Genomic DNA, 56,130 nt, shown 5'->3' with positions numbered 1-56,130 from the left:
CGGCCTCACCGCCCGGGAGGCGGAGGTGCTGGTCCTCATCGCCGACGGACTGTCCAACACCGAGATCGCCCGCACCCTCCACATCTCCCGGGCGACGGTCAAGACCCACATCAACAACCTCTTCGCCAAGACGGGGGCACGCGACAGAACCGGGGCCGTCCGCTATGCGTACGGCAGGGGTCTCGCACAGCCACCTGGCACTTCCGTCACCTGAAATGGTGAAGCAGGGCGAATGATGTGCCCGGGATCTTCCCGATCTGCCCATTCTTGGCTACGCGGCCGAAAAGGCTCGCGGACAAGGGAGTTGTAGGTGGAGAAGGAAGCAGGGCCGGACGCCGCAGCGATGCGGCTCGAGGACCCGTGGTACGAGGCTCCGGCCGCCGGATGGAGCGAGCCGGGCGGCGCGAGGGCGGAAGCGGCCGACGGGGGGTGGCCCCGGCCGGGAGAACAGCGGGCTCCCAGCGCCGCCGAGATCTATCTGGAGGTGCAGCGCAGCCCCGCGTTCCGCGAAGTACGCCGCCGCTACCGCAGGTTCGTGGCACCCGCCGCGGCGGCCTTCCTCATCTGGTACCTCGCCTACGTCGTCGCGGCCACCACGGCGCACGACCTCATGGCGCGGCCTGTCGCGGGCGCACTCAACGTCGCCATGCTGGCGGGGCTCGGGCAGTTCCTCACCACCTTCCTCCTCACCTGGGCGTACGTGCGTCACGCCCGGCTGCACCGCGACCGCGCCGCACTCGAACTCCGCTGGGAGACGCAGGAGATGACCAGAGGGGCTGACCGGTGAGGGAGGACCACCAGACGCTGGCCCTGCTGCTCTTCAGCGTGTTCATCGCCGTGACGCTGGGGATCACCACCTGGGTCGGGCGCAACCGGCAGGGTTCCGCGGAGGAGTTCTACGCGGGCGGGCGGCTCTTCTCCCCGATGGAGAACGGATTCGCCATCGCCGGCGACTACATGTCCGCCGCATCCTTCCTCGGCATCTCCGGACTGATCGCCCTGTTCGGGTACGACGGCATGCTCTACTCCGTCGGCTTCCTCGTGGCATGGCTCGTCGTCCTGCTGCTGGTGGCCGAACTCGTGCGCAACTGCGGCCGTTTCACGCTGGCCGACGTGGTCGCGGCCCGTATGGCGGAGCGTCCGGTGCGCACGGCGGTGGGCGCCTCCTCGGTCACGGTCTCGGTCCTGTACCTGGTGGCCCAGATGGTGGGGGCGGGCAGCCTCGTGGCCCTCCTGCTCGGAGGTACGAGCGACACGGCCCGGTCCTGGACCGTGGTGGGGGTCGGAGCACTCATGGTCGTCTACGTGTCCCTGGGCGGCATGCGTGCCACGACCTGGATCCAGATCGTCAAGACCGTCCTGCTGATGAGCGGAGCCGTCGCGCTCACCACTCTCGTCCTCGTCCGCTTCCACGGTGACTTCAACGCCCTGCTCACCACGGCCGCCGACCGCAGCGGGCACGGGAGCGACTTCCTCTCGCCCGGGCTGAAGTACGGGGAGAACTGGACGGCGCGGCTCGATTTCATCAGCCTCGGTCTGGCGCTGGTCCTCGGCACGGCCGGTCTGCCGCACATCCTGTCGCGCTTCTACACGGTGCCCACGGCGCGTGCTGCCCGGCGTTCGGTCGTGTGGTCCATCGGACTGATCGGCAGTTTCTACCTCATGACGATCGTGCTCGGCTTCGGGGCGGCCGCACTCGTGGGCTCCGCGGACGTCCGGGCGTCCAGCGCCTCCGGAAACACGGCTGTCCCGCTTCTCGCCCTCGTCCTGGGCGGCGGCGAGGGATCCACGGGGGGCACGGTGCTCTTCGCCGTCGTCGCCGCCATCGCCTTCGCCACGATCCTCGCCGTCGTCGCCGGTATCACCCTCGCCTCCTCGGCGTCCGTGGCCCACGACCTCTACGCCTCGCTCCGGCGTCCGGGCGGCAGGGAGCGGAGCGAGGTCGGCGTCGCGAGGGCCGCCGCCGCCGGCATCGGAGTGGTGGCCATCGGGCTGGGCCTGCTCGCCCAGGACCTGAACGTGGCGTTCCTGGTGGGCCTGGCCTTCGCCGTCGCCGCCTCCGCCAATCTGCCCGCGCTGGTGTACTCCCTGTTCTGGCGGAATTTCACCACCCGGGGTGCGGTCTGGTCCGTCTACGGCGGGCTGCTCCCGGCCCTCACGCTCGTTCTGCTCTCCCCGATCGTCTCCGGTGGCCCCGGTTCGCTCTTCCCCGGCGTGGATTTCGCACTCTTCCCCCTGGAGAACCCCGGCCTGGTGTCGATCCCGGCGGGCTTCCTGGCCGGCTGGATCGGCACGGTCACCTCGCCGGAGCCGCCCGACCCGGCCAAGCACGCGGAGACCGAGGTCCGGTCGCTCACCGGGGCGGGGGCCGCCTGACTCAGCCGGGGCAGGCGCCGTTCACCGGTCAAGGGGGTGGCGCGCCGCCCGGCTTCTCCGCCGCCGTACGGCTGTCAGGGTGGGGGTGCCCCAGTGGCGGATCCGGTGCGGCGGCCGTTCCCGGGCTTGCCATCGCGGCCCTCGTCTGTGAGCGTTCTACGGGTATCGACCGCAACGCAATCTTCTTGCGTTTCTTGCGCTAATCTTGCGCTTATGACGCGACGACTTGCTCAGGTTGCCCAGAAAGTAGGAGTCAGCGAGGCCACGGTCAGCCGCGTGCTGAACGGCAAGCCGGGCGTCTCCGACGCCACACGGCAGGCCGTCCTCTCCGCCCTCGACGTGCTGGGGTACGAGCGTCCGACGCAGCTGCGCGGTGAACGTGCGCGGCTGGTCGGGCTGGTTCTGCCGGAGCTGCAGAACCCGATCTTCCCGGCCTTCGCCGAGGTGGTCGGCGGCGCGCTCGCCCAGCAGGGGCTGACCCCGGTGCTGTGCACGCAGACCAAGGGCGGGGTGTCCGAGGCGGACTATGTCGAGCTCCTGCTCCAGCAGCAGGTGTCCGGGGTCGTGTTCGCCGGTGGTCTCTACGCCCAGGCGGACGCCCCTCACGACCACTACAAGGTGCTCGCCGACCGCAAGATCCCGGTCGTCCTGATCAACGCGGCCATCGCCCATCTCGGGTTCCCCGCGGTCTCGTGCGACGACTCCGTGGCCGTCGAGCAGGCCTGGCGCCATCTCGTGTCCCTCGGGCACGAGAAGATCGGGTTCGTCCTGGGCCCGGCCGACCACATGCCCTCCCAGCGCAAGCTGTCCGCGGCCCGGGCGCTCGCCGCGCAGGAGGGCGTCACGGTGCCCGACGAGCGGGTGGTACGCGCGATGTTCTCGATCGAGGGAGGCCAGGCGGCTGCCACACGGCTCCTCGACGAAGGGGTCACCGGCATCATCTGCGCGAGCGACCCGCTGGCGCTCGGCGCCGTACGGGCCGCACGGCGCCGCGGCCTGTCGGTGCCCGGGGACGTCTCGGTCGTCGGTTACGACGACTCGGCGTTCATGAACTGCACCGAACCGCCGCTGACCACGGTCCGCCAGCCGATCGAAGCCATGGGCAGGGCAGCGGTCGAACTGCTCTCGGTCCAGATCGCCGGGCGGACCGTTCCCTCCGACGAGCTGCTCTTCGAGCCGGAACTCGTGGTCCGCGGTTCGACGGCGCGTCCGTCCCGCTGAGGGCTGCCCCGCGAGATCTTGCGTCGGCTGTAGCTAATTTGCAGCACCTTGGGGCTGCGGGGCCGGCGCGCCGAGCCGGTTCAGCGGTTCGTGGGGAGCGGCTGGGGCGGGCGCGGCCCGGTGTACCGCCCGCTCGGCCGCAGTCGCAGCGGACGCTCGGTGTACTCCTCCATCGCGTGGGCGATCCAGCCCGCCGTGCGGGACACGGCGAACACCGTCTCGCCTGCCTCGGCGGGCATGCCGCAGGCGACCGAGAGCACCGCCAACGCCAGGTCGACATTGGCGTGCAGCGGGGTGTGACGGGCGGTCGTCGCGACCACGGCGCGGGCGGCGGCCAGCGCCGGAGCCGCACGGGGAACCTCCTCCAGGAGGGCGAACAGTACGGTCGCCCGGGGGTCCTCGCCGGTGTAGAGGCGGTGACCGAGTCCGGGTACGCGCCGGCCCGCCCGCAGGTGGTCGGCGACGACCGGAGCCACGTCGCCCCGCCCGACGGCCTCCGAGAGCATCCGGTGCGCGGCCCCGCTCGCGGCGCCGTGCAGCGGACCCTCCAGGGCGCCGAGTCCCGCCGAGACCACTGCGTAGGGGTGGGCGTGGGTCGACGCGGCGACGCGCGCGGCCAGGGTGGACGCCGCCAGATCGTGGTCCGCCAGCAGCCCGAGCGCGGCGTCCAGCACGGTCAGTGACGCGGGATCGGCGGGTGCGGTGCAGAGCCTCGGCCACAGCTGGGACGCGAGCGAGCGGGACGTGGGCGAACCACCGTCACGGGAATCCAGGTCTCCGTTCCCGGCGTTCGGCGGCGCGCCGCCCGCCAAGGCCGGGAGCGCGCCCCCCAAGGCCGGCAGTGCGCCCACCAGGGCCGGCAGCAAGCCGCGCGCGCAGCTCAGCACCCCATCCGGCGAGAGGTCGAACCGCAGCGGGTCGGTGGCCGCCGCGGCGGCCACCGCCGCTCGGAGCCGGTCCGTCGAACTGCTGTGCACTGGAAGGGCGGCGGCTGTCCGCCGCGCGGCGGCGAGCGAGTCCTCGGCCGCCCTGAACCGCACGCCCGGGTGGAGTTCACCGGTCCAGATCCACTCGGCCACCTCCTCGTAGCTGTGGCGCCGGGCGAGCTCGGCCGCGTCGACGCCGCGGTAGAAGTAGCGGTCCGGCTGGATGAGCGTGATGCCGGTGCGGAAGACCAGCTCACCCGTTGCCGAAGGCTGGGGGTCCCGGCGCCCCGTCCGGCGGGAGAGGGCGTCCACCTCGGCCGCGTCGAACGTGCTGCCGCGCGCGCCCGGGGTGCGCCTGCTGGTGAGCTGCCCCCTGCTCACGTACGCGTAGACGGTCTCGGGCTTCACGCCGAGACGTTCCGCCGCCTCCTGGGTGGTGAGCCGGGGCCTACCGGCTTCCCCCTCGTACGTACCGGCTCCGGGCGACGGGTCGGGCGAAAGCGGGGTGTCTTGCGTCATGGCGCCACCGTATCCCCGTCCATGACTTGACCATGTCCCAGTCTCCCTCATGGATTACATATTGATTCAGTCAACATTGACATCCACATCGTCATTCAATGAAGGTGGGATCAATGTTCATGGATCGGTGAAGGAGAAATCAGCCATGCCCGCAACGCGCACCCGTACCGCGCCGCCCGACGTCCCTCGCGGTCTCGCCGGAGTGGTCGTCACCGACACCGAACTGGGAGATGTGCGAGGCCAGGAGGGCTTCTACCACTACAGGGAGTACTCCGCGGTCGAGCTGGCGGGCAGCCGCGGCTTCGAGGACGTCTGGTACCTGATGTTCCACGGCCGGCTGCCGGACCGGGACGAGAGCGCCGCCTTCGTCGCGCGCACCGCCGGTCTGCGCCGGCTGCCGGCCGACGTGCGGGCCGCACTGCCCGGCATCGCCAGGGCCGGAGCGACGGCGGGCCCGCTCGCCGGACTGCGGACCGCTCTCTCGCTCTTCGGGGCGTCGGCGGGCTTCCGCCCGGTGTACGACATCGACACCGACCGGCGCCGGGAGGACGCGCTCGCCGTGTGCGCGGTGGTCCCGACCCTGCTGACCTCCCTGTACCGCCTGGGCCGGGGGCTCGAGCCGGTACCACCACGTGACGACCTGCCGTTCGCCGCGAACTACCTCCACATGCTCACCGGCGAGGAGCCGGAAGCGGCACCGGCGGCCGCGGTGGAGCGCTACCTCGTCTCCACCGTCGACCACGGGTTCAACGCCTCCACGTTCACCGCCCGGGTGATCGCGTCCACCGGAGCCGACACCGCCGCCTGCCTCACCGGAGCCGTCGGAGCGCTCTCCGGACCTCTGCACGGAGGCGCACCCAGCAGGGCGCTGGACACACTGGACGCCATCGGAACGCCGGACCGCATCGACGCGTGGATCCGCGAGCGGGTTCTCGCCGGCGAGCGCATCATGGGGTTCGGCCATCCCGTCTACCGCACCGAGGACCCGCGCTCGCGCATGCTGCGCTCGGTGGCGCAGGGCTTCGGCGGTCCGCTCGTCGACTTCGCCGTCGAGGTCGAGCGCCAGGTGGAGGCGATCCTCGCCGAGCTCAAACCGGGACGCGAACTGCACACCAACGTGGAGTTCTACGCGGGTGTCGTCATGGAGCTCTGCGGGCTGCCGCGCGAGATGTTCACGCCCACCTTCTGTGCCGCGCGCATGGTCGGGTGGAGCGCCAATATCCTGGAGCAGGCGGAGGACTCGAAGATCATCCGCCCGGCGGCCCGCTACGTCGGGCCTCCGCCGCCCCGCCCCGTACCGGCACCCTGAACGACCCGAGGAAGGCCCTGTTGACCCCGCCACCCGCCCCGCAGATCCCGGTCGTCGTCCTCGCGGGTTTCCTCGGATCCGGTAAGACGACGCTGCTCAACCATCTGCTCCGCAACAGGGCGGGAAACCGGATCGGGGTGGTCGTCAACGACTTCGGTTCGATCGAGATCGACGCCATGACCGTAGCCGGGCAGGTCGGTTCCACGGTCTCGCTCGGCAACGGCTGCATGTGCTGCGCCGTCGACGCGAGCGAGCTCGACGGCTATCTGGAGACCTTGACGGCGCCGTCCGCCGGACTGGACATGATCGTCATCGAGGCGAGCGGACTGGCCGAACCCCGGGAACTCGTACGGATGCTGCTGGCCAGCGACAACCCCCGTGTCCGGTACGGCGGGCTGGTGGAGGTCGTCGACACCGCCGAGTTCACGGCGACGCGCGAGCGTCACCCCGAGATCGCACGGCATCTCGGAGTCGCCGACCTGATCGTCCTGAACAAGACCGACCGCGCCACGGACGAGGAACTCCGGTCCGTACGCGAGGCCGTGGAGGAAGCGGGCGGCCGGGCGGCGGTCGTCAGCACGGCGTACGGGCGGATCGGACCGGAGCTGCTGATCGACCCGGTGACGCGGCCCGAGGGCGACGAGGGCACCCGCCAGCTGACGTTCGAGGACCTCCTCCCCGAGGACGACCGGATGCACGACCCGCACGCGCACGCGGCCTACGAGACCCTTTCCTTCACCGCCGGCGTGCCGCTCGACCCCCGCCGTTTCATGGCCTTCCTCGACTCCAGGCCCGCCGGGCTCTACCGGATCAAGGGATTCGCGGACTTCGGCGCGGGCGACCCGGGCAACCGCTACACCCTGCACGCCGTCGGCCGCTTCCTCCGTTTCGAACCACTGCCCTGGGGCCGGGGCGAGACGCGGCTGACTCAACTGGTGCTCATCGGGTCGGGGATCGACGCCGCCGCGCTCCACAAGGAGCTCGACGCCTGCCAGGACCCCTCGCAGACCGCCACGGAGGAGCTGGAACGCGCGATGTGGGGCGTCCTGCGGTACGTACACCGGCCGGACGGCGAGGAGGACTGAGCCCCCGCCGTCCGGCCCGATGTCCTACAGAGGACCGGCGATCACCGCGACCGGACTGGTCAGCGGTGTGCCCGAGCCGTCGCGGCGCGGATCCGGTTCCGGGAGCTGCGCGGGCGCGCCGTTCTTCTGGGCGGCCCTCGCCGGGGTCCCGCCCGCCCAGGCGAACACCAGGACGTCCTCACCCTTGAGGAAGCGCTGGCAGCGCACCCCGCCCGTGGCCCGGCCCTTGCGCGGGTACTGGTCGAACGGCGTGAGCTTCCACGTCCGCTCCGAGTCGTCCAGGGTGCCGTGCGACCCGGCGACCGTGAACACCACCGCGTCCTCGGCCGGATCCACAGCGGTGAAGGACAGGACGACGGCGCCCGCGGCGAGCTTCACGCCCGCCATGCCGCCCGCCGGCCGCCCCTGAGGACGCACCGACGCGGCCGGATAGCGGAGCAGTTGCGCGTCCGAGGTGATGAAGACGAGATCCTCCTCACCCGTGCGCAGCTGGGTGGCACCGACGATCCGGTCGCCGTCCTTCAGCGAGATGACCTCCAACTCGTCCTTGTTGGCCGGGTAGTCGGGCACCACGCGCTTCACCACCCCCTGAAGGGTGCCGATGGCCAGGCCCTGCGCCGCCTCGTCCAGCGTCGTCAGGCAGATCAGCTCCTCGTCCGCGTCCAGCGTCAGGAACTCCGAGATCTGTGCCCCGCCCGCCAGGTTCGGGGCGGCATGCGTGTCCGGGAGCTGCGGCAGGTCGATCACCGAGAGCCTCAGCAGCCGCCCCGCGGACGTCACCGCGCCCACGTCCCCGCGTGCCGTCGCGGCCACCGCCGAGACGATCGCGTCGTGCTTCACGCGCCGGGCGTCCTCGGCCTGCTCGACGGGCCCGGGGCCCGCCGTACGGGCCAGCAGCCCGGTCGAGGAGAGGAGCACCTGGCACGGGTCGTCGGCCACCTCGAGCGGCACCGAGGCGACCTGGGAACCGGACGACTCCAGCAGGACCGTACGCCGGTCCGTGCCGAACTTCTTCGCCACTGCGGCGAGTTCGGCGGAGACGAGCTTGCGCAGCTCGGCGTCCGACTCGAGGATCGCCGTCAGCTGGGCGATCTCCTCGGTGAGCTTGTCGCGCTCGCCCTCCAGCTCGATCCGGTCGAAGCGGGTGAGCCTGCGCAGCGGGGTGTCCAGGATGTACTGCGTCTGGGTCTCGCTCAGCGAGAAGCGCTCCATCAGGCGCTCCTTCGCCTGCGCCGAGTTGTCGCTGTCCCGGATGAGGCGGATGACCTCGTCGATGTCGAGGAGCGCGACGAGCAGCCCCTCGACCAGGTGCAGCCGGTCGCGACGCTTGGTCCTGCGGAACTCGCTGCGCCGGCGCACCACGTCGAAGCGGTGGTCGAGGTAGACCTCCAGGAGCTCCTTGAGCCCCAGGGTGAGCGGCTGCCCGTCGACCAGGGCCACGTTGTTGATGCCGAAGGACTCCTCCATCGGCGTCAGCTTGTAGAGCTGTTCCAGCACGGCCTCCGGGACGAAGCCGTTCTTGACCTCGATCACCAGCCGCAGACCGTGCGCCCGGTCCGTGAGGTCCTTGACGTCCGCGATGCCCTGGAGCTTCTTGGAGCCGACCAGGTCCTTGATCTTGGCGATCACCTTCTCCGGGCCGACGGTGAAGGGGAGTTCGGTCACGACGAGACCCTTGCGGCGGGCCGTGACGTTCTCTATGGCGACCGTCGCGCGGATCCTGAACGTGCCGCGCCCGGTGGCGTAGGCGTCCTTGATGCCGCCCAGGCCGACGATCCTGCCGCCGGTCGGCAGATCCGGGCCCGGGACGAACCGCATCAGCGTCTCGAGGTCCGCACCCGGGTGCCTGATCAGATGGCGGGCCGCGGCGACGACCTCGCCGAGGTTGTGCGGCGGCATGTTGGTCGCCATGCCGACCGCGATCCCGGAAGCACCGTTGACCAGGAGGTTCGGGTAGGCCGCCGGCAGGACGACGGGCTCCTGCTCCTGGCCGTCGTAGTTCGACTGGAAGTCGACGGTGTCCTCGTCGATCGACTCCGTCATCAGGGACGTGGCGTCGGCCATGCGGCACTCGGTGTACCGCATGGCGGCCGGCGGGTCGTCGTTGCCCAGGGAGCCGAAGTTGCCGTGCCCGTCGACCAGGGGCAGGCGCATGGAGAACGGCTGCGCCATGCGCACCAGCGCGTCGTAGATCGACGCGTCGCCGTGCGGGTGCAGCTTGCCCATCACCTCGCCGACGACCCGGGCGCACTTGACGTAGCCGCGGTCGGGGCGCAGCCCCATCTCGTGCATCTGGGACACGATCCGCCGGTGCACCGGCTTCATGCCGTCCCGGGCATCGGGCAGCGCCCGGGAGTAGATCACCGAGTACGCGTACTCGAGGAAGGAGCCCTGCATTTCGTCGACGACGTCGATGTCGAGGATCTTCTCCTCGAAGTCGTCCGGCGGCGGGGTTTTCGTGCTGCGGCGGGCCATCGCGGCTGCGACTCCTTCACAGATTCTGTCGGGCAACCTCAGGTTCTGACGCCGACCATTGTGGACCGCCCCGCCGACAACGCCGACCTCGACCCGTCCGTAGCGTGCCCCGGCGGCCCCCCGGACCCCCTGTTTACGGCAGCATCTACGACAACATTCACCCACCGGGAACTTCGCCAGGTGCCCGTGCGCTTGCTTAGAGTGGCAGGTCCGGCAGGAAATCCTGTACCGATCGAAGGGACGTACATGCCCATGGGTCACACGGCCACAGCCCAGGCCGGTTCCGGCGGTTTGACGGCGACCGAGCACCGCCTGGCCAACGGCCTGCGCGTGGTGCTCTCCGAGGACCATCTGACCCCCGTGGCCGCGGTCTGCCTCTGGTACGACGTCGGCAGCCGCCACGAGGTCAAGGGCCGCACGGGCCTGGCCCACCTCTTCGAGCACCTGATGTTCCAGGGCTCGGGCCAGGTCAAGGGGAACGGCCACTTCGAGCTGGTGCAGGGGGCCGGCGGCTCCCTGAACGGCACGACGAGCTTCGAACGCACCAATTACTTCGAGACGATGCCCACGCACCAGCTGGAGCTGGCCCTGTGGCTCGAGGCCGACCGCATGGGCTCGCTGCTCGCCGCGCTCGACGAGGAGTCCATGGAGAACCAGCGGGACGTGGTGAAGAACGAGCGCCGCCAGCGCTACGACAACGTCCCCTACGGCACGGCCTTCGAGAGGCTCACCGCCCTCGCCTACCCGGAGGGCCACCCGTACCATCACACGCCCATCGGCTCGATGGCCGACCTCGACGCGGCGACGCTCGAGGACGCGCAGGCGTTCTTCCGCACGTACTACGCGCCGAACAACGCGGTGCTCTCCGTGGTCGGCGACATCGATCCGGAACAGACGCTCGCCTGGATCGAGAAGTACTTCGGCTCCATCCCCTCCCACGACGGGAAGCAGCCCCCGCGCGACGGCACACTGCCCGGCATCATCGGCGAGCAGCTGCGCGAGGTCGTCCGCGAGGAGGTCCCCGCGCGTGCGCTCATGGCCGCCTACCGGCTGCCGCACGACGGCACCCGCGAGTGCGACGCGGCGGACCTCGCGCTGACGGTGCTCGGCGGCGGCGAGTCGTCCCGTCTGCACAACCGCCTGGTCCGACGCGACCGTACGGCGGTCGCCGCCGGCTTCGGGCTGCTCCGGCTGGCCGGGGCGCCCTCGCTGGGCTGGCTGGACGTCAAGACCTCCGGTGGTGTCGAGGTGCCGCAGATCGAGGCGGCCGTCGACGAGGAGCTCGCGCGCTTCGCCGAGGAGGGGCCGACTCCCGAGGAGATGGAGCGCGCCCAGGCGCAGTTGGAGCGGGAGTGGCTCGACAGGCTCGGTACGGTCGCCGGCCGCGCCGACGAACTGTGCCGCTACGCGGTCCTGTTCGGCGACCCTCAGCTCGCCCTGACCGCGGTCGGCCGGGTCCTCGATGTGACCGCCGACGAGGTCAGGGCCGCGGCCCGGGCGCACCTGCGCCCCGACAACCGTGCGGTCCTGGTCTACGAGCCGGTGGAACCGGCGGACGAGACGGACGGCGGCGACGCGCACGAGGGGGCCGACAAGTGACCGACGCAGCCGTGACTGGAGTAGCGATGGAGTACCACCCGCAGCCGACCGCAGGCGAGGCGAGGCCCTGGGCCTTCCCCGCACCCGAGCGAGGCGCCCTGCCCAACGGGCTGACGGTGCTGCGCTGCCACCGCCCCGGCCAGCAGGTCGTCGCCGTGGAGATCTTCCTCGACGCGCCGCTGGACGCCGAGCCCGAGGGGCTGGACGGCGTGGCCACGATCATGGCCAGGGCGCTGTCCGAGGGCACGGACAAGCGTTCCGCCGAGGAGTTCGCCGCGGAGCTGGAGCGGTGCGGGGCGACGCTCGACGCGCACGCCGACCACCCGGGTGTCCGCGTCTCCCTGGAGGTCCCGGTCTCGCGGCTGGCCAAGGCGCTCGGCCTGGTCGCCGAGGCGCTGCGGGCTCCCGCCTTCGCGGAGAGCGAGGTCGAGCGTCTGGTGGTCAACCGTCTCGACGAGATCCCCCACGAGCAGGCCAACCCCGCCCGACGGGCCGCGAAGCAGCTCTCCAAGGAGCTCTTCCCCGCCACCGCGCGGATGTCGCGCCCCCGCCAGGGCACCGAGGAGACCGTCCGGCGGATCGACGCAGCCGCCGTGCGTGCCTTCTACGAGGCGCACATCCGCCCCGCCACGGCGACGGCGGTCGTCGTCGGCGACCTCACCGGAGTGGACCTCGACGGACTGCTCGCCGAAACCCTCGGCGACTGGTCGGGCAACCCCGGCCAGGCGCGGCCGGTCCCGCCGATCACCGCGGACGACACCGGTCGAGTGGTCATCGTGGACCGTCCGGGAGCCGTGCAGACGCAGTTGCTGATCGGCCGGATCGGCGCGGACCGGCACGACAGCGTCTGGCCGGCCCAGGTCCTCGGCACCTACTGCCTCGGCGGCACGCTCACCTCGCGGCTGGACCGCGTCCTGCGGGAGGAGAAGGGCTACACCTACGGCGTCCGCGCGTTCGGGCAGGTGCTGCGCTCCACGGCCCCCGGCACGGCGTCAGGGGGGACCGGTGCCGCGATGCTCGCCATCAGCGGTTCGGTGGACACCGAGTCCACCGGCCCCGCGCTGGACGACCTCTGGAAGGTCCTGCGCACGCTCGCGGCCGAGGGGCTGACCGACGCCGAGCGTGAGACGGCCGTGCAGAACCTCGTGGGTGTCGCACCGCTGAAGTACGAGACGGCGGCCTCCGTCGCGGGGACGCTCGCCGATCAGGTCGAGCAGCACCTCCCGGACGACTACCAGGCGGAGCTGTACGCGCGGCTGGCCGCGACAGGCACCGTCGAGGCGACGGCCGCCGTGGTCAACGCGTTCCCGGTCGACCGACTGGTCACGGTCCTGGTCGGGGACGCCGCGCAGATCGCCGAGCCCGTGAAGGCGCTCGGCATCGGCGAGGTGTCGGTCGTCAGCGGCTGATCCAGGCCACAGAGGGAACCCCGGCGGTCGCGACCGCCGGGGTTCCGTCATTTGTCCGACTTGATGAGGAACATTGCCTTTGTCCTGTGGGATGTCCGACAAAGGCCCCTTTCCGTTTGGAGCGGTGAGGCCGTTCGCTCTAGCGTCGGGCCGGCTGTCCGCCGGACGAAAGCCGCAACCGCGGCGACGGGCAGCCATCGCCGAGTCCCCGTCAGGCGCGAGCCTGGGGAGCCGGGGACCCATGAAGTCCCTGGGGTGAATCGGACGCCCGTACCTCGCACGAGGTCCGGGTGCCCGTAGGAGACCTTCCTGCTCCGAACCCGTCAGCTAACCCGGTAGGCGAGAAGGAAGGAAAGGACCAGCCCCTCCATGGCGTTCATCCGTGCCACCGGGAAGCACCGTGCCCCGAACCGCCTGACGCGCAAGGGTGCCGAGGTCGCGGGTATCGCGGCCCTGGCCACCGCGGGTGTCATCGGCGCCACCGCCTCCCCGGCCCTCGCCGCGGACGCGGAGGCCGCCCCCGCCTCGACCGGTCTCACCCAGACCGTCGCTCTCGACACCTCCCTCGCCGCCCAGATCCAGGCGCAGGCCGAGGCCCAGCGCCACCAGGCCGAGGCCGCCGCCAAGGCGAAGGCCGAGGCGAAGGCGAAGGCCGAGGCCGAGCGCAAGGCGGAAGCCCGTGCCGAGAAGGCGCGTGAGGAGAAGGCCCGCGCGGCGCGCGCCGCCGAGCGTGCCCGGCTCAACGCCTTCCACCTCCCGGTCGCCGGGTCCCACGTGACCACCGGCTACAAGTCCGGCGGTTCGCTCTGGTCCTCCGGCAGCCACTCCGGCGTGGACTTCCAGGCGGCCTCCGGCACCTCCGTCGTCGCCGTCGGCGCGGGCACGGTCGTCGAGGCGGGCTGGGGCGGCGCCTACGGCAACAACATCGTGCTCCGGATGAAGGACGGCACGTACACCCAGTACGGCCACCTGTCCTCCATCGGCGTCTCCGTCGGCCAGAGCGTCGGCTCCGGGGAGCAGATCGGCCTCTCCGGCTCGACCGGCAACTCCACCGGGCCGCACCTGCACTTCGAGGCCCGCACCACCCCCGACTACGGCTCGGACATGGACCCCGTCGCCTACCTCCGCGCCCACGGCGTCCAGGTCTGACGCACCCTCCGCGCACCGCATCCGCCCGAGGCCCCCGCACCTGGTCCCGGGTTCCGGCGGGAATCCCCCTGGAACCCGGGCGTGCGGGGGCCTTCGCGGTGCCTTGTGGTGCCCCCCGCCGAAGCCTTGTCCGAACTGCGTTCTGGCCAAAAGATATCCCTGGATTCCGTCCCGCCATCGGAAATTCCCGCCGGTTGCAATAGAGTCACAGAACAGGCGTCGATCGGCCGCGTTTCGCGGGGATTAAGGCGGAGGTTCGGACATGCGCATTCCCGCGCATTCGGTATGCACGGCGATCCGTGACGACATCGTCTCCGGTGTCTACGAGCGCGGCAGCCGCCTCACCGAGGAGGTGCTCGCGCGTCGCTACGGCGTCTCCCGGGTCCCTGTGCGCGAGGCGCTGCGCACCCTGGAGTCCGAGGGGTTCGTCGTCACGCGGCGGCACGCCGGCGCGTGCGTCGCGGAGCCCACGGAGCAGGAGGCCGCCGACCTCCTGGAGATCCGGATGCTCCTGGAGCCCCTCGGTGCCGCGCGGGCTGCCCAGCGCCGCAGCGATGCCCACCTCAAGGTGCTCCGCGGCCTGGTCAGACTGGGGCAGGAGCGGGTGCGCCGGGGCGAGGGCGAGGATCTGCGCTCGCTGGGGAGCTGGTTCCACGAGACGCTGGCCCAGGCCTCGGGCAGTCCCGCCCTGATCGCGCTGCTGACCCAGCTCAGGCACAAGATCGCCTGGATGTACGCCGTCGAGCAGCCGGTCCGTCCCGCGGACTCCTGGGCCGAGCACGGGGCCCTGGTGGACGCCGTGGCCCGCCGTGACAGCGAGCGGGCCAGGGCCATCGCCACGCAGCACGCGGAGCGGGCCACCGCCGCCCATCGCCTGCGGCGTACGGAAAGGCGGGGCACCCCGGAGGCGGCCCCCGGGGTGAGAACTTCGCAACACCCCGTAAACATCGCCGGTGCCCGTCATTAACAATGGGGCCGTATACAAAGAGAGTTATTGCCTGAGGGCTTTATTTCTGCTGCCCTGGAACGGAAATTCCAAGGCGATGTCCGAATTTACTTCCAGGTCCTCAGGAAGCTGAAAAAGCCGCGGCCCCCCGATGGGGTGCCGCGGCTTCTCCGCAGAGCGGTTCCGGATGGGAACGGCTGGAATCAGACGGTCTCCGGGAGCTCGTCGAGCCCCTCGGCGACCAGCTTCGCCAGACGGTCCAGGGCGACCTCGGCGTCGTCCGCCTCGGAGGCGAGCACGATCTCCTCGCCGCCCTGGGCGCCGAGACCGAGAACCGCGAGCATGGAGGCGGCGTTCACCGGGTTGCCGTCGGCCTTGGCGATCGTCACGGGGACGCCGGACGCCGTGGCGGCACGGACGAAGATGGAAGCGGGGCGGGCGTGCAGGCCCTCGGCCCAACCGACGTTGACGCGGCGCTCAGCCATGGTTCTGCCCTTCACGTATCAATGGGTTGTCTAGACCAGTGTCTCATGTGGCGCGCACTGCTGTGCCCGGCGTCGCCGCCGGCCCGCACACCGCCCGCGGGCCCCAGCGTGCCCCCGCCTCGGACCTGCCGCGACCGGTGCGCCGGCCGTAGGCTTTGGTCATGGAGCCCACTGGGGAGCAGAGTCCGCACCACGCGTACCCCGACCACTGGGAGGCGGACGTGGTGCTCCGCGACGGTGGCACCGCCCGCATCCGGCCCATCACCACGGACGACGCCGACCGGCTGGTCAGCTTCTACGAGCAGGTGTCCGACGAGTCGAAGTACTACCGCTTCTTCGCCCCGTACCCGCGCCTCTCCGCCCGGGACGTGCGCCGCTTCACCCATCACGACTACGTCGACCGGGTGGGGCTGGCCGTGACGGTCGGCGGGGAGTTCATCGCCACCGTCCGGTACGACCGGATCGACGGCCAGGGCAGACCGGCCTCCGCGCCCGCGGACGAGGCCGAGGTCGCCTTCCTCGTCCAGGACGCGCACCAGGGCCGCGGAGTGGCGTCGGCCCTCCTCGAACACATCGCGGCGGTCGCGAGGGAGCGCGGCATCCGCCGTTTCGCCGCCGAGGTACTGCCCGCCAACAACAAGATGATCAAGGTGTTCCGGGACGCGGGCTTCACCCAGCGGCGAAGCTTCGAGGACGGATCCGTGCACCTCACGCTCGGCATCGAACCCACCGCCGAGTCGCTCGCCGTCCAGAGGGCCCGCGAGCAGCGCGCCGAAGCACGTTCCGTGCAGCGTCTGCTGGCCCCCGGCTCCGTGGCCGTCGTCGGCGTCGGCCGCGCTCCCGGCGGCGTCGGAAGGACGGTGCTGCGCAATCTGCTCGGCGCGGGTTTCACCGGACGCGCCTACGCGGTGAACACGTCGTTCGCCGATGACGACGACACCGTCGAGGGAGTTCCCGCTCACCGATCCGTAGGGGAGATCGGTGAGCGGGTCGACCTCGCCGTCGTCGCCGTCCCCGCCGACCGTGTGCCCGAGGCCGTCGCCGACTGCGGGGAGCACGGGGTGCAGGGCCTCGTCGTCCTGTCCGCCGGATACGCCGAACGCGGGGCCGAAGGCCGTGAGCGGCAGCGCGAACTCGTCCGCCAGGCCCGGTCGTACGGCATGCGGATCATCGGCCCGAACGCCTTCGGCGTCATCAACACCTCCGAGGCGGTCCGCCTCAACGCCTCCCTCGCCCCGGAAGTACCGAAGGCCGGGCGGATCGGTCTCTTCACCCAGTCCGGTGCCATCGGGATCGCCGTCCTGTCCGGACTCCACCGCAGGGGCGCCGGCCTGTCCGCCTTCATCTCCACGGGCAACCGTGCCGACGTCTCGGGCAACGACTTCCTGCAGTACTGGTTCGAGGACGAGGGCACCGACGTCGCCCTGCTGTACCTCGAATCACTCGGCAACCCCCGCAAGTTCACCAGGCTCGCCCGCCGGACGGCCGCCGTGAAGCCCGTGGTCGTGGTCAAGGGCGCCCGGCACAGCGGCTCCACACCGCCCGGCCACGCCGTCCCGGTCAGCCGGATCCCCGACGCGACGGTGTCCGCGCTGATGCGGCAGGCGGGAGTGATCCTCGTCGACACCGTGACCGAGATGGCCGACACCGCACTGCTCCTGGCCGGCCAGCCCCTGCCCGAGGGGCCGAGGGTGGCGATCCTCGGCAACTCGGAGTCGCTCGGCCTGCTCACCTACGACGCCTGCCTCGCGGAGGGCCTGCGCCCGCGCCCGCCACGCGACCTCACCACGGCGGCCTCTCCGCGTGACTTCCGGGACGCCCTGTCGGAGGCGCTCGAGGACCGCACGTGCGACGCGGTGATCGTGACCGCCATCCCCTGGGTGGGGGAGAACGGCGAGGCGGAGACCGGTGACGGCGAGGTCCTCGCGGCGGCACTGCGCGAGGCCGCGGCCACCGGCCCCGCCAAGCCGGTGGCCGCGGTCCACGTGGAGATGGGAGGCCTGGCCCAGGCGCTGGCCGTCGCCGCGAGTACGGCCGCCCCCGCCGCGTCCTCCGCGAGCCCGGCCGCCCCGGCCCCCGCCGCGGCGCCGGATTCCCCGGCCCCCGCAGGCCTCCCCGGACCACCCACGCCGCCCGGCGGAGCCCCGGCCGTCCCGGCGCCCCCCGCCCCCAGCCGCATCCCCGCCTACCCCGCCGCCGAACGCGCCGTCCGGGCGCTCGCCGAGACGGTGAAGTACGCCCAGTGGCGGCGCCGGGCCGCGAGCCCCGGCAAGGTCCCCGAGTTCCTCGATGAGACCATCGACGAACACGGCACCGCGGCACTCATCGAGGCACTGCTCGGTCCGGACCCCGGACCGCGCGGCCGCACTCTCAGCCATGACGAGGCCCGTGAGCTGCTCGCCCGCTACGGAGTCACGGTGCGTCCGGCCCTGCCCGCCCCCGACCCCGAGGCGGCGGTGGCCGCCGCGGCGGAGCTCGGCTATCCGGTCGCCCTGAAGACCACCGCGCCCCATCTGCGCCACCGCGCGGACCTCGGCGGGGTCAGGCTCGACCTCGCGGGCGAGGACGCCCTGCGCCGGACGTACGAGGAACTGACCGGCCTGCTCGGAACACCGGCCGAGATCAGGCCCGTCGTCCAGGCGATGGCGCCTCGCGGTGTCGACACCGTCGTCCGGGCGTCGATCGACGCGGCCGCGGGCGCCGTGCTCTCGTTCGGTCTGGCCGGTGCCCCCTCGGAGCTGCTGGGCGACACGGCCCACCGGATCGTCCCCGCCACCGACCGCGACGTCGCCGACCTGATCCGGTCCATCAGGGCGGCTCCGGTGCTGTTCGGATGGCGCGGCTCCGCCCCGGCGGACACCTCGGCACTCGAAGAGCTCCTGCTGAGGGTGTCCCGGCTGGTCGACGACCACCCCGAGGTGGTCTCGGTCGCCCTCGAGCCCGTGGTCGTGGCCACCCACGGCCTGACGGTGCTCGGAGCGAGCGTCCGGCTGGCCCCGCCGCCCGCCCGTGACGACCTCGGCCCCCGGACGCTGCCCAGCTACTGAGCGCCCGCGACGGCTGCCGGGGACTCGCCCACGGCGTCCCCGGCAGCCACCGGCCCCCCGTAGGATGGTCCTCATGGCTAAGACCGGTACGACGACCCAGGGGCTGCGCGCGGCGATCGAGCGCAGCGGCTACTACCCGGCCCTCGTGGCCGAGGCGGTGGAGGCCGCCGTCGGCGGCGAACCGGTCGCTTCGTACCTGGTGCACCAGGAGACCACCTTCGACTCCAACGAGGTCCGCCGGCACGTCACGGTCCTCGTCCTCACGGACACCCGTTTCATCGTCAGCCACACCGACGAGCAGGCGGCCGACACCAGTTCCCCGACGCCGTACGCCACGACGTCCACCGAGTCGGTCAAGCTCGACCGGATCTCCTCCGTCGTCGTCAGCCGTGTGGTCGCCGACCCGGAGAAGTACGTGCCCGGCACCCTGCCCCGCGAGGTCGTGCTGACCATCGGCTGGGGCGCGGTCTCCCGCATCGACCTCGAACCCGCCGCCTGCGGCGACCCCAACTGCGAGGCGGACCACGGCTACACCGGCAGCTCCACGGCCGACGACCTGAGCCTGCGGGTCAGCGAGGCCGGCGACGGCCCGGACACCGTGCGCCAGACGCTCGCGTTCGCCCAGGCGCTCTCCGAGGCCACGGCCGCGACCGCCGCGTCCACCCGCTGATGGTCCAGCCCGCCTGGCAGGAGCCCGTACTGCTCGCTCCGGAGTCCGCCCCGGCACCGGAGTACGGCACCGGTTCGCTCGCCGACCTGCTGCCCACGCTCGTCGCCGGGCAGGGCGTGCCCGGCTTCGAGGCGTCGATCCCGGAACTCACCCCCGCGGACCGCAACTGCGTCTTCCTGATCGACGGGCTCGGCTGGGAGCAGATCAAGGCCCACCCGGACGAGGCCCCCTTCCTGCACTCCCTGCTCCCCACCTCCCGCGGCAACACCGGGCGTCCCCTCACCGCCGGGTTCCCGTCCACCACGGCCACCTCGCTCGCCTCGGTCGGCACGGGCCTGGCTCCGGGCGAGCACGGGCTGCCCGGCTACACGGTGCGCAACCCCGACACCGGCGCGCTGATGAACCAGCTCCGCTGGAGGCCGTGGACCGAACCCAAGGTCTGGCAGCCGCACCCCACGGTCTTCGCGCTGGCCGACGCGGCGGGCGTACGCACGGCCCAGGTCTCGGCCCCCGGCTTCGAGCAGACGCCCCTCACCAAGGTCGCGCTCAGCGGCGGTTCCTTCCTCGGCAGGCTCACCGGCGAGGACCGCATGGACCTGGCCGCCGAGCGGCTCGCCGCCGGGGACCGTTCCCTCGTCTACACCTACTACAGCGAGGTCGACGGCCAGGGGCATCGCCACGGCGTCGACTCCGACGCCTGGCGCGGCCAGCTGATGTACGTCGACGGGCTCGCCCGGCGCCTCGCGGAGCAGCTGCCGCCCCGCTCGGCGCTCTACATCACCGCCGACCACGGGATGATCGACATCCCGTTCGACGAGACGTCCCGGATCGACTTCGACGAGGACTGGGAGCTCGGCGCCGGAGTCGCCCTGCTCGGAGGCGAGGGACGTGCCCGCCACGTCTACGCCGTACCGGGAGCCGAGGCCGACGTGCTCACCGTCTGGCGTGAGGTGCTCGGCGAGCAGTTCTGGGTGGCGAGCCGTGACGAGGCCGTCGCCGCCGGCTGGTTCGGTCCGCGGATCGACGAGCGGGTGTACGGCCGGATCGGCGACATCGTCGCCGCCGCCCACGACGACGTGGTGATCACCGCCTCGGTCAACGAGCCCAACGAGTCGGCCATGGTGGGCATGCACGGATCGCTCACCCCCGTGGAGCAGCTCGTACCGCTCCTCGAAGTACGTTCCTGACCTCCCCCCCCCCCAGCACACACAGACACCCGAAAGGCGTCCGACCCCCCATGCCCGAGCTCGTGTTCTTCTCCGGAACCATGGATTGCGGAAAGAGCACCCTGGCTCTCCAGATCGGCCACAACAGGTCGGCACGCGGGCTCCAGGGAGTGATCTTCACCCGCGACGACCGCGCGGGGGAGGGGAAGCTCTCCTCACGCCTCGGCCTGGTGACGGAAGCGGTCGAGGCGGCCACCGGCATGGACCTGTACGCCTACCTGGTGGCCGAGCTGTCGAAGGGCGGCCGGATCGACTACGTGATCGTCGACGAGGCGCAGTTCCTCGCACCGGAGCAGATCGATCAGCTGGCGCGGGTCGTCGACGACCTCGAGATGGACGTCTTCGCCTTCGGGATCACCACGGACTTCCGTACGAAGCTGTTCCCCGGCTCACAGCGGCTGATCGAGCTCGCCGACCGGGTGGAGACGCTCCAGGTCGAGGCGATGTGCTGGTGCGGGGCGCGCGCCACGCACAATGCCCGCACCGTGGACGGCGAGATGGTCACGGAGGGGGAGCAGGTCGTCGTCGGCAATGTGAACCGCCCTGCCGCGGAGGTCGGTTACGAGGTGCTGTGCCGGCGCCACCACCGCCGTCGCGTGACCAGCGCCGTCGCGAACGCCGGGACCCTCTCCCCGGACGTCCTGCCGGTCCCCCGGACCTGACCGGGCACCGCAGCCCCCTGTCGGGGCACGGGGCGGCAACAGGCATACGCCCGCCTGCCGTCGCCCTGCCGCCTACTGTGGACTCCGTACAAGTCCCCTCATGCCAGGAGGAGTTCACCTTGACGACTCTGCCCGACCGGCCGAACACCGCGCTGCTCGTCATCGATGTCCAGAAAGGGGTCGTGGCGGGCGCCCACGACCGTGACGGCGTGATCGCGAACATCGACACCCTCGTGGGCAAGGCCCGCGCCGAGGGCGTCCCGGTGCTCTGGGTCCAGCACTCCGCGGAAGACCTCGCGCGGGGCAGCGAGCCCTGGGAGTACGTGCCGGAGCTGGTCCGGCACGACACGGAGCCGCTCGTCCACAAGATCCACGGCGACTCCTTCGAGGAAACCGACCTGGAGGCGCTGCTCGCCGAGCGCGGCGTGGGCCGGCTCGTCGTGACCGGTGCGCTGAGCGACGGCTGCATCCGCGCGACGCTGCACGGCGCCTTCGTCCGCGGATACGACGTGACGCTGGTCGGCGACGCGCACACCACGCAGGACCTCACCCGGTACGGCGCACCGGCCCCGGAGCAGGTGATCGCCCACACCAATCTCTACTGGACGTGGCAGAGCGGCCCCGGACGCCGTGCGACCACGGTCGGCACGTCCGATGTGGGATTCACGGGGGAGGCGGGCTGAGCCCGCCCACGCCGCGGCTGTTCCGCCGACCGGTCCGAGTGGCGGCGGCGGACGCGCCGCTGCCCGGCCGGGTGCCCTCACGGGGCTTCGGCCGGGCAGCGGGAGCGACCGGGCGGTTCTACTCGCCGTGGCCGTACTCCTCACCCTTGCCGTCGTCGTGGCTCTCGTGGTGCCCGCCCTTGCCGTCCTGGTGGCCGCCGCCGTTGACGCAGACGTTGCCGGCGCTGGGGTTCAGCGCGCCGATGATGTTCAGCGAGTTCCCGCACACGTTGATGGGAACGCTGATGGGGATCTGGACGACGTTGCCGGACAGCACACCCGGGGAGCCGTAGGCGACTCCCTGGGCGCCCGCGTCGGCGCTCGCCGTGCCCGCTCCGGCGAACAGCATGGCACCTGCCGCGACGGCGACGGCCGCGCTTCCGATCTTGAACATGAATTCTCCCGCATCGTGTGGACGCCGCCGCCTCACGCGACGGCTCCCCTCACCCTGTGGGTTCGTCCCGCCTGAGTCCCCCGACGCGCCTGTCCGGTGCGGCCAATCCCCTCAATGGCTTCGCGTCCATCGGGTGGCACACGGCGGCGCGAGGGCCCGGGGCGGCGGCCGGGCCCCTGCCCCGCGACGCCCGGTGTCCGTGTCCGTGCCGACCGGGAGCTCAGCCGTCCGACGGCCGGACGATCGTGAACACCGCGCCCTCCGGGTCCGACACGGTCGCCAGCCTGCCGCTGGACCCCTCCGCCGGCGGATGCAGCACATGTCCGCCGAGCTCCACCACGCGCGCCGCGGCCGCGTCGGTGTCGGCCACCTGGAAGTAGGTCATCCAGTGCGGCCCCCGGTCGCGTGGAAGGGCGTGCCCCACACCGTGCAGGGCGGCGACCGGGCGCCCCTCGACGTGCAGGGTCTGGTAGTCGAAGTCGGCCGAGACGACCGCCTCGGTCCCGAACCCGAACACCGTCTGGTAGAACTTCGCGACGGAGGCGGTCTCCCGGGTCACCAGCTCGTTCCACACCGGGGCGCCGGGGGTCCCGGCGACGGCGGTACCGAGGTGTTCGGCGGCCTGCCAGACGCCGAAGACGGCACCGCTCGGGTCCGAGGCGATCACCAGCCTGCCCGCGTCCCCCGCGACCAGCGGCCCCACGGCCACCGTCCCGCCGCAGGAGCGGATCGACTCCGCCGTGGCGTCCGCGTCGTCGGACGCCAGGTAGGTGGTCCAGGCGACAGGAAGATGACGCCCGGCGGGCAGCTGGCCGATGCCGGCGACCTCCTTGCCCGACAGCAGGGCGCGGACGTACGGCCCCAGTTGGTCGGGGCCGGGGCGGAACTCCCAGCCGAACAGACGGCTGTAGAACTCCTGGGTCGCGGACAGCCCGTGCACGATCAGACTCACCCAGCACGGAACTCCGGGCGGGCGCCGGGTGGCAGCCTCGGTCATCTTCCACTCTCTCCTCGTACCTTCGGGGTGAAGCCGCACGGGGGGACGAGGTCCGCACGGCGTCCAGCGGTACGCATACGGGCGCGTACGCTCCGTGCAGATGCTCGCACCACTCAGGCCGCGAGGCACCCCGGCCGCGCCGCGTTTTCCGGCCTCAGCTCAGCCCGTGGACCGTTTTGGTGCGGTACATCCATTTAGGTGCGAGGCCCTGCGGGGCTGAGCGAGGATGGCACCCATGAAGCCCATCATCACCGCATCCGAATACATGAGCGAGTCGACCGGGGTGCGTCCGCCGGTGCTCCTGGACATCCGCTGGCAGCTGGGCGGGCCGAACGGCCGCGCGGACTACGAGACCGGGCACATCCCGGGCGCCGTGTACATCGATCTCGACACCGAGCTGGCCGGTCCGGCCGGCCGCGGTGGCCGTCACCCGCTGCCGGACCCGGAGGAGCTCGGGGCCGTCATGCGCCGCGCCGGAGTCCGCCGTGACACCCCGGTCGTGGTCTACGACGGCGGGCAGGGCTGGGCGGCAGCCCGGGCCTGGTGGCTGCTGCGCTGGGCCGGGCACCGCGACGTCCGGGTGCTCGACGGTGGCCTCGCCGCATGGCCGGGGGAGCTGAGCACCGCCGTGCCGGAGCCGGCCGCGGGCGACTTCCGGCCCGAGCCGGGCGGCCTCGGCCTGCTGGACGCCGACGCGGCCGCGGAGCTGGCGCGCTCGGGCCTGCTGCTCGACGCGCGCGCGGCCGAGCGTTACCGGGGGGACGTCGAACCCATCGACCGGGTCGGAGGGCACATCCCCGGAGCGGTGTCCGCACCGACCACGGAGAACGTCGACGGCAAGGGGTACTTCCTGCCCGCCCCGTCCCTGGCATCCCGTTTCGCGGAACTGGGCGCCGACAGCTCCACCGAGGTCGGCGTCTACTGCGGTTCCGGGGTCTCCGGGGCCCATCAGGTGCTGGCCCTGGAACTCGCGGGCCACCGGGCGGCCCTGTACGCGGGATCCTGGTCGGAGTGGTCCGCGGACGAGTCCCGCCCCGTCGCCAAGGGCCCGGACCCCTCCTGACCCGCCGGTCGTGCCGACCGGGCTTCCGGGCCGTACCGGCTGAACTCCCCGGTCGTGCCGACGTGACGAGGGGGAGGGCCCGTGTGGGCCCTCCCCCTCGTCACGTCCACGCGGACACGGGCCCGCTCATTCCTGCTTCTTGCGGCGCGTGCCGAAGACGATCTCGTCCCAGCTGGGCACGGCGGCGCGGCGTCCCGGGCGCACCCCGTCCGCCTCGGCCTGGCGGTCCGTCGTCCCCGTCAGCCGGTCGCGGTGTCCGGCGACCGCCCGTGGCATCAGGACATCGGCGTAGGCGGCTCCGGCGGAGGCCGCGGCGGCCGGCGGTTCGTCCGCCTCGGTCTCCTCCTGGGCGGCGGGCTCGAGCGCGGGCGGCTCCGGCTGGGCGGGCCGCTCCGGCACGACCATGTCACCGCGGAAACTCGGGACCGCCTCCAGGAGGCTCGTCAGCGAGTCGCGCTCACCGGCGGAGCCGCTGACACGCTCCTCCGGCTCCGGGGCGGAGGGCGCCGGCCGCTCGATCTGACGGTCCAGCGCACGGTCCAGCGGCCGGTCGCGCGGCAGCCGCGCGATCCGGGGCACGAACGGGAAGCTGGGCTCGGGGGCGGCGACGTCGTCACTCTCGCCGATCAGCGAGCGCGCCTCGTCGTCGAGGGCCTGGACCAGCCGCCGCGGAGGGTCGTACGTCCAGCTCGCCGAATGCGGTTCCCCGGCGACACGGTAGACGAGGAGGACCTCCCAGGTGCCGTCGTCCCGGCGCCAGGAATCCCACTGGACGGTCTCCCGGTCGGCGCCGCGCAGCAGCAGCCGCTCCTGCACCGCCTCGCCGAGCTGTGGGCCGGTGTTCTCGCCGGGGCGGCGCACCGGCGTCTTCCGGGCGCGCTCGGCCATGAACGCCCGCTCCGCGAGCACCGGGCCCTCGAAGCGGCGCACCCGGTCCACCGGGATGCCTGCGAACTGCGCGACCTCCTCGGCGGAGGCGCCGGCCCTTATGCGCGCCTGGATGTCGCGGGGGCGGAGATGGCTCTCCACCTCGATCTCGATCTGGCCGAGCCGGGCACGGTCATTGCGCACGGCGGCACGCAGCCGCTCATCGATCGGAAGCGTGTACTCCGTGCTGTCCGCAGCCTTGAGCACCAGTCGTGTGCCGTCGTTCGAGACGGCCACGACACGCAGTTCGGGCATGGGAACCTCCCGGGTGGTGCCTGCCGACGTCACGTGCGTCGCTGCTTCCGCTAGTCGAGTGTGACCTGCCCGGGTTCAGCCTGCCACAACGTTTCCAAGTTACCCGGCGTGTCGGGCCTTGGCCCTGAACGCCGCGATGGCACGGTTACCTGTTTGCGACGCGGGGCGACCGGTTGGTCGCTCCGCGCAGCAGGCGCCCGAGCGATGCCGCGGCGCCGCCGGTTCGGGAGACTCCTTCGACTCCCTCCCGCAGGTCCCGGACACCCGTGTGGGTCCGGCCCCCAGGGCTCGCCACAGTACTCCATTCGGGCCACCTGGGTGGACCGGCGCGCCGCCGAAGTTCTCGCCGGACGCGGGAGTTGGACTACCCCGTCGGATGGGACATCCCTCCCATCCGTGTGCTGCTTCACACAATCTCCAGAAATGGAACTATCGCGTTCGCTCAAATGTCCCTTACTGGTGCAAGGTGGGGTAGTTGTCTAGCAGGGGCTGATCATGGTTCAGAAGCCGCAGGGTGATGCGGAAAACAAGGAGGGGCGCATAGACCTGAGTCTGCCGCAGGTCGCGGGCAGTGCCCTCGCGGCGGTCGCCGCGGCGGTGATGGCCTCGCAACTCGGTGTCTACGGGACCATCGCGGGCGCCGGTGTGATGAGCGTGGTGGCCACCTGCGGAGGCTCGGTCTTCCAGCACTTCTTCCGCCGCACCGGCGAGCAGATCCGTGAGGTCACCGTCCAGGTGAAGCACCCGGCGGGCCGTCAGGTCACCGTGCGCACCCGGGAGACGCGTCCCGCGCCGCGCGGCCCCGAGGACGAGGCGACACGGATGCTGCGCGCCGCGGCCCCCGACGCAGACCGCACCACCATGCTCCGGCAGGTCCGGCCGGGTGGCGCCGGGGCGGACGCCGAGCGTACGACCGTGCTCCGGCAGGTCCGGCCGGACGGCGGCGGTCCGGACGGCGGTGCCGTCGCGGACGAGTCCTGGTCGCGGGCCCGCACCCACGGCACCCGTGTCCGGGGCTGGAAGAGGTCGGCGCTCGCGGCCACCGGGGTCTTCGTCCTCTCGATGGCCGGGATCACCCTGTACGAGCTGGCCTCCGGCCACGACCTCGGAGGCAACGGCGGCACCACCATCGGCTCCGTCGTGAGCGGTGAACGCCACGGCGGGACCGGATCGACCTCCCCCTCCGGAAGCCCGGACACGGAGGACGGCGGGGGAGACGGGACGGACCAGGAACGCGGCGCCACCACAGCACCCGGCACCGGCACCGGACCTGGCGCCGACCGGAGCGGCTCTCCCGCCCCCGGGGACGAGGGCGGGGCCACCGAACCCGCCCCCACTCCCTCGGCTCCCCCGGCGACCGAGGGGGACACCACGCCGGAGACCACCGCGCCGACGACGCCGGGCACCGGCAGCACGCCCCCGGCGGCACCGGAACCCAGTGGCGCAGGGCAGGTCCCCGACCAGCAGGGCGGGGCGAGTGCGGACGCGGACCGGTGAACCCGGTCCGCGTCGGGGCGCCTCGGCTCAGGCGCCGATGACCCGGCGCAGGTAGTCGTTGGCGAAGAGCCGGTCCGGGTCGAGCCGGTCGCGTACGGCGGTGAACTCACCGAACCGGGGATAGGCCCGGGAGAGGTAGTCCGAGTCCCGGGTGTGGAGCTTGCCCCAGTGGGGGCGGCCCTCGTAGGCGGTCATGATCCGTTCGACCGCGGTGAAGTACGCGTGGTGCGGGGTCCCGCGGTACAGGTGCACCGCGATGTACGCACTCTCCCGGCCCGAGGCGGTCGAGAGCGCTATGTCGTCGGCGGGCGCCGTGCGGACCTCCACCGGGAAGCTGATCCGCAGCGGTGAGCGCTCCACCATCGCCTTCAGCTCGCGCAGGGCGTCCACGGCCGCCTCACGGGGCAGGGCGTACTCCATCTCCACGAAGCGCACCCGGCGGGGACTGGTGAACACCTTGTACGGGATGTCCGTGTACGTACGGGCGGACAGGGCCCGGCTGGAGATCCTGGCGATCGAGGGGATCGTCCCCGGCGCCACCCGGCCCAGCGAACAGGCGAGCTGGAAGACCCCGTTGGAGAGGAGCTCGTCCTCGATCCAGCCGCTGACCCGCCCCGCGGGCGCCACCGGACCCGAGCTGCGGTTGTTGCGCTTGGTGTTGCAGTTGCCCGTGTGCGGGAACCAGTAGAACTCGAAGTGCTCGTTCTCGGCGACCAGCTGGTCGAAGTCGGCGGTGACACGGTCGAAGGGCATCGGCTCCTCGCGGGCCGAGAGAAGGAAGACCGGCTCGACGGCGAACGTGACCGCGGTGACCACGCCGAGGGCGCCGAGGCCGACCCTGGCGGCCGCGAAGACGTCCGGGTTCTCGTCGGCCGAGCAGCGCAGGACCGAACCGTCGGCGGTGACCAGTTCCAGCGCCCGGATCTGCGCGGATATCGACGCCGAGTCGCGGCCGGTGCCGTGGGTGCCCGTGGACGTGGCGCCGGCGACCGTCTGCTCCATGATGTCGCCCATGTTCGTCAGGGAGAGCCCCTCCCGGGCGAGCGCCGCGTTGAGCCGCTTCAGCGGGGTGCCTGCCTCGACCGTCACGGTCATCGCCGCCCGGTCGATGTCCCGGATCCCGGTCAGCAGGTCCGGGCGTATGAGGACGCCGTCGGTCGCCGCGGCCGTGGTGAACGAATGGCCGGTGCCGACGGGCTTGACGGTCAGCCCTTCCGCGGAAGCCCTGCGCACCACGTCGGCGAGCTCGTCCACCGAGGCGGGGGACGCGACGCGGGCGGGCCGGGCGGTGACGTTGCCCGCCCAGTTACGCCACGTGCGCGCCGTCCGTGCGTAGGTGTCGGTCATCTTGCCCGCGCCCTCCAGTCGGTACCGGCTCCGAGAGCCGGCGATACCCCAGGAACGCCACCGCGGCCGCGATCGCCCCCGCCACGACGGGCACCGCGTACCCCGACTCCGCCCCCGAGGCGTCGACGGCCCAGCCGGCGGCGGAGGAGCCGAGCGCCACTCCGACCGCGAGTCCGGTACTGGTCCAGGTCATGCCCTCGGTCAGCTGCGTGCGGGGTACGTGCTGTTCGACGAGAGCCATCGTGGTGACCATGGTCGGTGCGACGGCGAGGCCCGCGGCGAAGAGCGCCACGGCCAGGAACGGCAGGCTCCCGGCCAGTTGGAGGGGGATCATACTCACGGCCATCGCGCACACTCCCACCAGCCACCTCCTCGACGGCTTGCCCCGCAGCCGCAGCAGTCCGAAGACCGCCCCGGCGAGGCAGGAGCCCAGCGCGTAGACGGCGAGCACGAGACTCGCCACCGCCTTGTGGCCCCTCTCCTCGGCGAAGGCCACGGTCACCACGTCGATCCCCCCGAAGATCGCACCCGTGGCGACGAAGGTGATCACCAGCACCTGGAGGCCCCTCGACCGCAGGGCCGATCCGCCCGTGTGGTGCTCCTTCGGGTGGGGCCGGGGCTCGGTGGCCCGCTGGGCCGTCAGCCAGAAGACACCGGCGAGCAGGAACACCCCGGCGAGCAGGGGTCCCGCCTCCGGGAACCAGGCGGTGGACAGGCCGATCGAGACGATCGGCCCGAAGATGAAACACACCTCGTCGACGATCGACTCCCAGGAGTACGCGGTGTGCAGCAGCCGCCCGGATCCCCGGTGGATCTCGGCCCACCGCGCCCGCACCATCGACCCGAGGCTGGGCACGCAGCCCGCCCCCGCCGCGAAGACGAAAAGGGTCCAGTCCGGGAAACGCTGCTGGGCGCAGACCAGCAGCCCCGCGACCGAGGCGGCGGCGAACAGCGAGACGGGACGCAGCACCCGGCGCTGCCCGTACCGGTCGACCAGCCGCGAGACCTGGGGGCCCATGACAGCCGCCGCCGTGGCGAGCGTCGCGGAGAGCGCCCCGGCCAGCCCGTAGCGCCCGGTGAGCTCGGAGACCATCGTCACCACGCCGATGCCCATCATGGAGAGCGGCATCCTGCCGATGAACCCGGCCGCCGAGAACCTCCCGGTTCCCGGAGCCTCGAAGACGGCGCGGTAGGGACTGGGCAAGGGACGCTCCGGAAGGGCCTGTCAGGTGTGCGAGGGGCCGACACAGCTTACGGCCCCCGCCGCGCCGCGGCCCCGGCGACGGCGGTTGCCGCGGTGCCGCCGACGGGTGGCAGGATCGGGTGCATGTCCGATCCGCGTGATCCCGCTCCGTACGACGCCCTCCTGCTGCTCTCCTTCGGCGGGCCCGAAGGCCCCGACGACGTGGTCCCGTTCCTCGCGAACGTGACCCGCGGCCGGGGCATCCCCGAAGAACGGCTCAAGGAGGTCGGCAAGCACTACTTCCTCTTCGGCGGCGTGAGCCCGATCAACGCCCAGAACCGGGCGCTGCTCGACGCGCTCCGCAAGGACTTCGCGGGGCACGGCCTCGAACTGCCGGTCTACTGGGGCAACCGCAATTGGGCCCCCTACCTGACCGACGCCCTGCGCGAGATGGTCACGGACGGGCACCGCCGGATCGCCGTCCTCGCGACCAGCGCCTACGCCTCCTACTCGGGCTGCCGCCAGTACCGCGAGAACCTCGCGGAGTCCCTGTCCGTGCTGGAGGCCGAAGGGCTTCCGGTCCCGCGGGTGGACAAGCTGCGGCACTACTTCAACCACCCGGGATTCGTCCGGCCCATGGTCGACGGCGTACTGGCCTCGCTGGCCGAGCTCCCCGAGGACGTCAGGGCGGAGGCGCACCTCGCCTTCACCACACACTCCATCCCGACGGCGGCGGCCGACACCTCGGGCCCGGTGGAGACCCACGGCGACGGCGGCTCGTACGTCGCCGAGCACCTGGACGTGGCCAGGACGATCGCCGAGGCCGTCCGTGAGGAGACCGGCGTCGAGCACCCGTGGCGGCTCGTCTACCAGTCGCGCAGCGGCGCCCCTCACATCCCGTGGCTCGAGCCGGACATCTGCGACCACCTCGAGACGCTCCACGGTGACGGCGTCCCGGCCGTCGTGATGGCCCCGATCGGCTTCGTGTCGGACCACATGGAGGTGCTGTACGACCTGGACACCGAGGCCGCGGCGAAGGCCGCCGGGCTCGGACTCCCGGTCCGCCGCTCCGCGACGGTGGGGGCGGACCCCCGGTTCGCCGCAGCGGTGCGCGAGCTCGTCCTGGAGCGTGCCGCGGCCGAGCAGGGCCGCCCCGTCACGCCCTGCGCCCTGGGTGCGCTGAGCCCGTCCCACGACCTCTGCCCGGTCGGCTGCTGCCCGGCCCGGGCGCCCAAGCCCGCGGCGGCGGGCGCCGACAGCCCGTTCTGACCCCGCTCTCCGACCGCAGGCCCCCGCCGGGCGGCGCGCACACGGCCCGCCCGGCCACGCGACACACTCTGGAGCGTTGTGACCGACCCACTCCTGTCCGAACTGCTCGACCTCGCCCTGGAGGCCGCCCGCCGGGCGGGCGCCCTGCTGCGCGACGGCCGTCCCGCCGACCTCGGGGTGGCGGCGACGAAGTCCAGTCCGATCGACGTCGTCACGGAGATGGACATCGCGGCGGAGAAGCTGATCACCGGCTACCTCTCCGATCACCGCCCGGACGACGGCTTCCTCGGCGAGGAGGGCGCCAGTGCCGCCGGCAGCAGCGGCATCCGCTGGGTCATCGACCCGCTCGACGGCACCGTCAACTACCTCTACGGCCTTCCCACCTGGTCCGTCTCCATCGCCGCCGAGCGGGACGGCGAGCGGGTCGTCGGTGTGGTCGAGGCCCCGATGCGGGGCGAGACCTACCACGCGGTGCTCGGCGGCGGGGCGTACGGGAACGGCGACCCGCTGCGCTGCCGCCCCGCGGCCCCCCTCGACCAGGCCCTCGTGTCGACCGGCTTCAACTACGTCACCGAGGTCCGCACCCACCAGGCGGCGGTCGCCCAGCGGCTGATCCCGCTGCTCAGGGACATCAGGCGCGGGGGATCGGCCGCCGTCGACCTCTGCGACGTCGCCGCGGGCCGGCTCGACGGCTACTACGAGCGCGGGCTGCACCCGTGGGACGTCGCCGCGGGCGACCTGATCGCCCGGGAGGCGGGCGCCCTCACCGGCGGCAGGCCGGGCCGGCCCGGAGACGGGGACCTGACGGTCGCGGCCTCACCCGGCGTCTTCGGACCGCTGCAGGAGCTGCTGGAGGAATTCGGCGCCTGGCACGACTGAGGAGCCCCGCTCGGCCGGTGTGCGCGGCGGACACACCGGCCGAGCCACCCCGGGCGGCCCGCCCGCACACCCTCCCGGCCGACACCCGGAAGGGGCGTCGCCGGAGGCTTCCCGCGTGCCGCCTGAGCGTGCTGGACAGGCCCTGGACGTGCGAGAGGGCCCCGGGTGTCCACGACGGATCCCCAGGGCCCTCCGGCGGCGGCTCAGACGGTCGAGGCGTTGATCTCCACGCCGTGCTCGGCGGCGAGGCGGTGCAGGTCGTCGAGCTCTCCCTGCTCGACGTCCGCGAGGAAGTCGTCTCCCGTCTCGCGAGCCCTGGTGAGGTCGGATTCGGTGGTCCTGATCCGTTGCAGCAGACCTGCGGTGAAAGCGTCCATGAAGCGCCCCCTCGTCGTGGGTCGGTGGCACGGGGGTGTGCCCGGTGGTCCTCCGGTCCGAGGGCCGGAGTGCGGGTGATCACGCAGTCCCTCTGGAAGCAGGACGGGCTGTGGTACGCCACATGCATGGCGTGATCGCGGGTGTGAGACCGTCCTCCCCGCCACGGAGCGGCCGGAAACCTCAACTGGCCCGGAATTCCGATCGATTCCCGGACCTCCCGTCCCACCGTGCGCCGCCTTACCGCCGGTTTATGCGTGTAACGGGCAGGATGGACGCGCACAGCCGGTGCCGCCGGCGTGCGGCGGGCGGCCGCTTCGAGGGCCGCCCGACGTTTTTCGGAGATCTAGGGAAGGACTGCGCCGTGCGCGTACTCGTCGTCGAGGACGAGCAGCTGCTCGCCGATGCCGTGGCCACCGGGCTGCGCCGGGAGGCGATGGCCGTGGACGTCGTCTACGACGGAGCCGCCGCCCTCGAGCGCGTCGGGGTCAACGACTACGACGTCGTCGTGCTGGACCGGGACCTCCCGGTCGTGCACGGGGACGACGTCTGCCGCCGGATCGTCGAGCTCGGCATGCCCACCCGGGTGCTGATGCTCACCGCGTCCGGAGACGTCAGCGACCGCGTCGAAGGTCTCGAGCTCGGCGCGGACGACTACCTGCCCAAGCCCTTCGCGTTCAGCGAGCTGACCGCCCGGGTGCGCGCCCTCGGGCGTCGCACCACGGTCGCCCTGCCGCCCGTGCTGGAACGGGCCGGCATCAAGCTCGACCCCAACCGCCGCGAGGTCTTCCGGGACGACCAGGAGATCCAGCTGGCCCCCAAGGAGTTCGCCGTCCTGGAGGTCCTGATGCGCAGCGAGGGCGCTGTCGTCTCGGCCGAGCAGCTGCTGGAGAAGGCCTGGGACGAGAACACCGACCCCTTCACCAACGTGGTGCGGGTGACGGTCATGACCCTGCGGCGCAAGCTCGGCGAGCCGCCCGTCATCGTCACCGTGCCCGGCTCCGGTTACCGGATCTGAGGGCGTGATGGCAGCCTCCCCGGGGCCGGTCACGGCCCCTCCGAAACCGACGTGGGAACCCAAGCAGCAGGACGGTCCCTACCCCTGGCTGCGTCCGACCATCCGGATACGGCTCACCCTGCTCTACGGCGGGATGTTCCTGATCGCGGGCATCCTGCTGCTCTCGATCATCTACATGCTGGCCGCCCAGGCCCTGAACGTGGGCAGTGACCTGCCGTTCCAGGTCGTGAACGGGCAGGTCACCAGCGAGGTGTGCGACCTGCCGACCAAGGCGAGTCCGGACGACTTCAACGCCGCGATGAACGCCTGCGTCAACCGTCAGCGCGAGCACGCGCTCGACTCCCTGCTCAACCGGTCGCTGCTCGCACTGGTCGGCCTCAGCGTCATCGCGTTCGCCTTCGGGTACGCGATGGCCGGCCGGGTGCTCTCCCCGCTGGGCAGGATCACCCGTACCGCCCGCCGCGTGGTGGGCACCGACCTCACCCGGCGGATCGAGCTCGACGGACCGGACGACGAGCTCAAGGAGCTCGCGGACACCTTCGACGAGATGCTCGACCGCCTGGAGCGCGCCTTCACGGCTCAGCAGCGGTTCGTCGGGAACGCCTCGCACGAGCTGCGCACACCCCTGGCGATCAACCGCACGCTGCTGGAGGTCCACCTCTCGGACCCCGAGGCGTCACCGGAGCTGCACCAGCTGGGACGGACGCTGCTGGCCACCAACGAGCGCAGCGAACAGCTGGTCGAGGGGCTGCTGCTGCTCGCCCGGAGCGACAACCAGATCATCGAGCGCAAGCCCGTCGACCTCGCCGAGGTGGCGGACCGCGCCATCGACCAGGCCAGGGCCGAGGCGGCCGCGAAGGCCGTGGAGGTGCGCGGGGAGCGTGCCCGGGCGGTCGTCCTGGGCAACGGGGTCCTCCTGGAGCGCATCGCCCTCAACCTCGTGCAGAACGCCGTCCGCTACAACGTGGCGGACGACGGCTGGGTGGAGGTCTCCACGGAGCTCCAGCACGGGCAGGCGGTGCTGGTCGTCTCCAACACCGGTCCCGTGGTGCCCGCCTACGAGATCGACAACCTCTTCGAGCCGTTCAGGCGGCTGCGCACGGAGCGGACGGGCAGCGACAAGGGCGTCGGGCTCGGCCTGTCGATCGCGCGATCCGTCGCCCGGGCGCACGGAGGCCGTATCATCGCGGAGCCCCGCGAGGGCGGAGGTCTCGTGATGCGCGTCACCCTGCCGGTCTGAGAGGCTTCACGTGATGACGTCACATTCGATGACTCTGTTCGCTTTGGGCGGAATTTTCGAACCGTGTTCCCCTTCCGCCCCTGTGTGATCGATCACAGGAGCGAATTTCCGTAGATCTACTCTCCGTGATGGCGTCTCCGCCCGAAAGCCTGGAATCGTCCGGGTTTCCGGGGGCCGATATCACGGGAAGTACACGGGGTGGCGCCCGTGAACCGCAGTATCAGGACCGTGTACGGTCCCCATCGCCACCCAAGCTGATCGCTCATGAGGGATCCGGTTGGGTGTCGATTGAGTAACAGACCTTGATGTGAGGCAAAATCTCCGCCTCAGGTCGGGCACAAGTCCGGCCTCTCACGCGTTACGTGCGCTGAGACACCGCAGACACCCAAGAGGGGGAGAGCGACATGGCAACGGATTACGACACCCCACGCAAGACCGACGACGACGTCGACCAGGACAGCCTTGAGGAGCTCAAGGCCCGTCGGAGCGACAAGACGGCATCGGCCGTCGACGTCGACGAGTTCGACGCCGCAGAAGGACTGGAGCTGCCCGGCGCGGACCTCTCCAACGAGGAGCTGGCCGTCCGGGTCCTGCCCAAGCAGGCCGACGAGTTCACCTGCATGAGCTGCTTCCTCGTCCACCACCGCAGCCAGCTGGCACGCGAGAAGAACGGCCAGCCCATCTGCCGCGACTGCGACTGAGGGCCGGTCGGCCGTGGCAGGCGACACACCGTTCCGGAAGCGGCGCCTGCGGCGCACCAAGTCGTCGGAGGCCCGACAGGGCGGCGCAGTCCCGGCAGAGGGCGACAGCCCCGCTGCCGAGCACCAGGCCGCCCTGCCCGCCTCGCACGGCACATCTGACGACGAGCGGGGCCGTCCGGCCTCGCTCGAGGCGGTGGAGGCGGCCGATGGGTCCCAGGAGGCCGGTCAGGACGGACCGGCGTCCCCGGACGCCCCGGGGCGGCTCCACTCACTGAAGCGGGGCGTACGCAGGAGCAGGGAGAGCGCCAGGGCCGCCGTGGGCGTGGTCGCCGACCGCATCATCGACACGGCCCCACGCATCCCCGTACGGGACCTCGCCACCCTGCGCCGGCAGTTCCCGGGGCTCGGCCCCGAAGAGCTCGCCGACAAGCTCGTCGCGGGAGCGTGCGGCGCCACCGCCGCCGTCGGAGCGGGCATCGGGGCCGCGGCGATGATGCCCGTACCACCGGCGATGCTCGCCGAACTGGCCGCCGAGATCACCGGCGTCGCCGCCGTCGAGATGAAGCTCGTCGCCGAGCTCCACGAGGTCTACGGCCGGCGCCCCCCGGGCAACCTCGGGCAGCGCAGCACCGCGTACCTCACGGCCTGGACGGAGGAGCGCGGCATCGACGTCTCGCGCCCCACCACGCTCAACGCCGCCCTGGGCGGCCAGATGAAGCGCGAACTGCGTCAGCAGATCATGAAGCGCACCGTGCGCGACCTGCCCAACCTCATCCCGTTCATGATCGGTGCGGCCGTCGGCGCGATGATGAACCGGCGGGACACCAGGAAGCTCGCCGACCGGGTCAGGAACGACCTCCGGCGCCATCAGGTGCCCTGGGACCGCCTCACGGAGCTGCCCCCGCTGGAACAGCCCGCGCGGCCCGCCAAGGAGCTCCCAGAGGGCCTCGACGACCCCGGCCGCTGATCCGCGGGCCCGCCGTCGGCCTCCCCGGCCGGGTGCCGGCGTACCGCTCCTCAGGCGGGTACGGGTGCGAGTGCCGCCACCAGGGCCTGCGGCTCCCTGGTCGACAGGTAGACGTACGGCGTCGGGTCGGCCGGGTCGGTCACCTTCACCCGCACCGCCGTCGGGATGTAGCTGCGCAGCACCATGAACGCGCGGGTGTCCGCCTTGTACGTGCGCCAGGCGCGCGCCTCCTCGCCGTCCAGCACCTCGGCGTCACCGAGCGCCTCCAGCGGGATGCGGGCATCGCCCGCCACCAGCGCGCCCTGCACGACCCGGATGCGCGCGGAGCCGTACGAGCTCACGCCCGCGCACGCCGCCGCCGTACCGGCGACGAGACCGCCGAGCATGGGCAGCAGGCCGAGCGGCAGGAGCATCAGAGCGCAGGCGACGCCGATTCCGAACGCGATGAGCCACCACGAGCGTGGCGCGGTGAGGCGTTCGTCGAAGGGAGGTGCGGAAGGCTGCATGCAAGCAAGCTTGGCACGGCGCGCCCCGTGAGCGGCGGCGCGGGTAAGGTCTGCGCCTGTGAGTGGAACATCTGCACGTCTGACACCCCCCGAGGGCGCGGTGGCGCCCGTCCGGCATCCCGACGCTCCCGCGCCCGGTGAGCTGCTCGGCTCCCACTACGAACACTGTTTCGGCTGCGGGGGCGGTCAGCCGCACGGACTGCACCTCCAGGCCACCGCCGGCGAGGGCGTGAGCGTCACCGCCGAGTTCACCGTGAAGCCCGCCCACCAGGGCGCCCCCGGCCTCGCCCACGGAGGTGTCCTGGCCACGGCCCTGGACGAGACGCTCGGCGCGCTGAGCTGGCTGCTCCGGGTCATCGCGGTGACCGGGCGGCTGGAGACCGACTACGTCCTGCCCGTCCCGGTGGGCACCGTGCTCTTCCTGGAGGCCGAGGCCACGGCCGTCGCCGGCCGGAAGATCTACTGCCGTGCCACGGGGCGGACCGGAGGCCCGGAAGGGCCCGTGGCGGTACGCGCGGAAGCCCTCTTCATCGAGGTCAAGGTGGACCACTTCATCGACAACGGACGGCCCGAGGAGATCCAGGCGGCCATGTCCGACCCGGACCAGGTCAGGCGGGCCCGCGCCTTCGAGGTGAACCCCTGATGCGCCACCCCGTCGACGTACTCATCCGCCGGACCGACCCGGACGTGCCGATCCCCGCCTACGGACACCCGGGCGACGCCGGCGCCGACCTGGTCACCACCGAGGCCGCGGAACTCGCCCCAGGTGAGAGGGCGGTGCTCCCGACCGGGGTGTCGATCGCCCTGCCCGACGGGTACGCCGCCTTCGTGCACCCCCGCTCCGGCCTCGCGGCCCGCTGCGGAGTGGCCCTCGTGAACGCCCCAGGGACGGTCGATGCCGGGTACCGTGGGGAGATCAAGGTCATCGTGGTCAATCTCGACCCACGCGAGACCGTGAGGTTCGAACGGTTCGACCGGATTGCCCAACTGGTCGTCCAGCAGGTCGAGAAGGTGCGCTTCCACGAGGTGACGGAACTCCCCGGCTCGGCACGGGCAGGGGGAGGCTTCGGATCCACCGGCGGTCACGCCGCAGTGGACGGCGTCACGGGCGGTAACACCCAGGGTGGGAACAGCTACGCTTCGGTCGTATCCGACCGGGAAGGACGTTGACGTGTTCGGACGTCGCAAGAACAGTGGTTCCGCCAAGGACTCGGCGGACGAAGCGCGCGAGGCCGAGCAGGTCGCCGACGAGCTCGACGGCGCCGGGGCCGAGAGCGGCCGCACCAGCCTTCCGCCCGCCCCTCGTCCCGACGGGCCGTGGGACCTCTCCGAGGTCTCCAGGCCCGGCGAGGGCAGGGTCGACCTCGGCGGCATCTTCGTGCCCGGCGTCGAGGGCATGGAACTCCGGGTGGAGGTGGCCGGTGACGCGATCGTCGCCGCCACGGTCGTGCTCCGCGACAGCGCCATCCAGCTCCAGGCCTTCGCCGCCCCCAAGCGGGAGGGCATCTGGGGCGAGGTGCGCGAGGAGATCGCCTCCGGCATCACCCAGCAGGGCGGCGTCATCGACGAGGTCGAGGGCCCCCTCGGCTGGGAACTGCGCGCCCAGGTGCCCGTGCAGCTCCCGGACGGCAAGAACGGTGTGCAGCTGGTGCGCTTCGTCGGCGTCGACGGACCGCGCTGGTTCCTGCGCGGGGTGATCTCCGGCCAGGGCGCGGTGCAGCCGGAGGCCGCCGGGCTGCTGGAGACCATCTTCCGGGACACGGTCGTGGTCCGCGGCGAAGGCCCGATGGCCCCGCGCGACCCGATCGTCCTCAAGCTTCCCGAGGACGCCCAGATGGTGCCCGAGGGTGTCCAGCAGGAGGACCAGGAGAACTCGAAGTTCTCCGGCGGAATGGGACAGCTCCAGCGCGGACCGGAGATCACCGAGGTCCGCTGACGGCGACCGGGCCCGAACCCGCCGTGGGCCGCATCCCGGGGAGGGGTGCGGCCCACCGGCCTTCTCTAGCCGTTGCCCGAAAGGGCGGCCGCTGGCGATACTGGCGGCTGCCGAGGGAGCGGCGGACGGCAGCCGCGTACGCAGGGGGGAACGATGACACGGAGCACCGACGCAAGCGCCGGCGCGGTACTCGACGGCGGTCCGGGCGCCGGCCCGATGGTGCGGATCGAGGACCTGCACCGGTCCTACGGGTCCGGAGCCGCGGCCGTCCACGCGCTGCGCGGGGTCTCCTTCGAGATCCCGCGCGGTGAGCTCGTCGCCCTCAAGGGGCGTTCCGGGTCGGGCAAGACCACCCTGCTCAACCTCGTGGGCGGACTCGACACCCCGGACGGCGGCCGCGTCACCGTCGACGGCACCGATCTCTCCGAGCTGGACGAGGACGGCCTGCTCGGACTGCGCAGGGACCGGATCGGCTTCATCTTCCAGTCGTTCGGACTCATACCGATCCTGACAGCCGCGGAGAACGTCGGCGTGCCCATGCGGCTGCGCAGGACGGACCCGCACGAGCGGGACGAGCGGGTGGCGCTGCTGCTCTCGCTGGTCGGCCTCGGCGACCACGCCCAGCAGCGTCCCGGAGAGCTCTCCGGCGGTCAGCAGCAGCGTGTGGCCATCGCCCGCGCCCTCGCCAACCGTCCGGCCCTGCTGATCGCCGACGAACCCACCGGGCAGCTCGACGCGGAGACCGGGCTGGCGGTCATGCAGCTGCTCCGGGCGGTCGTACGCGGCGAGGGCGTCACCGTCCTGGTGGCCACCCACGACCCGCAGCTGCTGGGCTTCGCCGACCGTGTGCTCGAGCTCAGCGACGGACACATCGTCGAGCACGCGCGGCCCTGAGGCTCCGCCCGCCCCCGGGCGGAGCCCCGCATCAGAATCGCGTCAATACGGACCCCGTCGCGGGGTCCGTGTCCCTTGTGCCCGGAATTCTCGGGGTAACTTCGAGAACGGCTCCCGTGTCGGCGGAAGCCCGTTCAGAGAAGACAATGGGGCCATGGCGCGCGGCAAGCTTCGGATCTACCTGGGTGCGGCACCCGGCGTCGGCAAGACGTACGCGATGCTGTCCGAGGCCCATCGCCGGGTTGAGCGGGGCACGGACTGCGTCGTCGCGGTCGTCGAGCACCACGACCGCCCGCGCACCGAGGTCCTGCTCCACGGCCTGGAGCAGGTGCCGCGGCACGACATCGAGTACCGCTCCGCGGTCTTCGCCGAGATGGACGTCGACGCCGTCCTGCGGCGGGCACCGGCGGTCGCCCTCGTCGACGAACTGGCCCACACCAACGTGCCCGGCTCCCGCAACGCCAAGCGCTGGCAGGACGTCGAGGAACTCCTCCGGGCGGGCATCGACGTGGTCTCCACCGTCAACATCCAGCACCTGGAGTCCCTCGGCGACGTCGTGGAGTCCATCACCGGGGTGCGGCAGCAGGAGACCATCCCCGACGAGGTCGCCAGGCGGGCCGACCAGATAGAGCTCGTCGACATGTCCCCCCAGGCGCTGCGACGGCGCATGGCCCACGGGAACGTCTACCAGTCGGACAAGGTCGACGCCGCCCTGTCCAACTACTTCCGGCCGGGCAACCTCACCGCCCTGCGCGAGCTCGCCCTCCTCTGGGTCGCCGACCGCGTGGACGAGTACCTCCAGCAGTACCGGGGCGAGCACGACATCAGCGCCCCCTGGCAGGCCCGCGAGCGGATCGTCGTCGGGCTCACGGGCGGCCCCGAGGGCCGCACCCTCATCCGCCGCGCCTCCCGGATGGCCGCCAAGGGCTCCGGCAGCGAGATCCTCGCCGTGTACATCGCCCGCAGCGACGGACTGACCTCGGCCTCACCGAAGGAACTCGCGGTGCAGCGCACCCTCGTCGAGGACCTCGGAGGCTCCTTCCACCACGTCATCGGCGACGACATACCCACCGCGCTCCTGGCCTTCGCCCGGGGCGTCAACGCCACCCAGGTCGTCCTCGGCTCCAGCCGCCGCAAGACCTGGCAGTACGTCTACGGGCCGGGGGTGGGTGCCACCGTCGCCCGCGAGTCGGGGCCCGACCTCGACGTGCACATCGTCACCCACGACGAGGTCGCCAAGGGGCGCGGGCTGCCCATCGCGCGCGGCGCGCGCCTCAGCCGGACCAGGATCGTCTGGGGCTGGCTGGCCGGCGTCGGCGGGCCGGCGCTCCTGACCCTGCTGCTGCGGGGCATGGAGAACGGCCCGGGGCTCGCCAACGACGTCCTGCTCTTCCTCTTCCTGACCGTGGCCGCCGCGCTCCTCGGCGGGCTGGCGCCCGCCCTCGCGTCCGCCGCCGCCGGCTCGCTCCTCCTGAACTACTGGTTCACCCCGCCCACCCACACCCTGACCGTGCAGGACCCGGAGAACTTCGTCGCCATCGTGATCTTCTTCGCGGTGGCGGTCGCGGTCGCCTCCGTGGTCGATCTTGCGGCCCGCCGTACCCACCAGGCTGCGCGCCTGCGCGCGGAGTCGGAGATCCTCTCCGCGCTCGCCGGAAGCGTCCTGCGCGGGGCGACCGCCCTGGACGCCCTGCTGGACAGGGTCCGCGAGACCTTCGCCATGGAGTCCGTCGCACTCCTGGAGCGGCGCAGCGACGTCGACCCGTGGACCTGCGCCGGATCAGTGGGACCGGCGCCCGTGACCCGGCCCGACGACGCGGATGTGGACATGCCGGTCGGCGACAACATGGCGCTCGCGCTGTCCGGCCGCGTGCTGCCCGCCGAGGACCGCAGGGTCCTCGGCGCGTTCGCCGCCCAGGCGGCCGTCGTACTGGACCGCCAGCGCCTGGTGGGGGAGGCGGAGGCGGCGAGGCGCCTCGCCGAGGGCAACCGGATCAGGACGGCGCTCCTCGCCGCCGTCAGCCACGACCTGCGCACCCCGCTGGCGGCCATCAAGGCCGCCGTGAGCTCGCTGCGCTCCGACGACGTCGCCTGGTCCGCCGCGGACGAGGCGGAGTTCCTCGCGGCCATCGAGGACGGGGCCGACCGCCTGGACCACCTGGTCGGCAACCTGCTCGACATGTCGCGCCTGCAGACCGGCACGGTCACCCCACTGATCCGCGAGATCGACCTCGACGAGGTGGTCCCGATGGCGCTCGGCGGAGTACCGGAGGACAGCGTCGACCTGGACATCCCGGAGACCCTGCCGATGGTCGCTGTCGACCCCGGGCTGCTGGAGCGCGCCGTCGCCAACATCGTCGAGAACGCCGTCAAGTACAGCCCCGGCCGGGAACGCGTCACCGTGGCCGCCAGCGCGCTGGGCGAACGCGTCGAGCTGCGGGTGGCCGACCGCGGCCGCGGGGTCCCCGACGAGGCCAAGGAACGCATATTCGAGCCCTTCCAGCGGTACGGCGACGCTCCGCGCGGCGCCGGGGTGGGTCTCGGCCTCGCGGTCGCCCGCGGCTTCGTCGAGTCCATGGGAGGCACCCTGGACGCCGAGGACACCCCGGGAGGCGGGCTCACCATGGTCCTCACCCTCACGGCCGCGCCCGGGCAGACGAGGGCCGGCCCGGTGCCTCCGTCGCACCTCACCTCATGAGACCCCGGGCGTACCCGGCCCAGGGGCCCGTCCCAGGGGTCTCCACCCCGTACACGTATTCCGGAAAGGCAGGTCCGCGATGACCCGGGTCCTCGTGGTCGACGACGAGCCGCAGATCGTCCGCGCCCTCGTGATCAACCTCAAGGCGCGCAAGTACGAGGTGGACGCGGCACCCGACGGCGCGACCGCCCTGCAGCTGGCCGCGGCCCGCCACCCCGACGTCGTCGTCCTCGACCTCGGCCTGCCGGACATGGACGGCGTCGAGGTCATCCGCGGCCTGCGCGGCTGGACCCGGGTGCCGATCCTCGTCCTCTCCGCCCGGCACACGTCCGACGAGAAGGTCGAGGCGCTGGACGCCGGTGCCGACGACTACGTCACCAAGCCGTTCGGCATGGACGAGCTGCTGGCACGCCTGCGCGCCGCCGTACGCCGGGCGGAACCGGCCGGCCCCGAGGGCGGTGACGACATGGTGGTGGTGGAGACCGAGGGGTTCACCGTCGACCTGGCGGCGAAGAAGGTCCACCGGGAGGGCCGCGACGTGCGCCTGACGCCCACCGAGTGGCACCTGCTGGAGGTCCTCGTCCGCAACGCGGGCCGCCTCGTCAGCCAGAAGCAGCTGCTCCAGGAGGTCTGGGGGCCGTCGTACGGGACCGAGACCAACTACCTGCGGGTCTACATGGCGCAGCTCCGCCGCAAGCTGGAGCGGGACCCCTCCCACCCCAGGCACTTCGTGACCGAGCCGGGGATGGGATACCGGTTCGAGCGAGGGTGAACTGTGCCGGATCGATAGGTCTTCGCTCGTTCGGGTGGTGTTTGCGGGGGCCCGCCTGCACCCCGGGAGACCGGTACCCTTCGGGTATGAGCGCTGTTCCCCGATCCGAGAAGTCAGACAGGGCTTCGAGGCCGTCCGGCCGCTTCCGCCGCATGCTCGACCGTCTGTCCAGCTCCCAGGAGGACCTCGAGTCCGAGGAGCTGCGGGAGGACTCGCACGCATCGGGGTGCACCCGTATCTCGGAGTGCTCGGACCGCCAGATCGTGAAGGTCACTGGTACGTTGCGGACCGTCACCCTGCGCCCGCGCGCCGGAGTACCCGCGCTGGAGGCGGAGCTCTTCGACGGGACGGCGCCGCTCGACGTGGTCTGGCTCGGCCGGCGGTCCATCGTCGGCATCGAACCGGGCCGCAAGCTCATCGCCTCGGGACGCGTGGCCGTCAGTCACGGGCGCCGGGTGCTGTTCAACCCCAAATACGAACTCCGACCGCTCGGCAAGGAGTAGCCGGTGACGTCTCTCGACAAGCCGACGTCCGACACGGACCAGCACCACCGCACCGACCAGCAGGACGCCGACGCGAAGGCGGTCACCGAAGCCGCGCTCTTCGAGGCGTTCGGCGGCGTGCGCGGCATGGTGGAGACAGTCCTGCCCGGGCTGCTCTTCGTCACGATCTTCACCATCAACAAGGACCTGACCGCCTCGGCGGTCGCCGCGCTGGCAGTCTCCCTGCTGCTCGTCGTCGTACGGCTGCTCCGCAAGGACACCGTCAAGCACGCCTTCAGCGGCGTCTTCGGCGTGGCGTTCGGTGTGCTCTTCGCGAAGATGACGGGCAACGCCAAGGACTTCTACCTGCCGGGCATGATCTACACGCTCGGACTGGCCCTCGCCTACCTCGTCACCACGCTGGCGGGTGTGCCGCTGATCGGGCTGATCCTCGGGCCCGTCTTCAAGGAGAACCTCTCCTGGCGCACCAGGAACCCGGGCCGCAAGAAGGCGTACGCCAAGGCCAGCTACGCCTGGGGCCTGATCCTGCTCGCCAAGTGCGCCATCCTCTTCCCGCTCTACTGGTGGGCCGACACCACCCAGCTCGGCTGGGTACTCGTCGCGCTCAAGATCCCGCCCTTCCTGCTCGCGGTGTATCTGACCTGGGTCTTCCTCGCCAAGGCGCCGCCCCCCATCGACGTGTTCGCCGAGATGGAGGCGGAGGAGCAGGCCGAGAAGGAGCGGAAGGCCGCACAGCGCGCCGACCGGGCCGCGGAGGCCGGACGCACCGAGCTCTGACCCCGACGCCCGCAGCAGGCCGGACGCACCGACTCCGGCCTCGACGCCCGCAGTGAGTGGGGCCCGGACCGTACCCACGGTCCGGGCCCCACTCACGCGTCAGGGGCGTCAGTCGCCGGCCGGCTCGCGGCGGACCGACAGCAGGTCCTCGAGCTGCTCCTCGCGCGCCTGCGCGGCCACGAACAGCAGCTCGTCCCCGGCCTCCAGGGTCTCCTCGGGGCTCGGCGTCAGCACCCGCGTACCGCGGATGATCGTGACGAGCGAGGTGTCCTCGGGCCAGGCGACATCGCTCACCCGGATACCGGCCATCGCCGACTCCGGGGGCAGGGTCAGCTCGACCAGGTTGGCGTCGCCGTGGCTGAAGCGCAGCAGACGTACGAGGTCGCCGACGCTCACCGCCTCCTCGACCAGGGCGGACATCAGACGCGGCGTGGAGACCGCGACGTCGACTCCCCAGGACTCGTTGAACAGCCACTCGTTCTTCGGGTTGTTCACCCGGGCCACGACCCTCGGAACCCCGTACTCGGTCTTCGCGAGCAGCGAGACCACCAGGTTGACCTTGTCGTCACCGGTCGAGGCGATCACGACATTGCACCTCTGGAGCGCCGCCTCGTCGAGCGACGTGATCTCACAGGCGTCCGCGAGCAGCCACTCGGCCATCGGCACCCGCTCCACCGAGATGGCGGTCGGCGCCTTGTCGATCAGCAGCACCTCGTGCCCGTTCTCCAGGAGCTCGGCCGCGATGGATCGGCCCACCGCGCCGGCTCCGGCAATCGCCACGCGCATCAGTGACCGCCCTCCTCGGGACCCTCGGCGAAGGCCTCCTCGACCTTCGCGATCTCGTCCGTACGCATCATCACGTGGACCAGGTCGCCCTCCTGCAGAACCGTCTGCGACGTGGGCAGTATGGCCTCACCCAACCGGGTGAGGAAGGCGACGCGGACGCCGGTCTCCTCCTGCAACGTGCTGATCTTGTGCCCGATCCACGACGGTGTGGTGTGCACCTCGGCGAGCTGCACACCACCGCTCGGGTCGCGCCACAGCGGCTCCGCGCCCGACGGCAGCAGCCGGCGAAGCATCTGGTCCGCGGTCCAGCGGACCGTCGCGACCGTGGGGATGCCCAGGCGCTGGTAGACCTCGGCACGCCGGGGGTCGTAGATACGGGCCGCGACGTTCTCGATCCCGAACATCTCGCGTGCCACACGGGCGGCGATGATGTTGGAGTTGTCGCCGCTGCTGACGGCCGCGAAGGCTCCCGCCTCCTCGATCCCCGCCTCACGCAGGGTGTCCTGGTCGAACCCGACCCCGCTCACCCGGCGGCCGCCGAACCCGGCGCCCAGGCGGCGGAACGCGGTGGGGTCCTGATCGATCACGGCGACCGTGTGCCCCTGCTGTTCCAGGGTCTGTGCGAGTGCGGCTCCGACACGCCCGCAGCCCATGATGACGATGTGCACCTCGCGCCTACCTCGCCGTCCTGGTCGTCGTCCGGATGACCTGCGAAAACACCCTGCTCACACTTCTCTCTCAGCTTGCGGGGCAAAGAACCGGGCAGCCACCCTCGGCGCTGCCCGGGGACGAGCTTAAGCGGCGGCCACCGGGCCGCCTCATCCGAGTGTGCGTATCCGAGGGGCCGGAGAGCAAAGCGAGGGCGCGGACGGGTGTCCGGCACGGGGTGCGGACGGTGTGTGGCCGGGACGTCGGTGGGGGCGTGGCCGGGGTGCGGACGGGACGTCGGAGGGGCGCGGACGGTGTGCGGCCGGGCCTTGGCGGGGGTGCTGTCAGGCGGAGGGCACCCGTCCGTAACGCAAGGATTTCGTTAAGAATCCCATGGACTTTTCCGGTGAGGGCGGGTAATTATGAAGGTTTTCCAGGCGCCGAGGGGGTGGTGCCTCGGCGGCGTGTCTCGCCAGCGCTTACGATCCTCTGCGTGTCCAAACTGACCGACGTGCCCAAACGGATCCTGATCGGCCGGGCGCTGCGCAGCGACAAGCTGGGGGAGACCCTCCTCCCGAAACGCATCGCCCTCCCCGTCTTCGCATCCGACCCGCTGTCCTCCGTTGCGTACGCACCCGGAGAAGTCCTCCTCGTGCTGTCCATCGCGGGCGTGTCGGCGTACCACTTCAGTCCGTGGATCGCGGTCGCGGTCGTCGTCCTGATGTTCACCGTCGTCGCCTCGTACCGGCAGAACGTGCGCGCCTACCCGAGCGGTGGCGGCGACTACGAGGTCGCCAACACCAACCTGGGCCCCAAGGCAGGCCTCACCGTCGCCAGTGCGCTCCTCGTGGACTACGTCCTCACCGTCGCCGTGTCGATCTCCTCCGGCGTCGAGAACCTCGGCTCCGCCATCCCCTTCGTCGTCGAGCACAAGACGTTCTGCGCCATCGGCGCCATCGTGCTGCTCACCCTGATGAACCTGCGCGGGGTGAAGGAGTCCGGCAAGCTCTTCGCCATCCCGACGTACCTGTTCGTGGCGGGCGTGTTCGTGATGATCCTCTGGGGTGCCTTCCGGGGGGTGGTGCTCGGTGACACCATGCACGCGCCCACCTCGGACTACGTGATCAAGCCCGAGCACCAGGGTCTCGCCGGGTTCGCCCTCGTCTTCCTGCTGCTGCGCGCCTTCTCCTCCGGCTGTGCGGCGCTCACCGGTGTCGAGGCCATCAGCAACGGCGTCCCCGCCTTCCGCAAGCCCAAGAGCAGGAACGCGGCCACCACGCTGGCCGCGATGGGACTGCTGGCCGTCACCATGTTCTGCGGCATCATCGGCCTCGCCATGGCCACCGACGTGAAGATGGCGGAGAACCCCGCCAAGGACCTGATCCACAACGGTGTGGCGGTCGGCGCGGGCTTCGTCCAGGACCCGGTGATCTCCCAGGTCGCGGCGGCGGTCTTCGGCGAGGGCACGTTCCTCTTCGTCTTCCTCGCGGCGGCCACCGCCCTCGTGCTCTTCCTCGCGGCCAACACCGCGTACAACGGCTTCCCGCTGCTCGGATCGATCCTCGCGCAGGACCGCTACCTGCCCCGCCAGCTGCACACCCGCGGTGACAGGCTGGCCTTCTCCAACGGCATCGTGCTGCTGGCGGGCGCCGCGATCCTGCTCGTCTGGATCTACGGGGCCGACTCGACCCGGCTCATCCAGCTCTACATCGTGGGCGTGTTCGTCTCCTTCACGCTCAGCCAGACCGGCATGGTGCGGCACTGGAACCGCCACCTGCGCACCGAGAAGGACCCCGCGGCGCGGCGGCACATGATCCGCTCCCGGGCGATCAACACCTTCGGCGCGTTCTTCACCGGCCTGGTCCTCGTCGTCGTCCTTGCCACCAAGTTCACCCACGGCGCCTGGGTCGCCCTGCTCGGCATGGTGATCTTCTTCGGCACCATGACCGCGATCCGCCGGCACTACGACCGGGTCGCCGAGGAGATCTCGGCCGAGGACGCGCCGTCCGACGACACCGTGCGGCCCTCCCGGGTCCACTCGATCGTCCTGGTCTCCAAACTGCACAGGCCCACCCTGCGCGCCCTGGCGTACGCCAAGCTCGTGCGCTCGGACCACCTGGAGGCGCTGTCCATCAGCGTCGACCCGGACGAGACGAAGGCACTCAGGCAGGACTGGGAGCGGCGCGGCATCGACATCCCGCTGAAGATCCTCGACTCGCCGTACCGCGAGGTGACCCGACCGGTCATCGAGTACGTCAAGAGCCTCCGCAAGGACCGCCCGCGCGATGTGATCAGCGTCTACATCCCGGAGTACGTGGTCGGCCACTGGTACGAGCACCTGCTCCACAACCAGAGCGCGCTGAGGCTCAAGGGGCGGCTCCTGTTCACCCCGGGCGTCATGGTCACCTCCGTGCCCTACCAGCTCGAGTCCTCCGAGGCCGCGAAGGTGCGGGCACGGAAGCGCGCCGACTGGAACGCCCCGGGTGCGGTCCGCCGCGGTCCCGTCGAGCGGCGGCACCACAAGGAGTCCAGCAGCACCAAGAGCTGACAGGGGTGTCCGGGTCGGCGGGCACGTCGCCCATGGCGAGCGGCCGGCTTCCGTCCACGTAGACTTGTGGGCTGTCGTCCGGCCGCTTTCCCTTGCCGGCCCAGTCCGGCCGCTTTCCCGTCGCCGGCCTACCTCTCCGTTCCCCTTACCGATCTCTGGAGCCACCCCCTCATGCAGAACGAATCCACGTCGTCGCAGCCCGGGGAGGACCTCGTCGGTCGGGAGTACGAGGTCGAGGTCGGCCCCGTCGCCCACGGCGGCCACTGCATCGCCCGTACCGCCGAGGGACAGGTGCTCTTCGTGCGCCACACCCTGCCCGGCGAGAAGGTCGTCGCCCGCGTCACCGAGGGCGGGACCGAGTCCCGCTTCCTGCGCGCCGACGCGGTCACGGTCGTCGAGGCGTCCAAGGACCGGGTCGAGGCTCCCTGCCCGTACGCCGGCCCCGGCAAGTGCGGCGGCTGCGACTGGCAGCACGCCAAGCCGGGAGCGCAGCGCCGCCTCAAGGGCGAGGTGATCGCCGAGCAACTGCAGCGCCTCGCGGGTCTCACGCCCGAGGAGGCCGGATGGGACGGCACGGTCATGCCGGCCGAGGGCGACAAGCTCCCCGCGGGCCAGGTCCCCGCCTGGCGCACCCGGGTCCAGTACGCCGTCGACGCGGACGGCACCGTGGGCCTGCGCAAGCACCGCTCGCACGAGGTCCAGCCCGTCGACCGCTGCCTGATCGCCGCCCCCGGCGTCTCCGAGCTCGGCGTCGAGAAGCAGGACTGGCCGCAGATGGCCACCGTCGAGGCGATCTCGGCCACCGGCTCCCACGACCGCCAGGTCATCCTGACGCCGCGCGAGGGCGGCCGGCTCCCGCTCGTCGAGCTGGACAAGCCGGTCTCCGTGATGCGCGTCGACGAGAAGGACGGCGGCGTCCACCGCGTCCACGGCCGCGCCTTCGTGCGCGAGCGTGCCGACGACCGCACGTACCGCGTCGGCTCGGGCGGCTTCTGGCAGGTCCACCCGCAGGCCGCTGACACCCTGGTCCGCGCCGTCATGCAGGGCCTGCTGCCGCGCAAGAACGACACCGCCCTCGACCTCTACTGCGGCGTGGGCCTCTTCGCCGGAGCCATCGGGCAGCGGATCGGTGAGAAGGGCGCGGTGCTGGGCATCGAGTCCGGCAAGCGCGCCGTCGAGGACGCCCGCCACAACCTCAAGGACCTGGACCGGGTCCGCATCGAGCACGGCAAGGTCGACCAGGTCCTGCCGCGCACGGGCATCACCGAGTGCGACCTGATCGTCCTCGACCCGCCGCGCGCGGGCGCCGGCAAGGCCACCGTCAAGCAGCTGGTCGCGCTGGGCGCGCGCCGCATCGCCTACGTGGCCTGCGACCCGGCGGCGCTGGCGCGGGACATCGCGTATTTCGCGGAGGGCGGGTACCGGGTGCGGACGCTGCGGGCGTTCGACCTGTTCCCGATGACGCATCACGTGGAGTGCGTGGCGATTCTGGAGCCTGCGGGCAAGGGCGCCTGACCTGCGGTTTCGTGGTTCGGGTGAGCTGTTCGACCTCTTTCCCTCCCTGAGGCGGGTCGAGGGCACAGCTCGCCCCTCGCGCCCTCCTGACCTGCGAATTCTTCAGGGAGGTGCTCGCGTTGGCGACACCCAGGGTCTCTCTCGCTGGGGGTTCCTGACGCTCGAATGACGCTCGGGAGCGGAAGCCTCAACCTTCCGCAGCTCTCCCGCTGCCGCCTCCTGCCCTGCTCGGCTACGGCAACGCCACTCGGTCAGGGTCTGCTGCATTCGTCGTCGGCGGACCCGCCACGCATGGGGGTAGTCGTTCGGCCGAGCCCACCTCGACCTGCTCCACAAATGAGTGCCGCCTACAGCTCGAGGCTGTGGTGACCTTCCGTGGCTCGGCATGGGCCCGGCCGCTGCGTCTCCCTATGCTTCTCGTCATGGACAGCACCTGGACCGAGAGTGTCGTCAACGTCGTGGACGTCGAAGCGACGTGTTGGGCCGGTTCCCCGCCGCCCGGGGAGGCCAGCGAGATCATCGAAATCGGGCTCACTGTCGTCGACCTGAACATCGGCGAACGCCTCGGTCGGCACCGGATCCTGGTGAGGCCCGCCTGGTCCACCGTCAGCGAGTTCTGCACGGAGCTGACAGGACTCACTCAGGACGAAGTCGATCAGGGAGTCTCCTTCGCCGAGGCGTGCCGACTACTGACGGCGGAGCACCGCGCAGGCACCAGGCCCTGGGCCAGTTGGGGCGACTACGACCGTCACCAGTTCGGAAGGCAATGCCAGGCCACAGGGACGCCTTACCCTTTCGGCCGGCACCACGTCAATGCAAAAACTGTCTTCACCAAAGCCGAGGGCCTGCGCAAGGCCCCTGGCATGACACGCGCCCTGCAGATCGTCGGGCGGCGGCTCGAAGGCCGTCACCACCGGGGTGAGGACGACGCCTGGAACATCGCTGCTCTCGTACTCCTCCTCCACGAGAGGGGAGACTGGCCGACCGCGGGAGGGCACCGCGCCTGAGGGCGGCCGCCGGTGTAGCGCGCGAGACTTGGTCTGCCGTGAGCAGCGACACCGGCCTCGGCGGCAACGTGCGCGATCGGACGGGTGCGGCAGCGCTCCACGAGCGGACGACGTCCCTCAATGTTCAACGGGGCGTTCGCATGAGTCACCGCAGCACCTCGGTGCCTTGGTCGGCCGTGATGACGGCGAGGAGGGGGAACGCGATGAGCAGGGCGGCCGCGACGAGAAGCCCACTGGCCCAGAGCGGCCCGAGGACCCCGGCTTCGGTGCTGAGTGTGGCCGCAGCCACGACGGGGCCGACGGCGGCACCCGCGTTGAGCGCCGCTGTGGCATACGAGCCGGCCATCGTGGGGGCTCCCACGGCCTCGTAGAGGACCCGCGTAATCAGCGTGCTGCCCAGCGCGAACGACAGCGCGCCCTGCACGAACACGAGGATGAACAGAGCGACCGGCTCGTCGGCCAGCACCGCCAGAGCCGACCAGCCGATGAGCAGCAACGGACCACCGACCGCGATGACCGGACCGGGACGTCGGTCGGAGAGACGTCCGGCGACGGTGACGCCCACGAAGGAACCGGCGCCGAAAAGCACCAGCGCGACAGAGATCCACAACTTGCCCAGCCCGGCGCTGTCGGTCACCACGGGTGCGAAGAAGGTGAGGCTTCCGAATGTTGCCGCGTTCACCAGCGCACCGAGCAGCATCACCAGGATCAACCGCGGCCTGGTGAGCGGGGAGAGCTCCGCTCGTAAGGCCGGCCTGCCGGTCGCCTCGTCTTCATCACGTCCTGCTGGGATTCCCTTCAGGATGCCGAGGGCTGCGGGTAGACAGAGAGCGGCGACGGCCCAGAATGTGGCCCGCCAGCCGAGCAACGTGCCGAGCACCGCCCCACCAGGGACACCGGCGATCGTGGCCACTGTGGTGCCCGACAGCAGTACGGCCAGCGCGCGTCCCTTCTTGTCGGGCGGGACCAACGTGGTGGCAGCGGTCAGAGCGACGGCAAGAAACCCTGCGTTCCCGAGCGCGGCGACGATCCGAGTGGCGAACAGGAGGGGAAAGCTCGTGGTGATGGCGCCCACGGCGTGAGCTGCCGCGAAGACGAGCACGAACCCGAGAAGGCCGACGAGTCTGGGCCAGTTACGGGCAAGCGCGGCCACAAGAGGGGCACCGACGACCATGCCGATCGCGAACGCAGAGGTCAGGACGCCCGCTGTCCCGACTGTGACGTCAAGATCTGAGGCGATGTCCGGCAAGAGGCCGGCGAGCATGAACTCCGAGGTCCCCATGGCGAAGACCGCCATGGCAAGCAGATACAGAGGAAGAGGCATTGAGTCGCTCCGAGGTGAGAGAAGCACGAGAAGGTCATCTCGTCACCGCGGCCAGCCCCATGCGCACACTCGTCACACCGCGAGAGCGGCGCGACGACAGGGCTACGAGCTCAGTGGTTCAGGGGGCTGACGGCGTGACCGAAAGCCCCCACCGTGTCTGACTCAGGACTCGACATGGTCCGCACGCTACCCGACCGATGCCCGTCGAACCATCTTGGTTTCACGGGCATCGGCCTATGTCACCAACGTCATGTCCCGCAACAGCTAGTCAGCCAAGACCAGCTCGTCAGGGCCATCCATCCCAGCCGTCCTGACTACCGCCCGGCAGAACTCCGCGGGAGGGCAGTAGCGGTGCTCCGTGATGTAGTGGATGACGAGGTTGGGGGCCGAGTAGACGGTGCCGTCGGTGTCCTGAGCCCGGATCTCAGCAGAGCCGAGCCACACCTGGGTGTCGAAGGCCGGACCACCAAGGATGACGGGCCGCTCGGTGGAGCAGAACTCGCAGTCGTGAACACCGCGCGTCTGATTGTCGTAGGCACTGCTGAGGGCCTTCATCGCATCGATCACACGGTCGTCCACGATCCCGGTGCGGTATGCACAATCGGGCGCCAACCAGCCGACGTTGAGCATCTCCTGGTCCGATGTGTCATACACGTAGGCGGTCATGTCGGGGTAGTGTGGCATGACTGCTCCTCAGTGTGGGTTGCAGTGTTCTCAGCAGAAGGCCATGTGCACGGGTCCCATCTTCCCCGGACGCGGCCCGCCCATCTCGGGGGAGGCAAGGCTTACTCCTCCCACCGCAACCGCCGTTACCTGCGACGACCCCAGATCAAGCACACGATCCCCGAACCGAAGAACGAGCGGGCGCCAAGCCCCGCGGCAGCAGAGGCGGTCGGCCCACCGGCTTCGACAAGACGATCTACAAGCGCAGGAACGAAGTCGAGCGAACGATCAACGCGCTGAAGAACTCCCGGGCCGTGGCGACGAGGTTCGACGAGCGCGCCTACATCTTCCATGGCACGGTGACCGTCGCCTCGATTCGGCCCTGACTCCGCTCCTGACGCCTCGCCCTACGGGCCGAGCTCGTAGTCGAACCAGATCCGGTGGGTGCCGTCCGCATCGACGGCCATGCCTCCGGTCCCGGTGATCCCAGCCAACCCAGCCGTTCCACTGCCACGGACGATGATGAAGAACTCGTCCTCCCTCCCTTCGCCCAGGGTGGTCGCGGAGTGCGCAAAATTGAAGGTGCCCGTCTGCCCATGGAGCGTTCCCTCGAAGGACTCCATAGCGACATACGTCCCAGACCCGCTGGACTGGTCGAACGCGGCGGTGAACAGGGTCGCGGAGCGACCGGCGATCTCGCCGTCGTACTGCTTCTCCATGATGGAGACGCCGACGGGCAGCGCCGTCACAATCGCGGGGCCTGGCAACGGAGTTGGGGTGAACTCGGCAACTTTGAACGTTCCTGAAGCTCGCATCCCTGGATCGTAGGCCCCACCACTGACATCGTCTCCGAGTGTCCCGTCCATGATCCGCCGGACAGCCCCTAAGCATCTGAGTGTCCCCGGTGCCTCGGATGAATGCCCCGTGGCCCGCGATGACGGCTTGGCCGATCGGATTCTCGCGGAGGAGGGGACCGGACGACCTTCCTCTGTGAAGCCGGCGGCTTACGCCTGAGGTGTCGTCCTCGTCGGCCGTGACGCTCATGTGACGCCCGCGGCGTCCTCAAGAAGGGGTGCGAGCCAGAAAAGCGCTCCTGACCTGGAGCTTTCTGGATCCCGTTCGGGCCGACTTCTTTCCGATGGCTTCGCGCGTCGAGTGCGTGGCGATTCTTGGTCTGCGGACAAGGGCGCTTTACCTGCGGTTTCGTGGTCAGGATGAGCTGTTCGACCTGCTTCCCCGCGTGCGGCGGGTTGAGGGCACGGATCGCCCCTCGTGCCCTCCTGGCCTGCGAATTCTTCAGGGAGGTGCTCGCGTTGGCGACACCCTCAGGGTCTCGCTGGAGGTTCCTGGCGCTCGTATGACGCTCGGAGCGGAAGTATCAACCTTCCGCCGGTCCTCCGCTGCCGCCATGTAGGCCCACCGGTGCAGGTGAGCTCTCCGGTACGGGATTGAGATTGAAGTTGCGGCTTTCTTTGTCACGGGTGGGCCGAGGGCTGTGCTGTCACGCCGCCCTCGTGTCAGAGGACACGGCAGACTCCCCGCTGGCGGTCAGTTGGCCTCCCCGCTGGTGGACATGAAATCTCCCCGGTGGCGGACAGCTGATCTCCCCGCAGACCCACCCAGCCCATAACGCACAGTGGGCGGGGTGAAGAGCGATGAGGAGATCATGGAGATTCTTGAGGCCTACGACCTCACCGGGAGTTACCGGAAGGCGGCCGAGCTGGCCGGTTGCGACCACCACACCGTGCGCCGATACGTGCAGCTACGCGGGCAGGGGGTCGACCCGACCGAGCGGGCGGTGCGGTCGAAGCTGATCGACGACTTCCTGCCGAAGGTCGAGGAACTGGTCGAACGGTCCCGCGGCAGGGTCGGCGCCGACGCTGTTCACAAGAAGATCGCGGCGATGGGCTTTACCGGCACTGACCGCACCACGCGCCGGGCCGTCGCCGCGGCGAAGGAGTCCTACCGGGCTGGGAACCGCAGGGTCTTCCGGCCGTGGATACCCGAACCGGCGATGTGGCTGCAGTGGGACTGGGGCGAGGGCCCACGCATCGACGGCAGACGCACCAGCCTGTGGTGCGCGTGGCTGGCCTGGTCCCGCTTCCGGGTGGTCATCCCGGTCCTCGACAAGACCCTGCCCACCATGGCGGCCTGCTTGGACGCGACGTTCCGGCAGCTGGGCGGGGTCCCGACCTACTGCCTGACCGACAACGAGAAGACCGTCACGGTCGAGCACGTGGCCCGGATCGCGGTCCGCAACCCCGAGCTGGTGCCGATCGCCCGCTACTACGGCACCGTCGTCAGGTCGTGCATGCCGGCCGACCCGGCCTCGAAGGGAGGGACGGAGGCAACGGTCCGGATCGCGAAGCGGGACCTGGTCCCCACCGCGGTCAACCTGCGAACCGAGTACGTGGACTTCGCCGAACTCCAGGAGGCCTGCGAAGACTTCATGGCCGAGGTGAACGGCCGGATCCACCGCGAGACCCGCCGGATCCCGGCCGAGCTGCTGGCCGAGGAGCGACTGCGGCTGCACCCGGTGCCCGAGCAGCCGTTCACCGCCGCGTTCGGCGAGACCCGCCGTGTCGGCAAGGACTCCACCATCTCGGTCGAGTCGGTCCGCTACTCGGTCCCGCACCAGCTCGTCGACGAGCGCGTCTGGGTCCGATTCCACGGAGACGAGCTGATCGTCACCGCGATGACCGGAGGCAGTGCGGTCGAGGTCGCTCGCCACCCGCGCTCGATGCCGGGCAGTCCGCGGATGAGCACTATCCCGACGCCCCGCGCGGCAAGCGCACGCCTGTCGGCGTACAAGTGAACGTGGCTCTGGCAAGATTTTCGTAGGCGAAGATCATCTCGGTGGCACGATCGGCCGGTCGGCATGGTGTCGGCGGAGGTGAGCGATCAGGACGACGCGGTGGCGGAGGAGACGGACACCGGCTCGTCCGGCCATGATGCGTTTCTGCAGTTTGACGTCCGTGATGCGGCCTTCGTTGACTCCGGAGTTGTATGACGTCGTGATGCCCTGAGTGACTGCATGGCGGTCTTCGTGGAGGGCCCTGGCAAGGCCGACGAGTGGTGCCAGTCCGCTCCTTTTGAGATCGCCCAGCCATGCTGGCAGGGGTGCCGCGTCGCGGTTGTCGAGCATGGTGGCGAAGCGGCGGACCAGGTCGTGGGTGAGCTTGAGTTCGGGGCAGTGGTCGAGGAGCCTGGGAAGCCGCTCGTTGATGTGCAAGCTGCGGCGGTGCGGGTGGGTGGTGATCCAGCGGGCCGCTTCACGAGGTGAGGGCGGCCGCTCGAGTGGCTCGTCGATCGGCAAGCCTCGTCGGAGGGGTGCGACAGCCATCTTCACGCGCTGGTAGTGGCCGAGGTAGCCCTTGACCTGCAGTTCTTCGTGCAGGATCTTCGCACTGTGCTGCCCTTCATCCCAGCGTTGCCGCAGGTAGCCGAGGTAGGGATCCAGCGTGGAGGGCTTGCGGGGCGGCCGGCGCATGACTTCCTGCCAGGTGCGTGCGCGGGCGTACTTACGAACGGTTCGGCGGTCCAGGCCGAGCTCACGGGCCACGGAGCTGTGGCTCCGGCCGGTGCGGGTCAGGGCTTGGACCGCCTCGAACAGGC

The 56,130-nt window shown here is 71.2% G+C and carries 50 protein-coding genes, 3 pseudogenes and 1 riboswitch (1 of these 54 only partly in view); of the genes and pseudogenes, 36 read left to right on the top strand and 17 right to left on the bottom strand.

Annotated features, from left to right (window positions below; genetic code table 11):
• From ACFXOA_RS25810 to ACFXOA_RS25795, 4 genes are all read left to right on the top strand, one after another.
• On the top strand, positions 1-214 hold the 3' end of the coding sequence (locus tag ACFXOA_RS25810) for a response regulator (protein WP_385033144.1). The gene continues 467 nt to the left of window position 1, outside the view; 214 of the gene's 681 nt are visible here — the last part of the coding sequence; the start codon falls outside the window, past its left edge; the stop codon is at positions 212-214.
• A gap of 96 nt (positions 215-310) precedes the next feature.
• Positions 311-787, top strand: a complete 477-nt coding sequence (locus ACFXOA_RS25805; protein ID WP_385033141.1) for a DUF485 domain-containing protein — start codon at positions 311-313, stop codon at positions 785-787.
• Positions 784-2,376: a cation acetate symporter gene (locus ACFXOA_RS25800; protein WP_385033137.1), complete on the top strand. Its 1,593-nt coding sequence runs from the start codon at positions 784-786 to the stop codon at positions 2,374-2,376. The genes ACFXOA_RS25805 and ACFXOA_RS25800 overlap by 4 nt, the downstream gene beginning before the upstream one ends.
• A 213-nt stretch (positions 2,377-2,589) precedes the next feature.
• Positions 2,590-3,597 (top strand): LacI family DNA-binding transcriptional regulator, encoded by a 1,008-nt coding sequence (locus tag ACFXOA_RS25795; RefSeq protein ID WP_385033134.1) that lies wholly within the window; start codon positions 2,590-2,592, stop codon positions 3,595-3,597.
• An 80-nt stretch (positions 3,598-3,677) separates the two neighbouring features.
• On the opposite strand, the gene ACFXOA_RS25790 is transcribed toward ACFXOA_RS25795, so the two are convergent.
• The gene (locus ACFXOA_RS25790; RefSeq protein WP_385033131.1) at positions 3,678-5,042 is read right to left on the bottom strand and encodes a citrate/2-methylcitrate synthase; all 1,365 of its coding nucleotides are present in this window, start codon (positions 5,040-5,042) and stop codon (positions 3,678-3,680) included.
• 145 nt (positions 5,043-5,187) lie between these two features.
• Here ACFXOA_RS25790 and ACFXOA_RS25785 point away from each other — a divergent pair, with 145 nt between their 5' ends.
• Together ACFXOA_RS25785 and ACFXOA_RS25780 are read left to right on the top strand one after the other, a co-directional pair.
• Complete coding sequence (locus tag ACFXOA_RS25785; RefSeq protein WP_385033128.1) at positions 5,188-6,351, top strand: citrate synthase; 1,164 nt, start codon at positions 5,188-5,190, stop codon at positions 6,349-6,351.
• A gap of 20 nt (positions 6,352-6,371) precedes the next feature.
• Positions 6,372-7,436, top strand: coding sequence for a CobW family GTP-binding protein (locus ACFXOA_RS25780; RefSeq protein ID WP_385033125.1), 1,065 nt, complete (start codon positions 6,372-6,374; stop codon positions 7,434-7,436).
• A gap of 24 nt (positions 7,437-7,460) precedes the next feature.
• On the opposite strand, the gene ACFXOA_RS25775 is transcribed toward ACFXOA_RS25780, so the two are convergent.
• Positions 7,461-9,911 (bottom strand): DNA topoisomerase (ATP-hydrolyzing) subunit A, encoded by a 2,451-nt coding sequence (locus ACFXOA_RS25775; RefSeq protein WP_385033122.1) that lies wholly within the window; start codon positions 9,909-9,911, stop codon positions 7,461-7,463.
• A 246-nt stretch (positions 9,912-10,157) separates the two neighbouring features.
• On the opposite strand from ACFXOA_RS25775, the gene ACFXOA_RS25770 reads away from it, so the two are divergent.
• The 4 genes from ACFXOA_RS25770 (at position 10,158) to ACFXOA_RS25755 (ending at position 15,035) form a co-directional block, all read left to right on the top strand.
• A complete protein-coding gene (locus tag ACFXOA_RS25770) occupies positions 10,158-11,510 on the top strand; it encodes a M16 family metallopeptidase (protein WP_385033119.1) in 1,353 nt (450 codons plus the stop codon).
• Positions 11,511-11,536: 26 nt separating this feature from the next.
• Positions 11,537-12,919 carry a M16 family metallopeptidase gene (locus ACFXOA_RS25765; protein ID WP_385033180.1) on the top strand — a complete coding sequence of 461 codons (1,383 nt, stop codon included), beginning with the start codon at positions 11,537-11,539 and terminating at the stop codon, positions 12,917-12,919.
• A gap of 188 nt (positions 12,920-13,107) precedes the next feature.
• Positions 13,108-13,276, top strand: a riboswitch (cyclic di-AMP (ydaO/yuaA leader).
• 12 nt (positions 13,277-13,288) lie between these two features.
• Positions 13,289-14,068, top strand: a complete 780-nt coding sequence (locus ACFXOA_RS25760) for a M23 family metallopeptidase (protein ID WP_385033116.1) — start codon at positions 13,289-13,291, stop codon at positions 14,066-14,068.
• A 262-nt stretch (positions 14,069-14,330) separates the two neighbouring features.
• Entirely contained in the window at positions 14,331-15,035 is a 705-nt protein-coding gene (locus ACFXOA_RS25755; RefSeq protein ID WP_385033113.1) for a GntR family transcriptional regulator, read from the top strand.
• Positions 15,036-15,217: 182 nt separating this feature from the next.
• Here the strand turns inward: ACFXOA_RS25755 and ACFXOA_RS25750 are convergent, their stop codons facing one another.
• Positions 15,218-15,499 carry an HPr family phosphocarrier protein gene (locus ACFXOA_RS25750; protein WP_385033109.1) on the bottom strand — a complete coding sequence of 94 codons (282 nt, stop codon included), beginning with the start codon at positions 15,497-15,499 and terminating at the stop codon, positions 15,218-15,220.
• Positions 15,500-15,660: 161 nt separating this feature from the next.
• On the opposite strand from ACFXOA_RS25750, the gene ACFXOA_RS25745 reads away from it, so the two are divergent.
• The 5 genes from ACFXOA_RS25745 to ACFXOA_RS25725 all read left to right on the top strand — a co-directional run bounded on the left by ACFXOA_RS25745 (position 15,661) and on the right by ACFXOA_RS25725 (position 21,787).
• The gene (locus ACFXOA_RS25745) at positions 15,661-18,546 is read left to right on the top strand and encodes a GNAT family N-acetyltransferase (protein ID WP_385033106.1); all 2,886 of its coding nucleotides are present in this window, start codon (positions 15,661-15,663) and stop codon (positions 18,544-18,546) included.
• A gap of 73 nt (positions 18,547-18,619) precedes the next feature.
• Positions 18,620-19,216 carry a DUF5998 family protein gene (locus ACFXOA_RS25740; RefSeq protein ID WP_385033103.1) on the top strand — a complete coding sequence of 199 codons (597 nt, stop codon included), beginning with the start codon at positions 18,620-18,622 and terminating at the stop codon, positions 19,214-19,216.
• Positions 19,216-20,403: an alkaline phosphatase family protein gene (locus ACFXOA_RS25735; RefSeq protein WP_385033100.1), complete on the top strand. Its 1,188-nt coding sequence runs from the start codon at positions 19,216-19,218 to the stop codon at positions 20,401-20,403. Before ACFXOA_RS25740 ends, ACFXOA_RS25735 begins: the two co-directional genes overlap by 1 nt.
• A gap of 50 nt (positions 20,404-20,453) precedes the next feature.
• Positions 20,454-21,104 carry a thymidine kinase gene (locus tag ACFXOA_RS25730; RefSeq protein ID WP_385033097.1) on the top strand — a complete coding sequence of 217 codons (651 nt, stop codon included), beginning with the start codon at positions 20,454-20,456 and terminating at the stop codon, positions 21,102-21,104.
• A gap of 119 nt (positions 21,105-21,223) precedes the next feature.
• Entirely contained in the window at positions 21,224-21,787 is a 564-nt protein-coding gene (locus ACFXOA_RS25725) for an isochorismatase family protein (RefSeq protein ID WP_385033094.1), read from the top strand.
• Between the two features lie 118 nt (positions 21,788-21,905).
• Here ACFXOA_RS25725 and ACFXOA_RS25720 read toward each other — a convergent pair whose 3' ends face one another.
• Together ACFXOA_RS25720 and ACFXOA_RS25715 are read right to left on the bottom strand one after the other, a co-directional pair.
• Positions 21,906-22,220: a chaplin gene (locus tag ACFXOA_RS25720; protein WP_385033091.1), complete on the bottom strand. Its 315-nt coding sequence runs from the start codon at positions 22,218-22,220 to the stop codon at positions 21,906-21,908.
• 220 nt (positions 22,221-22,440) lie between these two features.
• Positions 22,441-23,217: a VOC family protein gene (locus tag ACFXOA_RS25715; protein WP_385033088.1), complete on the bottom strand. Its 777-nt coding sequence runs from the start codon at positions 23,215-23,217 to the stop codon at positions 22,441-22,443.
• A 235-nt stretch (positions 23,218-23,452) separates the two neighbouring features.
• On the opposite strand from ACFXOA_RS25715, the gene ACFXOA_RS25710 reads away from it, so the two are divergent.
• The gene (locus ACFXOA_RS25710; protein WP_385033085.1) at positions 23,453-24,280 is read left to right on the top strand and encodes a sulfurtransferase; all 828 of its coding nucleotides are present in this window, start codon (positions 23,453-23,455) and stop codon (positions 24,278-24,280) included.
• 126 nt (positions 24,281-24,406) lie between these two features.
• Here the strand turns inward: ACFXOA_RS25710 and sepH are convergent, their stop codons facing one another.
• Positions 24,407-25,462 (bottom strand): septation protein SepH, encoded by a 1,056-nt coding sequence (gene sepH / locus ACFXOA_RS25705; RefSeq protein WP_385033082.1) that lies wholly within the window; start codon positions 25,460-25,462, stop codon positions 24,407-24,409.
• 495 nt (positions 25,463-25,957) lie between these two features.
• On the opposite strand from sepH, the gene ACFXOA_RS25700 reads away from it, so the two are divergent.
• The gene (locus ACFXOA_RS25700; protein ID WP_385033079.1) at positions 25,958-26,959 is read left to right on the top strand and encodes a hypothetical protein; all 1,002 of its coding nucleotides are present in this window, start codon (positions 25,958-25,960) and stop codon (positions 26,957-26,959) included.
• A gap of 27 nt (positions 26,960-26,986) precedes the next feature.
• On the opposite strand, the gene ACFXOA_RS25695 is transcribed toward ACFXOA_RS25700, so the two are convergent.
• Both ACFXOA_RS25695 and ACFXOA_RS25690 read right to left on the bottom strand, forming a co-directional pair.
• Positions 26,987-28,306 (bottom strand): D-arabinono-1,4-lactone oxidase, encoded by a 1,320-nt coding sequence (locus ACFXOA_RS25695; RefSeq protein WP_385033076.1) that lies wholly within the window; start codon positions 28,304-28,306, stop codon positions 26,987-26,989.
• On the bottom strand, positions 28,266-29,510 hold the full coding sequence (locus tag ACFXOA_RS25690) for an MFS transporter (RefSeq protein ID WP_385033073.1): 1,245 nt from the start codon (positions 29,508-29,510) through the stop codon (positions 28,266-28,268). The genes ACFXOA_RS25695 and ACFXOA_RS25690 overlap by 41 nt, the downstream gene beginning before the upstream one ends.
• Positions 29,511-29,633: 123 nt before the next feature.
• On the opposite strand from ACFXOA_RS25690, the gene ACFXOA_RS25685 reads away from it, so the two are divergent.
• Together ACFXOA_RS25685 and ACFXOA_RS25680 are read left to right on the top strand one after the other, a co-directional pair.
• Positions 29,634-30,758, top strand: coding sequence for a ferrochelatase (locus tag ACFXOA_RS25685; RefSeq protein ID WP_385033070.1), 1,125 nt, complete (start codon positions 29,634-29,636; stop codon positions 30,756-30,758).
• A 78-nt stretch (positions 30,759-30,836) separates the two neighbouring features.
• Positions 30,837-31,637 carry an inositol monophosphatase family protein gene (locus ACFXOA_RS25680; RefSeq protein ID WP_385033067.1) on the top strand — a complete coding sequence of 267 codons (801 nt, stop codon included), beginning with the start codon at positions 30,837-30,839 and terminating at the stop codon, positions 31,635-31,637.
• A 203-nt stretch (positions 31,638-31,840) separates the two neighbouring features.
• Here ACFXOA_RS25680 and ACFXOA_RS25675 read toward each other — a convergent pair whose 3' ends face one another.
• On the bottom strand, positions 31,841-32,014 hold the full coding sequence (locus ACFXOA_RS25675; protein ID WP_385033065.1) for a hypothetical protein: 174 nt from the start codon (positions 32,012-32,014) through the stop codon (positions 31,841-31,843).
• Between the two features lie 362 nt (positions 32,015-32,376).
• Between ACFXOA_RS25675 and ACFXOA_RS25670 the strand changes: the two genes are divergently transcribed.
• The 4 genes from ACFXOA_RS25670 to ACFXOA_RS25655 all read left to right on the top strand — a co-directional run bounded on the left by ACFXOA_RS25670 (position 32,377) and on the right by ACFXOA_RS25655 (position 35,938).
• Positions 32,377-33,030, top strand: coding sequence for a response regulator transcription factor (locus ACFXOA_RS25670; RefSeq protein WP_385033062.1), 654 nt, complete (start codon positions 32,377-32,379; stop codon positions 33,028-33,030).
• A gap of 7 nt (positions 33,031-33,037) precedes the next feature.
• Complete coding sequence (locus ACFXOA_RS25665) at positions 33,038-34,270, top strand: sensor histidine kinase (RefSeq protein ID WP_385033059.1); 1,233 nt, start codon at positions 33,038-33,040, stop codon at positions 34,268-34,270.
• Between the two features lie 404 nt (positions 34,271-34,674).
• The gene (locus tag ACFXOA_RS25660; RefSeq protein ID WP_003965732.1) at positions 34,675-34,971 is read left to right on the top strand and encodes a DUF4193 domain-containing protein; all 297 of its coding nucleotides are present in this window, start codon (positions 34,675-34,677) and stop codon (positions 34,969-34,971) included.
• A 13-nt stretch (positions 34,972-34,984) separates the two neighbouring features.
• Positions 34,985-35,938 carry a hypothetical protein gene (locus tag ACFXOA_RS25655; RefSeq protein ID WP_385033056.1) on the top strand — a complete coding sequence of 318 codons (954 nt, stop codon included), beginning with the start codon at positions 34,985-34,987 and terminating at the stop codon, positions 35,936-35,938.
• Between the two features lie 50 nt (positions 35,939-35,988).
• On the opposite strand, the gene ACFXOA_RS25650 is transcribed toward ACFXOA_RS25655, so the two are convergent.
• Positions 35,989-36,444 (bottom strand): DUF3093 domain-containing protein, encoded by a 456-nt coding sequence (locus ACFXOA_RS25650; protein WP_385033053.1) that lies wholly within the window; start codon positions 36,442-36,444, stop codon positions 35,989-35,991.
• 58 nt (positions 36,445-36,502) lie between these two features.
• Between ACFXOA_RS25650 and ACFXOA_RS25645 the strand changes: the two genes are divergently transcribed.
• The 8 genes from ACFXOA_RS25645 to ACFXOA_RS25610 all read left to right on the top strand — a co-directional run bounded on the left by ACFXOA_RS25645 (position 36,503) and on the right by ACFXOA_RS25610 (position 44,024).
• Positions 36,503-37,087, top strand: a complete 585-nt coding sequence (locus ACFXOA_RS25645) for a PaaI family thioesterase (protein ID WP_385033050.1) — start codon at positions 36,503-36,505, stop codon at positions 37,085-37,087.
• Positions 37,087-37,614 carry a dUTP diphosphatase gene (dut, locus tag ACFXOA_RS25640; RefSeq protein ID WP_362539369.1) on the top strand — a complete coding sequence of 176 codons (528 nt, stop codon included), beginning with the start codon at positions 37,087-37,089 and terminating at the stop codon, positions 37,612-37,614. The genes ACFXOA_RS25645 and dut overlap by 1 nt, the downstream gene beginning before the upstream one ends.
• 1 nt (position 37,615) lies before the next feature.
• Positions 37,616-38,380 (top strand): DUF3710 domain-containing protein, encoded by a 765-nt coding sequence (locus ACFXOA_RS25635; protein WP_385033047.1) that lies wholly within the window; start codon positions 37,616-37,618, stop codon positions 38,378-38,380.
• 153 nt (positions 38,381-38,533) lie between these two features.
• Complete coding sequence (locus ACFXOA_RS25630) at positions 38,534-39,274, top strand: ABC transporter ATP-binding protein (protein ID WP_385033044.1); 741 nt, start codon at positions 38,534-38,536, stop codon at positions 39,272-39,274.
• Positions 39,275-39,428: 154 nt separating this feature from the next.
• Positions 39,429-41,972 (top strand): ATP-binding protein, encoded by a 2,544-nt coding sequence (locus ACFXOA_RS25625; RefSeq protein WP_385033041.1) that lies wholly within the window; start codon positions 39,429-39,431, stop codon positions 41,970-41,972.
• A gap of 79 nt (positions 41,973-42,051) precedes the next feature.
• On the top strand, positions 42,052-42,744 hold the full coding sequence (locus ACFXOA_RS25620) for a response regulator (protein WP_385033038.1): 693 nt from the start codon (positions 42,052-42,054) through the stop codon (positions 42,742-42,744).
• An 86-nt stretch (positions 42,745-42,830) separates the two neighbouring features.
• Entirely contained in the window at positions 42,831-43,247 is a 417-nt protein-coding gene (locus tag ACFXOA_RS25615; RefSeq protein WP_385033035.1) for an OB-fold nucleic acid binding domain-containing protein, read from the top strand.
• A gap of 3 nt (positions 43,248-43,250) precedes the next feature.
• Positions 43,251-44,024, top strand: coding sequence for a DUF3159 domain-containing protein (locus ACFXOA_RS25610; RefSeq protein ID WP_385033032.1), 774 nt, complete (start codon positions 43,251-43,253; stop codon positions 44,022-44,024).
• Between the two features lie 108 nt (positions 44,025-44,132).
• Here ACFXOA_RS25610 and ACFXOA_RS25605 read toward each other — a convergent pair whose 3' ends face one another.
• Together ACFXOA_RS25605 and ACFXOA_RS25600 are read right to left on the bottom strand one after the other, a co-directional pair.
• On the bottom strand, positions 44,133-44,810 hold the full coding sequence (locus tag ACFXOA_RS25605; protein ID WP_385033029.1) for a potassium channel family protein: 678 nt from the start codon (positions 44,808-44,810) through the stop codon (positions 44,133-44,135).
• Positions 44,810-45,478, bottom strand: coding sequence for a TrkA family potassium uptake protein (locus ACFXOA_RS25600; RefSeq protein ID WP_073748169.1), 669 nt, complete (start codon positions 45,476-45,478; stop codon positions 44,810-44,812). The genes ACFXOA_RS25605 and ACFXOA_RS25600 overlap by 1 nt, the downstream gene beginning before the upstream one ends.
• Before the next feature lie 473 nt (positions 45,479-45,951).
• Between ACFXOA_RS25600 and ACFXOA_RS25595 the strand changes: the two genes are divergently transcribed.
• The 3 genes from ACFXOA_RS25595 (at position 45,952) to ACFXOA_RS25585 (ending at position 50,528) form a co-directional block, all read left to right on the top strand.
• Positions 45,952-48,006, top strand: a complete 2,055-nt coding sequence (locus ACFXOA_RS25595; RefSeq protein ID WP_385033026.1) for an APC family permease — start codon at positions 45,952-45,954, stop codon at positions 48,004-48,006.
• A gap of 171 nt (positions 48,007-48,177) precedes the next feature.
• Entirely contained in the window at positions 48,178-49,521 is a 1,344-nt protein-coding gene (locus ACFXOA_RS25590) for a class I SAM-dependent RNA methyltransferase (protein WP_385033023.1), read from the top strand.
• A 422-nt stretch (positions 49,522-49,943) separates the two neighbouring features.
• Positions 49,944-50,528 (top strand): exonuclease domain-containing protein, encoded by a 585-nt coding sequence (locus tag ACFXOA_RS25585; protein ID WP_385033020.1) that lies wholly within the window; start codon positions 49,944-49,946, stop codon positions 50,526-50,528.
• A 44-nt stretch (positions 50,529-50,572) separates the two neighbouring features.
• Here ACFXOA_RS25585 and ACFXOA_RS25580 read toward each other — a convergent pair.
• The 3 genes and pseudogenes from ACFXOA_RS25580 to ACFXOA_RS25570 all read right to left on the bottom strand — a co-directional run.
• A pseudogene (locus tag ACFXOA_RS25580) lies at positions 50,573-50,677 on the bottom strand (IS481 family transposase); the annotation flags it as partial.
• The gene (locus ACFXOA_RS25575; protein WP_385033017.1) at positions 50,674-51,852 is read right to left on the bottom strand and encodes a Cmx/CmrA family chloramphenicol efflux MFS transporter; all 1,179 of its coding nucleotides are present in this window, start codon (positions 51,850-51,852) and stop codon (positions 50,674-50,676) included. The gene ACFXOA_RS25575 and the pseudogene ACFXOA_RS25580, both read right to left, overlap by 4 nt.
• Positions 51,853-52,116: 264 nt before the next feature.
• Entirely contained in the window at positions 52,117-52,518 is a 402-nt protein-coding gene (locus ACFXOA_RS25570) for a hypothetical protein (protein WP_385033014.1), read from the bottom strand.
• An 81-nt stretch (positions 52,519-52,599) separates the two neighbouring features.
• On the opposite strand from ACFXOA_RS25570, the pseudogene ACFXOA_RS25565 reads away from it, so the two are divergent.
• Positions 52,600-52,901, top strand: a pseudogene (locus ACFXOA_RS25565) (IS5/IS1182 family transposase); the annotation flags it as partial.
• 21 nt (positions 52,902-52,922) lie between these two features.
• On the opposite strand, the gene ACFXOA_RS25560 reads toward ACFXOA_RS25565, so the two are convergent.
• The gene (locus ACFXOA_RS25560; protein WP_385033011.1) at positions 52,923-53,330 is read right to left on the bottom strand and encodes a DUF3224 domain-containing protein; all 408 of its coding nucleotides are present in this window, start codon (positions 53,328-53,330) and stop codon (positions 52,923-52,925) included.
• 830 nt (positions 53,331-54,160) lie between these two features.
• On the opposite strand from ACFXOA_RS25560, the pseudogene istA reads away from it, so the two are divergent.
• Positions 54,161-55,270: pseudogene (gene istA, locus ACFXOA_RS25555) on the top strand (IS21 family transposase); the annotation flags it as partial.
• Between the two features lie 93 nt (positions 55,271-55,363).
• Here istA and ACFXOA_RS25550 read toward each other — a convergent pair.
• The coding region (locus ACFXOA_RS25550; RefSeq protein ID WP_385033008.1) for a transposase at positions 55,364-56,130 on the bottom strand (767 nt) is incomplete at its 5' end.

This window comes from Streptomyces sp. NPDC059166, assembly GCF_042755185.1.
Lineage (GTDB): Bacteria > Actinomycetota > Actinomycetes > Streptomycetales > Streptomycetaceae > Streptomyces.
This window is presented reverse-complemented; position numbering and strand designations above follow the sequence as displayed.

Excerpts from the sequence above, each read along its gene's own strand:
- ACFXOA_RS25795 (WP_385033134.1), top strand. The coding sequence starts at position 2,590 with ATGACGCGACGACTTGCTCAGGTTGCCCAGAAAGTAGGAGTCAGCGAG.
- ACFXOA_RS25790 (WP_385033131.1), bottom strand. The coding sequence starts at position 5,042 with ATGACGCAAGACACCCCGCTTTCGCCCGACCCGTCGCCCGGAGCCGGT.
- ACFXOA_RS25785 (WP_385033128.1), top strand. The coding sequence starts at position 5,188 with ATGCCCGCAACGCGCACCCGTACCGCGCCGCCCGACGTCCCTCGCGGT.
- ACFXOA_RS25775 (WP_385033122.1), bottom strand. The coding sequence starts at position 9,911 with ATGGCCCGCCGCAGCACGAAAACCCCGCCGCCGGACGACTTCGAGGAG.
- ACFXOA_RS25770 (WP_385033119.1), top strand. The coding sequence starts at position 10,158 with ATGCCCATGGGTCACACGGCCACAGCCCAGGCCGGTTCCGGCGGTTTG.
- ACFXOA_RS25765 (WP_385033180.1), top strand. The coding sequence starts at position 11,537 with ATGGAGTACCACCCGCAGCCGACCGCAGGCGAGGCGAGGCCCTGGGCC.
- ACFXOA_RS25760 (WP_385033116.1), top strand. The coding sequence starts at position 13,289 with ATGGCGTTCATCCGTGCCACCGGGAAGCACCGTGCCCCGAACCGCCTG.
- ACFXOA_RS25755 (WP_385033113.1), top strand. The coding sequence starts at position 14,331 with ATGCGCATTCCCGCGCATTCGGTATGCACGGCGATCCGTGACGACATC.
- ACFXOA_RS25750 (WP_385033109.1), bottom strand. The coding sequence starts at position 15,499 with ATGGCTGAGCGCCGCGTCAACGTCGGTTGGGCCGAGGGCCTGCACGCC.
- ACFXOA_RS25745 (WP_385033106.1), top strand. The coding sequence starts at position 15,661 with ATGGAGCCCACTGGGGAGCAGAGTCCGCACCACGCGTACCCCGACCAC.
- ACFXOA_RS25740 (WP_385033103.1), top strand. The coding sequence starts at position 18,620 with ATGGCTAAGACCGGTACGACGACCCAGGGGCTGCGCGCGGCGATCGAG.
- ACFXOA_RS25735 (WP_385033100.1), top strand. The coding sequence starts at position 19,216 with ATGGTCCAGCCCGCCTGGCAGGAGCCCGTACTGCTCGCTCCGGAGTCC.
- ACFXOA_RS25730 (WP_385033097.1), top strand. The coding sequence starts at position 20,454 with ATGCCCGAGCTCGTGTTCTTCTCCGGAACCATGGATTGCGGAAAGAGC.
- ACFXOA_RS25720 (WP_385033091.1), bottom strand. The coding sequence starts at position 22,220 with ATGTTCAAGATCGGAAGCGCGGCCGTCGCCGTCGCGGCAGGTGCCATG.
- ACFXOA_RS25715 (WP_385033088.1), bottom strand. The coding sequence starts at position 23,217 with ATGACCGAGGCTGCCACCCGGCGCCCGCCCGGAGTTCCGTGCTGGGTG.
- ACFXOA_RS25710 (WP_385033085.1), top strand. The coding sequence starts at position 23,453 with ATGAAGCCCATCATCACCGCATCCGAATACATGAGCGAGTCGACCGGG.
- sepH (WP_385033082.1), bottom strand. The coding sequence starts at position 25,462 with ATGCCCGAACTGCGTGTCGTGGCCGTCTCGAACGACGGCACACGACTG.
- ACFXOA_RS25700 (WP_385033079.1), top strand. The coding sequence starts at position 25,958 with ATGGTTCAGAAGCCGCAGGGTGATGCGGAAAACAAGGAGGGGCGCATA.
- ACFXOA_RS25695 (WP_385033076.1), bottom strand. The coding sequence starts at position 28,306 with ATGACCGACACCTACGCACGGACGGCGCGCACGTGGCGTAACTGGGCG.
- ACFXOA_RS25685 (WP_385033070.1), top strand. The coding sequence starts at position 29,634 with ATGTCCGATCCGCGTGATCCCGCTCCGTACGACGCCCTCCTGCTGCTC.
- ACFXOA_RS25675 (WP_385033065.1), bottom strand. The coding sequence starts at position 32,014 with ATGGACGCTTTCACCGCAGGTCTGCTGCAACGGATCAGGACCACCGAA.
- ACFXOA_RS25665 (WP_385033059.1), top strand. The coding sequence starts at position 33,038 with ATGGCAGCCTCCCCGGGGCCGGTCACGGCCCCTCCGAAACCGACGTGG.
- ACFXOA_RS25660 (WP_003965732.1), top strand. The coding sequence starts at position 34,675 with ATGGCAACGGATTACGACACCCCACGCAAGACCGACGACGACGTCGAC.
- ACFXOA_RS25650 (WP_385033053.1), bottom strand. The coding sequence starts at position 36,444 with ATGCAGCCTTCCGCACCTCCCTTCGACGAACGCCTCACCGCGCCACGC.
- dut (WP_362539369.1), top strand. The coding sequence starts at position 37,087 with ATGCGCCACCCCGTCGACGTACTCATCCGCCGGACCGACCCGGACGTG.
- ACFXOA_RS25630 (WP_385033044.1), top strand. The coding sequence starts at position 38,534 with ATGACACGGAGCACCGACGCAAGCGCCGGCGCGGTACTCGACGGCGGT.
- ACFXOA_RS25625 (WP_385033041.1), top strand. The coding sequence starts at position 39,429 with ATGGCGCGCGGCAAGCTTCGGATCTACCTGGGTGCGGCACCCGGCGTC.
- ACFXOA_RS25620 (WP_385033038.1), top strand. The coding sequence starts at position 42,052 with ATGACCCGGGTCCTCGTGGTCGACGACGAGCCGCAGATCGTCCGCGCC.
- ACFXOA_RS25615 (WP_385033035.1), top strand. The coding sequence starts at position 42,831 with ATGAGCGCTGTTCCCCGATCCGAGAAGTCAGACAGGGCTTCGAGGCCG.
- ACFXOA_RS25605 (WP_385033029.1), bottom strand. The coding sequence starts at position 44,810 with ATGCGCGTGGCGATTGCCGGAGCCGGCGCGGTGGGCCGATCCATCGCG.
- ACFXOA_RS25590 (WP_385033023.1), top strand. The coding sequence starts at position 48,178 with ATGCAGAACGAATCCACGTCGTCGCAGCCCGGGGAGGACCTCGTCGGT.
- ACFXOA_RS25585 (WP_385033020.1), top strand. The coding sequence starts at position 49,944 with ATGGACAGCACCTGGACCGAGAGTGTCGTCAACGTCGTGGACGTCGAA.
- ACFXOA_RS25575 (WP_385033017.1), bottom strand. The coding sequence starts at position 51,852 with ATGCCTCTTCCTCTGTATCTGCTTGCCATGGCGGTCTTCGCCATGGGG.
- ACFXOA_RS25570 (WP_385033014.1), bottom strand. The coding sequence starts at position 52,518 with ATGACCGCCTACGTGTATGACACATCGGACCAGGAGATGCTCAACGTC.
- ACFXOA_RS25560 (WP_385033011.1), bottom strand. The coding sequence starts at position 53,330 with ATGCGAGCTTCAGGAACGTTCAAAGTTGCCGAGTTCACCCCAACTCCG.